We start from the raw sequence: 41,471 nt of genomic DNA, 5'->3' as shown, positions 1-41,471 counted from the left end.
TGAATGTTGAATCAGAACTGCGATGATTTGGGAATCCCACGACTCTTACAAATCTCATCCCGCTCTAAGCGGTCGCGAAGCATGTCGATCTCCGTTTCCGCAAATACCTCAATGCCGTTCTCGCGAAGCAGCGCGGCGGTGACACCCGCGCCGAGCCGCTTTCGCCCTTCGAAACTACCGTCGTAGATGAAACCGCTCCCACACGACGGACTTCCGTCGACCAATAGGGCAAATCGGCAATCGTGCCTGCGCGCCAATGCCAGTGCTGCCCGAGCGCCCGCGACATAAAGGCCGGTCACGTCCGCCCCCGTCGCTTCGAACACAAGCGCACTACCTGCGAGCACCGCCTGACCGCCTCGGACACTCGAAATTTCAGCGGGAGGGCGCGGAACGCTGAATCCAGCTTCCAACTCCGGGCACGTGCCGACAAGACGACCCTCCCGGCGCCATTGATCCAATGCAGAGTGCTCGACCAGTTTGGCTAGGCCATTGTATCGGACCGGGCGGCCAAGAAGGCACGCGCTGACAAGTATTTTCTCCATTCGATCGATTCCTCTGAGCCCGGTATCAGTCATGGTCCAGCCTATGGGTGCGGTTCGGGAAAGTTGTGCCTCTCTGAAAGAGCGGTCAGAATCTTGTCTTTGTCAGAAACGTAAACCCGCCCGTTAAATGTGCCCGTCTGATGGGATGACGTTTCACCCTTGGCCAGCACCAACAGGGGAAGCGACTGGTTTTCCTCTCCGGCCATCTGGATCGCCTCCCGCCGTGGGCGAGGCCAAGCGATCCGCTGTACGTCGAGCCGCTTGGCAAGATCGGGAAAGGAGGCCAACACGCCCTCTAAGAGAGCGCAATGCCAACAGAAAAACTGTCGACCGGGATAGGCTGGGTCGGCGAAACCGGGCCGCAGGAGAAGTAGCATATCACGGTTCACGTATTCCCCCTGCTTGCAAGAGCTCGCACTCTCGAGGACGGCTCCGACATCATTCCCGATTCGCCCGAACGCTCAGCCACCGATCATCGGGCTTTCCGATGCACCGACGTACCTCGCTGACGATCCAACCGGCGTCTGTGAGTGCGGACCGCAGGGCAGACTCGCCCCAGTACGTCTCAACGTAGCGCCGAGGCGCTGCAGCGCTGCCGTGCGTGGAGACACCCTCGCCATCGCCCTCTCTCACCGAGGCGTGCAGTCGGCCACCGGTCCGGGTCGCCTCGGCAAGCCGTCCAAGCACCGTGCCGAAATCCTCGCGCGCGACGTGAATCAGGCAGGCACAGGCCCAGATCCCGTCGTACGGCATGGCGGGACGCTGCGGGTCCGCCAGGTCATCGGTCAGTGGGTCCAACAGGTCGGCCTCGAAGCCGCTCTCGCGAAGCAGTTCGACAAAACCCTTAGAAATGTCGGTGCGCCGGACGCTAATCCCCCGCTTCTCAAGCTCAAGTGCATCTCGCCCGCCGCCGCTTCCGATCTCCAGCACCCTGCCCGAGCCACCCAACTCGGTCACGAACGCATCGATCTCTGTCACGACCCATTCGGGCATCGCCGCAGCCTCGGCAGCGTACTCCGCCGCGACCGTATCATAAGACCGCACGGTGTCGCGGTCGGTGCTCATCCCAGCGCTCCCTTCAAGACAAGAGACCCCGATCAGCGAGAGGCCATCAGCCCGTTGCGCCCTTCACACTTTCGGCAGTTGGTGACATCGCCGGCGATTTGCCTCTAGCCATAGCAGAAATTCCGATCTGAGACACCACCGGGCGGCGAGATGCGGCGCGGACGCTGATCCGACCGCGTCAGAACGAGGTGACGTTTTGAGGAGGCGCCACGGCGACCGGTACGTATGTCCGCCGTCAAAGAGGAAACCAATGGTTCACAGGATGGTGGCAAGCTTGATTGTTGCCCCATATGAAATGAGAACCATGGGAAGGCTGGCACGATGAACACGGCATTCTTGCTATTGGCGCAGTACGGCGGCAAAGCGATAATCCCAATCGACCATGTCTGCCGCGACTACTTCTTTCATCTGACGCCAACCAAGTTGGTCCGAAAGATTTCGGCCGGCGATATTGCCCTTCCGCTCGTCCGAATCGAGGAGAGCCAGAAGTGCTCCAAGGGCGTCCATCTCGCCGATCGGGCAAAGTACCTTGAGTTCCGAGCAGAGGCAGCAAGAAAGGAAATGAAAAGTCTGACTGAATAGGCCGCGTGGCAGAGCCACGGACAACCTGTCTGGCCGGTCTGGTTTGAATCGTCGTCGATCGCCTGCTTGCCGAGAATGACGAGACCGGGCTTTCCGCCTCGACCACGCCCTTCAGCACCTTGGCGACACCCAGCGGCTCTGTCTGCTCGTCGAAACGCGATTTTAGTCAACATAGCAGCCGATGGGTTCTTTCAACCAGTGGATGGCGGCTTAACGGCATTCTGTCCGAGCACGCACGCTTAGCGGCACAAGAATGCTACACCCTCCCAGCCTCCATCGCGCACTCGTGCAGATTCGGGCTTGGCGCCTCCTAACAGCCTTCCGCCTTCAGCGAACGTACCATGCGGACTACAATCGGATCGTAGGGGATCTTCTCGTTGCGGCTATAATTGATGGTGAACAGGGCGGCGCGGTCCCGGCAGACTCTGATGGCCCGCACATACCGGATTTGGCCGTCCTTGACACCAGAGTAGCTGGCCCATTCCGGCGTCACCCGACGATAGGTCAATTGCCAGCCGTTCTTCTCGTCCTCGACCATGCGATGCTCGATCTCGGTCCGAAAACTCGCCTTACCGAGCCGCGCGCCCCAGACAGCAAGAAACGCGTCGTTTTTGCCCTCAAACGCTGCTCCCTCATCCGAACGCTGCGTCAGCACAAACCCGGGTGGAACATCGAACGCGAAGCCAAAGTGCCTGAAGCCAATGGGCAGCCATGTCTGAGCATGGAGCAACGCGGTGGGGATCATGATGAAGGTTAGAATGAGCGGGAAACGTGTGACTTGTCTCATTAGCGTGGCCTCGATTATGGCCGGTAGCCCGCGCCAATCCTTCAGGCGCGGGCCGGCCGGCCTCTGGCGGAGAGCCAGCCATCCGCGGCTACTTGCCGGTGGCCGGCGGACTAAGTTTCAAACCGGATTGACCGATCTTCGTTCCATGACGATCTTGGAATATTAGCCGTATCTTCAGCAGTTGATCGCAACTCCGATCAAGGCCTGGAGGTCGACGTGTGCTTGCAGCCGGGCTCTAAGCCGTCGCAGTCAAGGCACGCAGTTCGACCTCACCAGCAACGTACCGTATTTCGCCCAAAGGTGCTCGCACTGCTGTGTTCTCAAAGCTTGGAAATCATGGCGGAGCGAACGTCCAACTTCGACGCGTTCGCGACAATCTGAATTGCTGCCCTAACTGGCGGTGATCGATCGCAGCTTCTTTCTTGTTCGCCGTGTCAAACACGCCAAGGATCCGCGCTTCGTCATTGCGTGAGGCCAACTCTGAAATCATCGAGGACCTAAGCCAAATCCGACCCATTGCTGTCGACCATTCCCCGTGAGGTGCCTTGCCAAGCAGCGGCGTCGCGACAGCGACGGCATCAGTAGTCGCTGCGGCCCGCGGCCACCGCGGAGATACTCTGCACCCGCAAGACGACGCCAGGATTGTCGGAAAATGGGCCCGTGCTCTGTGCCATCTTCCGACGTTAGCGTAAATCGCGGCAGGGTTGGCCAGATGCGGTATTCGCCGGACTTTGCCGATAGATGTAGCTGACCGCTAGTTCGGGGCACAGGAGGCTGAGCCATCGATCTCACGAGACTGGCCAGTTGGGGTTCATCGATCAGGGCCGCAGCGTCGGCTGGCGAGAGCCAGGCGCGTTGCCGCTGGGAACGCTCATTCCAGTCAGGCTGCACATCGACGACCGATAGCAGATGAACCTTGACGGTTACCCGCACGAAGTGACCGGAAAGGCGCTTCCAATAGGCGCAGACGCCCAGTGGCTCCTTCAATGCCTCGCCAACAACGCCGGCCTCTTCCGATGCTTCGGCGACTGCTGTCTTCCTTCCGCTTATGCCCTTCATCGGCCAGCCTTTCGGCACGATGAAGCGGTTGGTCGTCTTGGAGGTGATCAGCATCACCTCCACGTGCCGTGGCCGTCAAGCCGGAACGGAAACTGCCGCAACCTGCCTGATCGGTTTACCCTTCTTCGCCCCGCGGACGATCCGCTTTTCCTTGACCATCAAATCGTGAATCTCATTGAGGACGCGCCTGACGTAACATCGAGGGTTCCATTGCGGAGGATCTATGGGCAGCCCTGTTCCGGCCGCTACCGACTCGATTTGCAAATCGGCACAAAAGCTCCCAATCTGGTTGTCGCCGCAGCAAAGCTTGATACTTGTTAGACGGCGAAACATTGGGAGGAAATTCGCACATGAACAAGACCTATGTCCGTCTGGCGGCAACGGCTGTAATGCTCGTCTCTGCCGCCACCTCGGCTTACGCCGACAGCCTCACCCTCTATTGCGCCGCCGAGGAGGCCTGGTGCCAGCAGATCAAGACTACCTTCGAGGAAAAGACCGGCATCACCGTCGACATGACCCGCAAGAGCTCCGGCGAGACATACGCGCAGTTGCGCGCCGAGGCCGGAAACCCGAAGGGCGACGTCTGGTGGGGCGGAACCGGCGATCCTCATCTCCAGGCCGCCGAAGAAGGACTGACTGTGGAATATACGTCCCCAATGCGGGGCGAACTGCACGACTGGGCGATCAAGCAGGCGCAAGCCGCCAACAACAAGACGATCGGCGTCTACTCCGGTGCGCTCGGCTTCGGTTACAACAAGGATCTGTTGGCCAAGAGCAATCTGCCGGAGCCGAAATGCTGGGCCGATCTGACCAAGCCGGAATACAAGGGCCACATCCAGATGGCCAACCCGAACTCATCGGGCACCGCCTATACGATGCTCGCCACGATGGTTCAGCTCATGGGGGAGGAAAAGGGTTTTGAATACCTGAAGGCCCTCCACGCCAACATCAACCAGTACACCAAGTCGGGCTCCGCTCCGATTAAGGCCGCGGGTCTTGGCGAAACGACCATCGGCATCGTTTTCATGCATGACGCGGTGGCGCAGACGGCAGCCGGCTTCCCGATCGTCACGGTGGCGCCGTGCGAAGGCACCGGCTATGAAATCGGCTCGATGTCGCTGATCAAGGGCGCCCGCAACCCGGAAGCAGCAAGGCAGTTCTACGACTGGGCGCTGACCGCCGAGATGCAGTCGAAGGCGAAGGACGTGAAGTCGTTCCAGTTGCCTTCGAATAAGAACGCCACCGCGTCCGACCTGTCGCCCGACCTGTCGACCATCAAGCTCATCGACTACGACTTCAAGAAGTATGGATCGAGCGCCGAGCGCAAGCGCCTGCTGCAGAAGTGGGATACGGAGGTCTCGACCCTGCCGCAGTAATCATGCGCGTCCGCACTGCCACGAGCGCGCTTCACCCGACCGTCGTCCTGTGGACGGCGGTCGGATTGGTCGGCTATGCGCTGCTGCCTTGGTATGGGCTGGAAAGCAACTTCTTCACCTTGTCCTGGCTGTTGGACGGCTATCCGCATGACGATGACGTCGCACCGGCGCTTTTCCTTGTGCTGCAAGGCGAGAAACTCTGGCTTGCACCTCTCGGGCCGCTGCTTCTCGCGCCGCTCCTGCTATGGGGGCGAAGGAAGTCCGACCCTTTCTTTGGGAATTTGCTAATCGTCGTCGGCGCGACCGGCGTCGCCTACTTCCTGCTTCAAGGTTTCGGCATTGGTCTGCGTGGTTTCCAGTGGCAATGGTTGACCTGGCTCGTTGGCGAGCTCGACGACCGTCAGTTCGGCATGGGCTGGGGAGCACTGCTCGTAAGCGGCGCGTTCCTGTTCCTGTTCACCCTAGGGCTTGCGGCGCGCGGCGCGGTGGCCGGCGACGAGTTCGTCGTCGGCTCGATCGGCTTCGTCGTCGCCGTGGTCACCATCTTCATCTTCATGCCGATCGGTCAAATGCTGGGGAGCGCACTGCTCACACAAGAGGGCGACTATTCGCTTCCCATCTTTCTCGCAAAACTCTCCAGCGACCGGCTCTGGAATCTCGGCTGCCTTTTCGGCGGTCCGCGCTGCGGCGTCGCCTGGAATTCGCTGTTTCTCGCCATTCTGGTCGGCGTGATGACCACCGCACTCGGCCTGGTCTTTGCCCTGGTAGTGACGCGTACTGGCTTTCGCTACGGCGCGCTGTTGCGGGCGCTGACCGTGCTGCCGATCATCACACCACCCTTCGTCATCGGCCTCGCCATCATTCTTCTGTTCGGCCTCTCGGGCGCCATCAACCTGGGGTTCGCCGAGCTAATCGGCGTCCGTCCGACGCGATGGATCTATGGACTGCCTGGCCTGCTCATGGCCCAGGTGCTCGCCTTCACGCCGATCGCTTTTCTGGTGATGATCGGAGTGGTCGAGGGCGTCAGCCCCTCCATGGAGGAGGCCGCCCAGACCCTGCGCGCCAATCGCTGGCAGACCTTCATCACCGTGTCTCTACCTTTGATGCGGCCGGGTCTAGCCAACGCCTTTCTGCTCGGCTTTATCGAGAGCATGGCTGACTTCGGCAATCCGCTGGTGCTCGGCGGCAATTTTGACGTTCTGTCCACCGAGATCTTCTTCGCCATTGTCGGCGCACAATACGACCAGGCGCAGGCGGCGATCCTCGCCCTCGTACTCCTGTTCTTTACCCTTGGGGCTTTCTACGCCCAGCGATTCTGGCTCGGCAAAAAGTCCTACACGACCGTTTCCGGAAAAGGCGACGCCGGCGTCCACCCGCTTCTGCCGGCAACATTCCGCAACCTCGTCGTCGCGGTAGCCGCTGTCTGGACGCTTTTTACCTTGCTGATTTATGCGACGATCTTCTACGGCAGCTTCGTCAAGCTGTGGGGCGTCGATTTCTCTCTGACCTTTGAACACTACGTGAAGGCGTTTTCCATCGGGTGGAACGAGTTCGGCGTCCACTGGCGCGGCTCGGCCTGGAGTTCGTTCTGGACGACCATGGAAATAGCGTTGATCTCCGCGCCGCTGACCGCGGCCATCGGACTCTTGACCGCCTATTTGCTGGTCCGCCAGAATTTTGCCGGCAAAGACGCTTTCGAATTCGCAACGATGCTGTCCTTCGCCATTCCCGGCACTGTGATCGGCGTGTCCTATGTGATCGCGTTCAACGTACCGCCGATCGAGCTCACCGGCACCGGCATTATCCTGGTGCTCTCCTTCATCTTCCGCAACATGCCGGTCGGGGTTCGCGCGGGTGTCGCGTCGATGTCGCAGATCGACCGCAGCCTTGACGAGTCCTCCCTGACTCTCGGCGCTAACTCCTGGCAAACCTTCCGCAAGGTGGTGCTGCCGCTGCTGCGGCCGGCCATCCTTGCCGCGCTGGTTTATTCCTTCGTTCGCGCAATGACCGCCATCAGCGCCATTATCTTTCTGGTCAGCGCCCAGTACGACATGTCGACCAGCTACATCGTCGGCCGCGTCGAGAATAATGAATACGGCATCGCCATCGCTTATTCCGCCGTCCTGATCGGTGTCATGCTAGCGGTGATCGGCCTGATGCAGCTTGCAGTTGGCAGCCGCATGATCGGCCGGCGTGGTCTCGACGGCGATCTGGCGCAGTCGCGCACCAATGTCAGCCAGTCAGTGGTGGCGCGTCCACAGCCGGCGATCTCGGGAGGCGGATGATGGCCGAAATTCGCAGCAACGCCGCCTCAGTCGAATTCAGGAACGTCACCAAGATCTACGGCAAGAGCAAGGCGCCCGCCGTCAATGGCGTCTCGCTGTTCATCGAGGCCGGGAAGCTGGTCACCCTCCTTGGACCCTCGGGCTGCGGTAAGACGACCACCTTGCGCATGATCGCTGGACTGGAAATGGTAACGGGCGGCCAGATCCTGATCGGGGGCGCCGACGTCACCCGTTTGCCGGCTACCGATCGTGATGTGTCCATGGTGTTTCAATCTTACGCTCTTTTCCCGCACATGACCGTGACCCAGAACGTCGAATACGGCCTGGGCTTTTCCGGTTTCGGGAGGAAGGAGACGGCCGAGAGGGCCAGAGCAGGGCTTGAGCTGGTCGGACTCTCCAATTTCGGCGACCGCCTGCCGAGCCAGCTTTCGGGTGGACAGCAACAGCGAGTGGCGGTAGCGCGGGCGCTGGTTCTGGAGCCGCAGGTGCTGCTCTTCGACGAGCCTTTGTCGAACCTGGATGCCAAGCTGCGCCGGCGCGTGCGCGAGGAGATCCGCGAGATTCAGCAGAAACTCGGCCTCACGGTCGTCTATGTCACCCACGACCAGGAGGAAGCGCTCGCCGTCTCCGATCGCATCATTGTCATGAACAATGCGGTGATTGCTCAGGACGGCACGCCACGCGAGCTCTACGAGCAGCCCGCAAATGCTTTCGTGGCCGACTTCATCGGCGAAGCCAACATGTTCCAATGCGAGGTGGTGTCGGTCGAAGGCGACAGCGCCACCGTGCAGCTGGGATCCGCTGTCCTGAAGCTGCCGGCTCGCGGCCGCAAACCGGGGCCAGCCAAGCTGGCGGCGAGACCGAGCCGCCTCGAGATTGGTGAACCGAATGCTCCCGGCACTTTGCCCGGCACACTTGAAAAAGTGACCTATGTCGGCAGCCACCTCGAATTTGTAGTCGCCACGCAATTCGGCGAAGTCTTCGTGATCTCGCCGGATGTCGACACGGCGTTTCGAGCGGGGCAGCCGGTAAGCATCGGCTTTCCCGAACGCGGGCCCGTGCTGATCACAGACTGAACGCCTCTTTGCAAAGCGCGTGGACCTTGTCGAACACGCCCTTACCGCCCGCGATGACCAGTGTTCCTTCCTCCAGGACCGTTTTCGGATCGGGCGGGACGACCAATCCGCCGGCCTCTTCGACCAGAAGCATGCCTGCGAGGCAGTCCCAAGCGTTCATATGCTCCTCGACATAGGCGAGCAGCCTGCCCGACGCGACGTAGGCAAGCATAAGCGCGCCGGATGCATTGCGGAAAAAGACGCCGCCCTCCTGAAGCAGGAGATCGATCAGTTTGGCGACGGCACGAGCTTCACGCCGATTTGAGAAGCCGGTTCCGACCGAGCCATGCATCAGACTCGTCGTCGGACTTGTCTTTATGGGCCGCTCGTTGAGGAAAGCTCCGCCGCCGCGTCGTCCATAAAAAGTCTCGCCGGTAGACGGTTCATGGATAACGCCCACGACTGTCACCCCCTCCTTGACGCAGGCGATGACGACGGTCCAGGCTGGGATGCCGCGCAGGAAATTGGCAGTGCCGTCGATCGGATCTATCACCCAGGTGTAACCCGATCCGCCCGCTAGTGCGGCGTGTTCCTCTCCGATAACGCCGTCTTCCGGGTACTGAGTCGCAAGCTCCTGGCGGATAAACGTCTCGACATTCCGGTCGGCCTCGGAAACCAGGTCCTGATGACCCTTGCTCTCGATTGTGAGCGTCTCCAGTTGTCGGAAATATTGCAGGCCGAGCTCGCCGCCGCGCCGCGCCAACGCAGTCGCAAACAGCATCCGATCGTTATTGTCACCGGCCATGGGCACTCGCTCTTTGTTGATCCACCTCTTGTCAAAGCAGATGTCATCGCCTTCCGCTGATCAGGATCATCCACGCAGGTAATTGTGTCATTGTTTCTGCTTCCGTTCGTTCCGTCAGCCGTTTGTATTGATCGCCGATTTTTCGGGGGGAAAGCTTGAGTTTAACCCTCGGCGATCGGCCGCCACTCGTGGATGACCTCGTATCCCGGCCACTCGAAGTGAAGAAATGTCCAGGGAACGGTTGATCCCGACTGCGCGAAATCGGCGCATCCAGTAGCTCGCAGAGCAAGAGCGTGCCGACACCGCGCCGTGCGACGAAAGCAATATCACCGTCGGATGGGTCCCAAAGAAGCGAAACACGGCCCGTACTTTGAGTTCTTGGGCATCGCACGGTCCCATCCGCGGACACTCTCATGTGGATTAGCGAAGCAGCAGTAAGCGACTCGTTCGAAATCGGCGGGTGGAAGGAAGCCTGTTGCGGAGCGGTCATTCTCGCCAAGGTGCTCATCCACTTGGACGGGCTGCGGCCAGCAGGCCAGCCGCTTCAATTGCCTCGGCCTCAGAGCTCGACCAGATGGACGTTAGGCCGGACAGAACCGCACAGTTCGGAGACGCTTGCGAAGCGAACGCGGGCTGCGTGCTGCGACCAACGGCACGCCCAGCCCTCTGGGTCGTGTAGATGGCGTGATATCGGTTTCATTCGGCAGCTTCGGCCTTCGCCGCCGGCGCAATTCGTGCGGCGCAGTATTTGAACTCCGGAATCTTGCCGTAGGGGTCCAGCATCGGGTTGGTGAGCATGTTGGCCGGACTTTCGTTGAAGCAGAACGGCATGAACACCATGCCGTCGGCGACCTCCCGATCGGCGCGGAGGATGGCGTCCACCGTGCCGCGCCGCGTCTCGACCGCAATCATCTCCCCTTGGCGTAGGCCGTGCCGTTTGATCTCATAAGGGTTCATCGCGGCGATCCCGTGTGGCTCGATCGCGTCCAGCACGCCCGCCCGGCGCGTCATGGCGCCGGTGTGCCAATGCTCGAGCAGGCGGCCGGTGGTGAGCACCAGTGGAAACTCTTCATCGGGCACCTCATCGGGCGGTAGCAAATCGGCCGGCACGATGCGGCCGCGTCCGTCCGCGGTCGGGAATCCGGACGAGAAGATGATCTCGTTGCCAGGCTTGTCGGGGCCGTCGGCCGGATAGACAACCGATCCCTCGCGTTCGACGCGATCCCAGGAGATGTGTTTGAGCGAAGGCATGACGCTGGCCATCTCGGCATAGACATCCGAGACATGGCCGTAATTCCAGTCCAGACCCACGCGCCTCGCCAGTTCGACGATCAGTTCCCAGTCCTGACGCGCTTGGCCTGGCAGTTCGAGCGCTGGACGCCCAATCTGCACCTGCCGGTTGGTGTTGGTGTATGTGCCGAGCTTTTCGGCATGTGCCGAGGCCGGCAGCACCACATCTGCATGCCAAGCGGTCTCGGTCAGGAAGATGTCCTGCACCACGAGATGGTCGAGCATGGCCAGTGCTTGCCGGGCATGGGTTTGGTCCGGATCGGACATGGCCGGGTTCTCGCCCATTATGTACATGCCCTTGATTTCGCCTTCATGGATGGCGTCGATGATTTCGACGACCGTCAGGCCCCGCTTGGGGTCCAGCGTCTGGCCCCAAAAGTTCTCGTAGGCGCCGCGGATGTCGATGTTCTCGACCGATTTATAGTCGGGGAAATACATCGGGATGAGCCCGGCATCGGATGCGCCCTGCACGTTGTTCTGGCCGCGCAGCGGGTGCAGGCCGGTTCCCGGCCGGCCGACATGTCCGGTGATCAGCGCCAGAGCGATCAGGCAGCGCGCATTATCGGTCCCGTGTGTGTGCTGGGAAATGCCCATGCCCCAAAAGATGATCGACCGCTCGGCGGTCGCGTAGGTGCGGGCGACGTCGCGCAGCACGCTCGCCTCGACACCGCAGACCTCGGCCATCGCTTCGGGCGAAAAATCCTTCACCTTGGCTTTCAGCGCCTCGAATCCGGAAGCGTTGGCCTGGATATACTGCTCGTCGTAGAGCTTTTCCTCAACGATGACGTGGATCAGCGCGTTCAGCATGGCGACGTCGCTGCCAGCCTTGAACCGCAGCGAATGCGACGCATGGCGCATCAGGTCCTGGCCGCGCGGGTCCATGACGATCAGCTTGGCGCCGCGCTTGGCCGCCTGCTTGAAATAGGTCGCGGCGACCGGATGGTTGGTGGTCGGCCGCGCGCCGATGACGATGATGCATTCGGCCTTCAGCGCGTCGTTGAAGGGCGCCGAAACTGCTCCCGAACCGACGCCTTCCATGAGTGCTGCCACCGACGATGCGTGGCACAACCGCGTGCAATGGTCGACATTGTTGGTGCCGAAGCCTTGGCGCACCAGCTTCTGGAACAGATAAGCCTCTTCATTGGAGCCTTTCGCCGAGCCGAAGCCGGCCAGCGCCTGCCCGCCATTATCCTTGAGAATGCGCTTCAGCCCGCCGGCGGCACGCGCGAGCGCCTCTTCCCAGGTAGCCTCGCGAAACACGGTCAGCGGATCGACGCCGCGCATGTCCAAATCGCCCGATTTCGGGGCGTCGTCGCGGCGGATAAGCGGCTTCGTCAGCCGTTCAGGCGACATGGCATAATCGAAGCCGAAACGCCCCTTGACGCAGAGCCGGTTCTCGTTGGCATAGCCGTTACGGCCATCGACCTGGACGATCTTGTTGTCCTTGACGGCAACGCTGGTCTGGCAGCCGACGCCACAGAACGGGCACAGCGTGTCGATGACCTTGTCGAATTCCTGGATGACGCGGGTCTTGCCTGTCTTGTCCATCAGCGACTTTTCGTAGAGCGCGCCGGTCGGGCAGGCCTGAACGCATTCACCGCAGGTGACACAAGTCGACAGGCCCATCGGATCGTGCATGTCGAAGACGGGAAGCGAGTGATTGCCGCGCTCGGCCATGCCGATCACATCGTTGACCTGGACCTCGCGGCAGGCCCGCACACAGGCGCCGCAAGTGATGCAGGAATCGAGATTGACGGCAATGGCGGGATTCGTGATGTCGAATTCCGGCCGAACATCGTCGCTGGCAAATTTTGAGCTATAGCGATCGCCCGAAATCCCCATCGAACCAGCCCACTGCCAGAACATCGACTGCTGATCCGGACCGTCGGCCGCCGGCCGCATATTGCTGGCGAGAAGCTCGAACACCATCTCGCGCGATTTCCTGGCCCGTTCGGTATCCGTCTTCACCACCATTCCGGCGGAAGGTTTGCGGATGCAGGAGGCGGCGAGCACCCGCTCGCCCTCGACATCGACCATGCACGCGCGGCAATTGCCGTCTGGCCGATAGCCCGGCATGTCAACATGGCACAGATGCGGGATCCTGGTGCCTTCGCGCTTCGCAACGTCCCAAATGGTCTCGTCGTCAGCAGCTGTGACCGTTTTACCGTCGAGGGTGAATATGACGCCATCTGCCATTTCAAAGATCATCCCTAAAATGCGTCAAAAGGTGATTGACCGGATTGGGCGCCGCCTGGCCGAGACCGCAGATGGAGGAATCTCGCATCACTGTTTCAAGGTCGCGCATCGCCGTCTCGTTGGGCACGCCCTTCTCTTTCAAGAGCGTTACCAGCTTTTCGGTTCCTTCCCGGCACGGCGTGCATTTCCCGCAACTCTCATGTTTGAAGAAATCCATGAGATTGAGGGTCACATCCTTGATATTGTCGGCTTGCGAAAGCACGACCACCGCATGTGAGCCGACAAAGGCGCCCTGTTTGGCGAGTTCGCCGCCGAAATCGAGTTCAATGTCGCCCATCGACGCCGGAAGGATGCCCCCCGAGGCTCCACCCGGCAGATAGGCCTTGAATTCATGCCCGTCTGCCATGCCGCCGCAATAATCCTCGATCAATTCGCGCACAGTGACGCCGGCCGGGGCCAGCTTGACACCCGGCTCCTTCACATGTCCGGAAACCGACCAGGAGCGAATTCCCTGATGGCCGGGCTTGCCCTGCGCGGCGAACCATTCGGGCCCCTTCTCGACGATGTCGCGAATCCACCACAGCGTCTCGACGTTGTGGTTGAGTGTCGGGCGTCCAAAAAGGCCGACTTCGGCAATATAAGGAGGCCGGTGTCGGGGCATGCCGCGCTTGCCCTCGATGCTTTCCAGCATCGCGCTTTCCTCGCCGCAAATATAGGCGCCGGCGCCGCGCCGCAGTTCGATGAAGCCGGGCTTGACGATGCCGGCCACCTCGAGCGCCGCGATCTCGGCGCGCAAAATGGCGAGCACGGCTGGGTATTCGTCGCGCATGTAGAAGTAAATGCGCTTGGCCTCCACCGCGTAGGCAGCGATCAGCGCCCCTTCTAAGGTACGATGCGGATCGCTTTCAAGATAGACGCGGTCCTTGAAAGTGCCAGGCTCGCCTTCGTCGCCATTGATCGACATCAGCCGCGGCCCTGGATAGCCGCGCACGAAACTCCATTTCTTGCCGGCCGGAAAGCCGGCGCCGCCGAGGCCGCGCAGGCCGGCGTGCTCCATGATCTCGATAATGGCATTCGTGGTCAGCACGCCGTCGCGCACTTTCTGCAAGAGCTGATACCCACCGGCAGCGCGATAGGCATCCAAGCCGACATAGTCAGGCGCCGCTGTGCTGATGTCCCCGTCTCTCGCCATCGCCAACAGCTTGTGGCTTGTCGCGTGGTCGACTTCGCGGTCGCCGACGCGTGCGGCAGGGGCGGTGGCGCAGCGGCCCATGCAGGGCGCACGCATGACGCGGATGGTCTGCGGGTCGGCGTCGCCGGCCAGTTCCCCAAACAGGCGTTCCGCGCCCGCCAGCATGCAACTTATCGATTCGCAAACCCGGATTGTCAGCGGCGCGGGCCGCGCCTCGCCTTCCTTCACGATATCGAAATGGTCGTAGAAGGTCGCGACCTCGTAAACCTCCACCTGGGACAGGCGCATGTCCTCGGCAAGCGCGCGCAGATGCGCGGCCGACAGACAACCGTATTGGTCTTGGATCAGATGCAGGAACTCGATCAAGAGATCCCGGCGCCGTTCGCGATGGCCAAGAAGTTCCCGGACATCGGCCAGGGCGACGTCATCCAGCGCCCGCCCTTTGGGTCCGCGATCCGGGGACCGCCGTTGCTGCATTGTCATTCTCTCTCCTCCCGGCGCGAACCCTTCGTCTGAGGAAGGCGGCTCAAGCCCCCGATATCGTTGTCAGTTTCCCGCATTACAGTTCAAGTGAGCCGTATCCTGCCCTTGAGCCCGGCGCACCTTTGATCAAGGACCTGCCACACGAGTTGAAGCAATGCCGGTCTGGCAATTTTTAGCATCCCGGGGCGCCGCGACAGAACTGATCTGCGCCCTGATTTGTCGCACGGTTTATACCGGGGCAGCTTGCGCCCTCTCGATCAAGAAAATGATGTGGTCGCCATCCCGTCCCGTCGCCTCCAGGCGGTCGCCCGTTTCGTTGATCAGATTGGGAATGTCTATGGCCGCCAGCGGATCGGTGCAACGGACCTCAAGACGCTCGCCTGGCCTTATGCCGCTGAGCGCCTTGCGGGTTTTCAACGCCGGCAAGGGACATTTCAATCCCGTCAGATCGAGCTGTCTCGTTGTCATGGTGGCGCACCATGGCGGACCGGTCACCGGTCGTCAACGGCCACGGCCTCCCGGCTGCCGCAAATGAGAGCGGCCAGGGGTTTCGGCAAACTGCGTGCGCCGGCCCGACGGCGTTCGTCAATTCAGGTCCGAATAGGCGAGGAACTGAACGGTCTGACCCGGCTCTACCTGGGCTATTTCCTCGCCGAGTTCGACAAGGCCGTCGGTTTGGACCAAAGAAGACAGCAGGCCCGCGCCCTCGCGCGGGAATTTGACGGCTTCATATGTACCGTCCTGCGTTCCACGCAGGCTTACCCGCACATATTCGCGTCGCCCCGGTTTTTTGCGGTAGGAAAAGGCGGCCCGCACAGGCCGCGAAATTGGTGGCTGCTGCCGTGCGCCGGCCAGTGCCAAGATCGCGGCGCGCGCAATATGGGCGAATGTGACGAAGCTCGCCACCGGATTTCCGGGCAGCCCAATGAAGGCTGTTCCCCTGATCACCCCCATGGCGACTGGTCGGCCGGGTTTTATGGCCACTCGCCAGAATACCAGGGTGCCCACACTCTCTAGTGCTGCCTTGACGCAGTCGGCCTCCCCGGTCGAGACCCCGCCGGAGGCCAGGATCAGGTCCTGGCCTGGGGCAGCCTCGCTCAGCACATCCGCGATCAGGCTGCTGTCGTCGGTCAGAATGCCCAAATCGGTGGTCTCGCAGCCCACTCTTGCGAGCATGGCCATAAGCATGAAACGGTTCGAATCGAAAAGCTGGGCCGGTCCCCGGGCATTTCCCGGCGCGACGATCTCGTTGCCGGTCGAGAAGATCGCGACGCGAACTTTGCGCCGGACTTCGAGCTGCGTCATGCCGAGAGCCGCGGCGAGCGCAACATCTTGCGGGCGCATGCGCTGGCCGGCCTGCAGGACCACCTTGCCTGCTGCGACATCCTCGCCCGCCGGCCGCACATTGGCTCCCCTTTTCAGGCCGGGCGGAAGAATGACCCTGCCGGTCTCGTCGACACGGACATCTTCCTGCATGTAGACCGTGTCTGCCCCCTCCGGCAGCGGAGCGCCAGTGAAAATGCGTATGGCTTGTCCGGGCGCGGCGGGCCGATCCGGGGCCACCCCGGCCTGGATCCTGTCGCTCACGAGGAAAGCTTTTTCAGCGGTTCCCGGCAGGTCGTCGCCGCGCAGTGCATAGCCGTCGACGGCTGAGTTGGTGAAAGGCGGCAGGGGCAGCGGTGCAACTAAATCTCTCGCCAGGACGCGCCCATCGGCATTCGCCAGCTGGACGGTTTCGGTCTCGTCCACAACGGTCAGCCGTGAAGCGATGAGTGCGGCGGTATCATCGACCGATCGCATCGGGCCGCCGAAAGCGAAGCAGTCGTCTGAAAGTTGCGCCATCGAGCCTTCAGCCTCTGTGGATCCGGCCGAACCGGCAGCTCGGCGCCATCCGGCAAGCCAGTCTGCGCTTATAGGCGCTTTTGTCGACCGGCCTGCGTTTGAACAGGGTATATAGTAGACGTCAAGCTGAAGGTAATGCATCCACCCCGGCGAGCGGGATTGCAATTTTCAAGAGAGCGCCATGCAGCAGATGAAAAGCCGACCAGACCCCGCCATCATCATGCCGAGTCCGGAGGACATCCGATTGACCGAACAGGTCAGCGGCATCGATCATACGGGCGCCGCTATTCAAGTCCGCGTCCCCGTTGAACGCCCGCTGACGCTCTATCTGAACGCGCAGGAGATCGTCACGATGATGACGATCAGCGATTATCCCGAATATCTGGCGCTGGGCTACCTGCTCAATCAGAACATGCTCAAATTCGACGACGTCGTAACCGAAGTCGAGTATGACGACGACCTGCAGGTCGTGATCGTTCGTACCGAGCGCAACACCAATTACGAGCAGAAGCTCAAGAAACGGACGCAGACTTCAGGCTGCGCGCAGGGTACGGCTTTCGGCGATCTTCTCGAGGCGCTCGAAAATACCGCTCTGCCGGCAGCCGTACTGCACACCTCCTGGCTTTACCAAATGACCCGCACGATCAACACGACGCCGTCGCTCTATCTTGAAGCGGGCGCGATTCATGGCTGCGTGCTTTGCAAGGAAGGAACGCCGGTCTGTTATATGGAGGATGTCGGGCGCCACAATGCCGTCGACAAGATCGCCGGCTGGATGTATCGCCACGGCATCGATCCGGCCGACAAGATCCTTTATACGACGGGCAGGCTGACGTCGGAAATGACGATCAAGACGGTTCGAATGGGCATTCCGATCCTCGTCTCACGCTCGGGTTTCACCGCTTGGGGCGTCGATTTGGCGCGTCAGGCAGGCTTGACGCTCGTCGGCCGGGCGCGCGGCAAGCGGTTCGCCGTGCTGTCTGGCGAGGATCGGATTGTGTTCGACCAGGACCTCGCTTCCGTCGACGAGGAAGCACCTCGTCACAGACGCAAGGGAGCCGCCGATGGCGAGTAAGAAGGTGCCCACCCTGGGCGTCGTTCTCGCCGGGGGGCTCGCCCGGCGCATGGGCGGTGGCGACAAATCCATGCGTCGGATCGACGGACTCACGATCCTCGATCGTGTCCTCGATCGCCTCGGCCCGCAATGCGACGGGCTCTTGCTGAACGCCAATGGCGACCCTGCCCGCTTTGACCGCTTTCGCCTTCCAGTCGTCGCCGACCCGGTCGAGAACTATCCGGGGCCGCTCGCTGGCGTGCTTGCGGGCCTCGATTGGGCTGAGGAGAACAGGCCCGACGTCGAATGGATCGTCAGCGTCGCGGCGGACTGTCCTTTTTTGCCGCGCGACCTCGTCGAACGGCTGCATCGGGCGCGCTTGGCGAAAGGTGCGGATCTGGCGGTGGCGATGTCAGTGCGCCGGACGCATCCTGTCATCGGACTCTGGCAAGTGGGGATGCGCGATGAGTTACGCCATGCACTCGTCGAAGAGGGCATTCGCAAGATCGACCTCTGGACGGCTCGCTACCAGGTTGCCACCGCGTCCTGGCCGGCCAAGCCGGTGGATCCATTCTTCAATGTCAACACGGTCGAAGATTTTGCCGAGGCCGAACGGCTCTGGCACCTTAGCCAGGTCGGGTAAAACCCATGCGCTCGATCCCCTCGTTGAATTCAGGCGAAGTGAGCGCGGTAAGGAAGGCCTGCACCGCGGGTCGCTCTTTGCGGGCAGCGACCAGCGCGAAATCATAATGCTCTTCCTTCAGCGCAATGAAACCGAGCCCGGCTGATTGCGCCACCGGCGCAATGGTGACGCCCCAGTCTGCTCGGTTCTGCGCCACGGCCGCCGCGACGGCATTGTGCGAGCGGGGCTGGTTCCAATATCCGTCGGGACGCGCCGGACCAAGCAGTTGGTCGATCAGGATGCGTGTACCCGAGCCCTGGTTGCGGTTGACCATCATGCAATTTGGATCGGCGAGTGCGGCACGCACCGCCTCGTCTGCGTCGGCCCCCTGGAAGCGGATGTCGTTTGGGCGGTAGACGATGCCCTGCATGCGCCGCCATCCCTCCACGAGTTCGAGGCCGTCGCTCAGGAACGGCGCATTGTAGCTTTGCGTCTTGGCGTCGAAGAGGTGGATGGGCGCGATATCGCACTCGCCCCGTTTAGCCGCGGCCAGGCCGCCCAGGCTCCCGACCGCGATAGACCGCACCGTCAGGCCGGCGCGAAACAGAATGCCCACGACGAGATCCAGGCCCGTGCAGTTGCTGCCGATCACCACGAGATCAGGAATACGGACGTGAGGTGTGAACAGCGTCACCGAAGCCTCGCTTCCGGCAGGCATATTGTCGGCTAAAGCTTCGATGCTGATGAAGCCATCCGCCTGGGCAAAGGAGGTTATCGCCCCCGAGCCCTTGCCGGTGGGATAGGCGACCAGCCCCTCATCACTCTCGACCAGCGATACCATCACGAACTCCGTGCGGCCGAGTTCGGAAGGAATGCGCAGCGGAACCTTTGCCGTGACCTTCGCTTCGGTCCGAGGCGGCAGGCCCGCCATGCGGCGCAACAAAGGTACGATCATGTCGTGGAAAGTGAACATGGCCGAAGTCGGAAATCCCGGCAGCACGACGACCGGTTTGCCGTCGCAAACGGCGAGACAGAGCGGCTTTCCCGGCTTCAGCGCCACGCCATGGGCAACGATGCCGGGCGCGCCGAGACGGTTCACGATACGGTGGCTGACATCACCGGCGCCCTTGGACGTCCCGCCCGACAGTATCAGCACCTCATGGGCCGCTAGCGCCTCGCGCATGGCGGCTTCCAGCTTGGCTTCGTCATCCGGATACGCGCCGAGAAAGCTCGCCTCGCCGCCATTTTCAGTTATCGCGGCGCTGACGATTGCCCCATTGGCGTCGTAAATGCCGGCGGGTCGAAGGGCGTCGCCCGGTTGGACAAGTTCGTCGCCAGTCGACAAAACCGCCACGCGCAGCTTACGCGCCACCGTCACCAGCGCAATTCCGCAGGCGGCAAGCATGCCAATTTCTCGCGAGCCGATCACCGTTCCGGCGCGCAGCAGAACCTCACCGCGGGCAATATCGGATCCGGCATGCGAGATGAACTGGCCGGGCGAGGCTCCGCGCCTGACCTCGATGGCATCACCTTCGGTGGGTTGAGTGTGCTCCATCATGACGATGGCATCGGCGCCGCGCGGCACGGGACCGCCCGTCGAGATGGAGGTGGCGGTGCCTGCGAGCACAGGTATTTGCGGGGCAACACCGCATGCGATAGTTTCGTGGTTGAGCAGGAGCCTGGCAGGAAGGGCCTCCGACGCGGTGGCCATGTCGGCGGCGCGCACGGCAAAACCATCGACGTTCGAACGGTCGAAGGGAGGCACGTCGATAGGAGCCATGACATCATCGGCAAGCGCCAGCCCAAGCGCATCCGCAAGCGTCAGTTCTTCGGTCGGGATCGTTCGCGGAAATAGCACCGCCTCGAAACGGGCGAGCGCCTCGTCGCGCGACAGCACCGTCAGGAACTGCTCCTGGCCGGTATCTTGGCGGGTGGATCTGGTCATGACTTACTCATCTGGGATCGTCGAACACAAAGGCGCCGACAGGTGTTCCCGCGGCATACCCCTCACTGGTGCCTGGAATAGCAAGCCATGCATCCGCCAAGCGGATCGCCTCCAGCGAAAAATCTCCTATCGCAAGCGGGGCCCATCTGTCTTGTTCCTGCTTCAGGAGGACGATCTCGGCCAGTCCGACCGTGGAGGAGACTTTTCGCTCCAGTGCCAGGACCGTCTGTCGCCGGGCGCTCCTGCCCGACAGGCGATCGATGGTCGGCTGAACCAGCGCAAGAAAGGCGGCAAAGGCCTGATCGGGCGCTCCGGGCAGAGCAATTATCGGGACCGCGTCGAGCCGGCCGATCGCCGCGGTTCGGCCGGGCTGCAGCGCTATGTTGTGGGCGATGAGCGCCCCACGCGCGGCAAGCGCGTCGGCTGTTGCGTCGGCGCGCCCCGCACCAGTGCCTCCAATCAGGATGATCAAATCGCTGGCTGCACTCGCAAGGGCCTGGGCGACGGATCTGGCGTCGCGCGGAACCGTTTCGATATCGAACATCGTCGCGCCAGAGGCTCTTGCGAGGTCGGCGATAAAATGCCCCGTTAAAATATCGCTCGCCGGGGCGGCGACATCGATCAGGCGCACCTGCGGTGCCCGCACCGCAATTTCACCAATCCCTACACTCCGCAGGGCTAGGAGGTCTGCGGCTGACAGCCTGTGCCCTGCAATGATGAGTGGTCGGCCCGCCTCCATGTCCTCGCCAGCGCGTCGCACGCCCTGGCCCGGTGCTGCTTCCCCGAGCGCCTGGGGCATCGGGCCGCTGCAATCGATGAGATCGGCATCGAGAACGCAATCGCATCCCTCCGGCATGGCGACGCCTGCCTCTACCCAGACCGGAATTGCCATCAGCGGCAGCCGCGAATAGGCCGACGCACCGGCAAGATCGAGCGCGCGACACGCCCAGCCATCTGTCTTTGCCGTGTCGCGGGTGGGCTGCGCGTGTATCAGGGGCGGCATAGCGGCCCCAATCTTTCGAAGCGTCTGGCAAAGCGGCAACAGAGTGGGCGCAACCGGTACCACCCCGTCGAGGAGCGCGGCGAGAGCCGCTTCGAGACCGGTCAGCGCGCCGAGGGAAGGCTGCATTCTCATCATGTCCGATGATGGGACAGATGCGAACCGCTTTGCAACCGACTTCAGAAGCGCTCCTGCTCAGCATTCGGGAAGAAGAGTTGCTGGCCGTCAATTTTGTATTCGGCAATCGCCCGCTGTCCTTCAGGCGAGATCAGCCAATCTATGAAGCGTTGGCCGGGTTCGGCCTTGACGCTGGGATGCCTCGCGGGATTCACAAGTATGACGCCGTACTGGTTGAACAGCCTTTTGTCGCCTTCGACCACGATCTCCAGTTCGCCGCGGTTCTTGAACGCCAGCCAAGTGGCGCGATCGGAAAGCACATAGGCATCCATGGCGCTGGCTGTATTGAGCGCAGCGCCCATGCCCTGCCCTATTTCCTTGTACCAGGGACCCCTCATCGCTGCGATATCGACACCTGCCGCCTTCCAGAGTCCGAGTTCTGCAAAGTGGGTTCCGGATTTGTCGCCGCGGGAAACAAAAACAGCTTTTTTGCTCTGGATCGATGTCAAGGCGACTGCGACATCCGGCGAACCCTTGATGCCGGCCGGGTCGCCTCTGGGCCCGATCAGGACGAAATCATTGTACATCACAGCGAAGCGTCTAACGCCAAAACCTTGCTGGACGAATTTCTCCTCCTGCTCCCTGGCATGGACCAAGACCACGTCTGCGTCTCCCCGGCGGCCGGCGTCGAGGGCCTGGCCAGTTCCCTGCGCGACCACCCTCACATCGATACCGGTCTTTGTGGTGAACAAAGGCAGTATGTGATCGAAAAGGCCGGAATCCCGCGTCGAGGTCGTCGAGGCCGCGACGATCGACCGCTCCTGCGCGCCGGCCAATGCGCCGCTGAAGCCGAGGGCAGTCAAAATGATCGAAATTGCGGCAAACAGTCGACGGTTGAACACTGGAAGCTCTGTCTCCGCAGTCAAAGGACGAGCTCTCCTCGAATAAAGGCGGCAGCTTCTGCTGATGATGGGCGATCGAAAAAATCATCGACGCTGGCGTGCTCGCACAGTCGGCCGCAAACCAGGAAGACGACATCTGCCGCGAGCCGGCGCACCTGCCCGAGATCGTGTGAAGCCATGACGATCTTGGTGCCCGATTGCGAGGCCATGAGGATGATCTCCTCGACATGGCGGGTAGCAGCGGGATCAAGACTGGCGGTGGGCTCATCGAGCAGCAGGATCTCGGGCTCGCGCGCCAGTGCGCGGGCAAGCGCCACGCGCTGTTGCTCGCCGCTGGATAAGCGCCGCGCAGCTCGCGACGCCAGGCCCAGAAGGCCCACACGATCCAGAAGTTCCTCGGTGCGTGCCGCGCGACGATGGCGCCGACAACCAGCTTGCGCCAGTCCGTAGGCGACGTTGGCTGCGACGGAGCGGCGCAGCATCACCGGTTTCTGGAGCAGCATTGCCCGGCGCCCTAGCCCGCGATCGGTGCGCCCACCCCAGCTCACAGTTCCTGCGGAAGGCGCGGCAAGTCCCATGCAAACCCGAAGCAGTGACGTCTTGCCCGCCCCATTGGGACCGAGCACGAGTGTCGGCGCGCCGGGAGTAATCGCCAGGTTCACGCGGTCAAGCATAGTCATGACGCCTGCGCTGAGCGAGACGCGGTCCAGAATGAGAGGAAGGTCGGTAAGCGATGCACGCATCATCAAGCCACCCGTTGCTCCGACCACGTTCGCAGGCCCCAGGCAGCGGCATTGATGGCAAGAATGAGGCCGATCAGGATGATGCCGAGCCCCATCGCGAGCGGCAGGTCTCCCTTTGAGGTTTCGAGCGCGATCGTGGTCGTCATGGTTCGGGTAAAGCCTTCTATGTTGCCGCCGACGATCATTACTGTGCCGACTTCGGCGGCCGCCCGCCCGAAGCCGGCGAGCATTGCGGTGATGAGGCTGAAACGGCTGTCCCACAAGAGCGTTACCACCCTGCCTGTCGGGCCGACGCCCATCGCTGTCAGTTCGTCGCGATATTCGCGCCACAAATCCTCGATGGTCTGGCGCGTCAGAGCTGCGATGATCGGCAGGACGAGAAGCGCCTGCGCGATGACCATGGCGGCCGGTGTGAACAGCAGGCCGAACTCGCCGAGTGGCCCTGATCGGGATAACAGCAGGTAAACGGTCAGGCCGACGACAACTGGCGGCAGGCCCATGAAGCCGTTAACAAGCACCACGAGCGGGGAACGTCCCGGAAAACGCGTCAGAGCCAGCAACGCCCCGAGCGGCAGTCCCACGACGGCTGCAATTGCAACGGCGGCCAGGGTGATGGTTAGCGAAAGACGCACTATCGAGATCAGCGTCGCGTCACCGCTCGCGATAAGCTGCCATGCACTTAGGCCTTCCGACATTCCCGTTCACCTGCGCCGCGTCGTCCTGTATTCTGCTGCATCCCTTCCGCATTCGTCAAACAATTGAAATTGCGCAGGAATATGCATAATATTGCAGGATGGATTTGCTGACGACTCCGGAAGCCTCAGACTATTTGCGCCTGGGCGAACGCAAGCTTTACGAACTGGTCGCCAAAAACAGGATCCCGTGCAGCAAAGTGACGGGCAAGTGGCTGTTTCCGCGTAACGAACTCGACCGGTGGGTTCTCTCGGGATTGTCGCATCCTGAGGGACTGATTCCGCCCGAGCCGCCGCCCATAGTCGGCGGCAGCCAGGACGATCTGCTTGAATGGAGCCTTCGCCAGGCAGGCTCCGGCCTCGCCTCGCTGACCGAGGGGACGGGAGCCGGCGTGGCGCGTCTTTTGCGTGGCGAAGTCGCCGCTGCCGCGATCCATTACCACAATGATGCAGCCGACCCCAATGTGGAGGCCGCGCGCGCAATGCCGCGGCTGCACGATGCGGTGCTGATCGGTTTCACGCGGCGCGAACAGGGGCTGCTGCTGCCGCCGGGCAACCCCCGATCGCTCAACAGCCTGGCCGATGTCCTTGAAAGCGGCGCCAAAATGGCGGTGCGTCAGACCGGGGCCGGAGCCCAAATGCTGCTGGATGTCCTGGTCGCCCGCGCCGGCACCAGCCGGAAGCGGTTGAACCGGCTCGCGCCGCCATGCCTGACAGGGCCTGATCTCGCAGCCGCGATCCGGACCGGGAGGGCCGATTGCGGAATCGCCACACGCGCCGCCGCGCGCGCCGCCGGCCTGGAGTTCGTATCATTGGCGTGGGAGAATTTCGATCTGCTGATGCGGCAGCGAACCTATTTTCAGCCTTCGATCCAGGCGCTGATCCGCCTCATGGCTCAGGACAGCTTCGCCCGGCGCGCCGCAGAACTCACGGGGTATGACACGAGCCCGGCCGGGCAGGTCCGTTTCTTCAATTGAGGTGGGGTGTCAATGGGGCGCCGGACGCGCCGCCGAACCTATTCAGCCGAGGTCGATTTCGCCCTCGACGACGTGGTGCAAGCCGGCGCGTTCAGCCGTAATCACGGCCCTCACAGTCAGATGCCCCTGCCCTTTCAGCCCCCCATCCGCCACGGCCTTTTCGATTGCCTGCTGCGAGGTTACGCCGACCTGCTTCAGGAACTTGCGCATCGACACGTTGAAGGGATCGGTTTCCATGTTTTGGGTCATATGATTGCCTCTAATAGCTGGGACGGTGCGGCTGGTCGGATTGCGATCGCATGCTGCTCTCCGGCGAAGGCGCTGCCGGCCAGCGGAACACGGAAACGTATGATGCGCAATGCATAAGACGCTCGCAATGCATTTGCTCGCTGCTGTTTTCCTCGCCGGCGCGACGACACATGGCGCGGAACTGCGCGGGCATGGCGGTCCCGTGCGGGCGATTTCCGTGGCGCCGGACGGAAAGACGGTGGCAACCGGCAGTTTTGACACCAAGGCGATCATCTGGTCGCTGGAGACCGGCGAAGCGCGCGACGTGCTGCTCTTTCATGAAGGTGAGGTAAGTGCCGTGGCCGCACTGCCGAACGGGCGCTTTGCCAGTGCGGGTGCGGACGGTCGCATCGCGATCTGGCAAACCGGTCGAGCCGAGCCGGCCCTCATTCTGCAGGGTCACACCGGACCTGTCGCCGACCTCGAACTGTCACCCGACGGATCGATGCTGGCTTCGGCGTCCTGGGACACCACCGTCCGGCTCTGGCCCCTTGCTGGTGGGAAAGCGCGCGTCCTGGAAGGCCATGGCGCAAACGTCAATGCACTCGCCTTCCTGGCGGACGCAACCCTCGTCAGCGCCGGCTATGACGCCACAGTCATCTTTTGGCCGAGCCAGGCTGGGGCGGCGCCGGTTCGGGCCATCATGCCGACGCCGCTCAACACGCTTGTAAGAGCGCCCGGCGACCGGCTGTTCGTCGGAGGTGCGGACGGGCGGGTACGGTTGCTCGATCGGCGCGGCAAAGTGCAGTTGGAAGTTCAGGCCTTACGCAAACCGGTGATTGCGCTCGCCGCCACGCCAGACCCGAACTATCTCGCAGTCGCCGGCATCGGTGATGGAATCCTGTTGCTGGACGCTATGAGCCTCTCCACCATCCGCACTCTCGACACATCCGGCGTGGCGGTATGGTCGCTTGCGTTTGCGGCTGGCGGCAAGACGCTTCTGGCTGGCGGCGCCGACCATCTGGTGCGGGAATGGAACATCGCGACGGGCGAGCGCCTTGGAGCCGCTACGGCCGGCAGGGCCGATCCGATGGCCAGATACGCGGGTAATCCGGACGCGGAAGTATTTCGCGCCTGCGTAGCTTGCCATACTCTCGACCCGAAGGACGGCCATCGAGCCGGGCCCACGCTGCATGGCATTTTCGGGCGCAAAATAGCATCCGTGCCGGGTTACCACTATTCGCCCGCTTTCCGAAAAATGGACATCGTCTGGACACCGGAAACAGTGTCGGCGCTGTTCGAGTTGGGTCCGAACGCCTACACCCCCGGTACCAAGATGCCTGAACAGACGATCAGCAATGCTGAGGATCGGGCAGCCCTGATCCGCTTTCTTCAGGCCGAGACACGTACCGACTAGGGCTCAGACCGCCTTATCGCTCGAGGCGTTGCGCTCCCGCAGATAGTCTTCCGTGGTTCGCGGCGGCGAGCGACCAGGGCCGGCATAAGGATCGAAGCCCTCATTCATGGCCGCATCGACACGGCAATTGTCGCACATCCGTACAAGGTCGAGCCGCCGTGCGTTCTCGCCTGCAAACATCCAGTGTTTGCCTTCGAGCTTGGCGACGATCCGCTCGACAGTGCTCCTTGTGCCGAACGGCTTCGCGCAGCGGATGCAGTTGTACGGCTCCTCTTGCTTCACGACCCGGCTGCGAGCGCCCCATGCCTGAAAATCCACCTGCGGCGTCAAGGTGATGACCTTCTCCGGGCAGGTCGCGGCGCAAAGGCCGCACTGCACGCAGGCGCTCTCGGAAAAATATAAGGCCGGCTGCTGCTCGCTGTCGGAAAGCGCCCCCGTTGGACAGGCCGGTACACAAGAGAGGCAGAGCGTGCAGCCGTCGACATTGACGTCCAGGCCGCCGAACGGAGCTCCAGCAGGCAACGCCACGCGGTCGACCGGCGTCGGCGCAGCTCGTTGGAGCTCGACCATGGTGCTCGTCAGCAAGCTGCGCTTCTTGCCGATGGGCAGGAATGCCGCCGGGCGCCGCGACGCAACGTCTGGGGTAATCATGTCGAGCGCCGAGGCGAGGATGTCGGGATCGTCCGCTTCGATCAATCCGCAGACCTCGGCGCCATAACCGAGAGACTGGCTCAAAAGATTGGCGATCGCGATGTTTGCGGCAATTCCGGTAAGCTCATGCCTGGGCTTGGCCGACGACAGAGCCCTTACGGCGCAAGCGCCCCAAGCGACTGGCGCGGTCCACGCCTCGACCCCTAACTGGGTTGTCTCGTTCACGGCGACCGGCAGGACATTTGCGGGCAGACCCGCGCCGAACCGGGCGAGTGCGTCGATCAGCGGCTCGCCATGGCCGAGATCATGGAAAAGGACGATCGCATCGAGGCCGCCCGCCTCCCGATAGGTGAAAAGAAGCGTCCGCAGCCGCCGAAGCAGCGATTCTGCATCCGGCACGGCGTAGGCGGCAGCACCCGTGGGACATGCCGCCGCGCAGCTGCCGCAGCCGGCGCATACTTCCGCATTGATCGCGACGTGGTTGCCGGCAGGCGTTATCGCCCCTGTCGGGCACAGGTCGAGGCACCGCGTGCAGCCGGTGATGCGCGATCTCGAATGGGCGCACAGATCGGCGGAGAAATCGATGAAGCGCGGCTTGTCGAACTCGCCCACCAAGTCGGCAGCCCTTGCGATGGCAGTGGCGACGGAGGCGCGATCGCCGGGATCGGCCTTCACGTAGCCGTCGCGCAATTCATGGGCAGGGAAAAGCGGAACTCCGCCGGAGAGATCAAGGATGATGTCGGCGTTCGAGACGGCTCCATCGCGCGATATCCCGAAGCGAAGCCGATCGCGCGAAGATGGATTGGGCGCCGCGAAATCGTCGACCGTCAGCTCGAAGGCGCCAAGATGGCCGCGCGCATTGCGGATCGTGCCCTGCATGACGGGAAAATCCCAGACCCGGTGCGGCGCAATTTCGCCCGGACGGCTAAGCAACACAGTGACGTCCAGCTTCTCGGCAAGTTGCCGGCCCGCATCGATCGCCGTCGCGTCGCAGCCATAGACCAGGACGACACCATCGCTCGAAAGCGTAACGAGCGCGGGCGCCGAAGCGGGTTCGGCCGCCATAGCGAGCAGAGCCGCCGCTTTCGGGCCGGCAGCAGCAGCGCCTTGCGACCAGCCCCCCGTCTCGCGAATGTTTGCGAAAACCAGATCGCCTGCGAAACCGAGTTCCTCGGCGAGCTCGCCGAAAAGCGGCGCCTGTTGCGTGCAGCTGATGGTGACTGCTCCGCCGCTGCTCAGGGCGCTGCGCACCCGGTCGAGCTCCGCGCCACAGAACTGGTCCCCCGCCTCGACCCGTGCGCCCGGGCATCCGCGGGCGACGCTGGCGCCGAAGCCCGGCATGCTCCGCTCGCAGGAGCAGACCAGGACCGTGGGTTGCTTGGCCAGGCTCATTCCGACTCCCGTGGCATCTTCCTTGCCCACGCGGTAGCGCCTCTTCCTTGGAAGTATTATAAAGACATTACAGTCGCCGTCATCAAAATATGGATCGGCACTATGCGCCCATCTGTCAGCGACCTCCAACTGCCACCGCCTTACAGCCTCGTGCCGCTGAGAGAGGCTGGCGACGCCTTCGCGCATGCCTGCGCGATCGCGGCAGAGGAAGGCGCAGGCACGCTCGCCTGGGTGCGCCGCTACGATCTGGCCGAATTCGCCGTGGTGCTTGAGCCTGAGGAGCCCCTGGAGGAAGCGCGTCGCGCGATCTATGCAGGCATGAACGCGCTCGCCGATGCGCTTGCGGTCCATGCTCCGCCGTCGCGGCCCATCACCTTCGACTGGCCAGGCACTATTCGCGTCGACGGAGTTCTCGTCGGCGGCGCCCGCCTTGGCTGGCCGGAAGGGGCACGGGAGCACGAAATCCCCGACTGGCTCGTCTTCTCAGGCATGATCCGCACTGCCGTCATCCGCGCCGGCGAGCCCGGTCTGCGTCCGCTGCTTGGCGCGCTTGACGAACTAGGCTTCGCTGCGCTCGATGCCGGTGAGATCGTTGCGAGCTTCTCCCGCCATCTGATGGCAGCATTCCACGAATGGAGCGACACCGGCTTCGGTTCGATCGCCAGCCGCTGGCTCGACCGGCTGCCCCGAAAGGGCGATGAGCATACAGAGCTTGCCGGTAACGGAGATCTACTGATTTCCCATATGGCCTCTCAAAGGCTTGGCGAGCGAAAAAGACTGGCCGAAGCGCTTGCCAGGCCTTCCTGGCTCGATCCGAGGACGGGAACGCCATGGATTTGAAGCTGCCGCGAACGATCCGTCTCGATGCTTCGGACACGTTTGTCTATTCGCGCGCTGCAGGACCAGGCGAATGGGCGGTGACCGGCACCTTCCTGTTCTTCGGCGCCGATACCGCCACGCTTTCCGGCAAGGATCGGCAGGCGTTCCGCGCCGGGTTCCTCGGCATTGACAGCTTCGGCTGGTCCACCCTCGTCGTGGTCACGGACGCGACCGCGCATGACCGCGCGGCAGCCGTCGATCGGCTGGCCGAGCAGCTTGTGGTGCGATGCGGTGCGCCGGACATCGAAACGGCGCGCGTCGCCGCCGAAGAGGAGATCGCCTTCGCGCAATCGCTGTGCGACCACCCGCCGAACACGCTGATTGGGGTGAACCGCACCAGCGAACAGGCCGGCATCCGAGAGTCGTTCCGCACCCTGCATCGTAAGGCGAGCCGGCTGGAGCCGGCAACGGCATTCCGCTTCGTCGAAATCGAGGGTGAAGACGCGTCGACGGAAAAGTTCGATCTCCTTGCATTCGCCGGGAGGCAGAAGTGAAGGATTTCTGGATTTCCTCCGGTCATCACCTTCTCGACAGAGATGAGGCCGGGCGCCTGCTCGTGACCGACTCCTTTCTGAAGGCATATTTTGCCCGGCCAGAGCTTCTCCCCCCCGAATCCGCCTGCCCGGCGGAGTTGCGCCTGCATCACGAACTTTTGATGCATCATCCGCGCCGGCCGGTCGCAAAGGAGGAGATCGCCGCCTTGGAGGATCCGGATGCGCGCGAGAACTGGCAGTTCATGATTGCCTTTCGCGATCATGTGCTGGCCGCTCCCTCACTCGAAGCCGCATACCTCGCGCTGGCGCGCGGCTCGGCGGAAAATATCCCCCCGCTGTTCATGAACCAGCTTGCCCAGGTCGTGCTGCGCAATGCGCTGGACGGTCAGCATGACGCCTGCGTTCTGCGAGCCGCCGAGCTGTTTTATCGGCCGCAACGCGTGACGTCTCACGAGGGGGCTATGCTTCTCGCCGATGCCGAAACAATCGAACTGCATGAACAGAACCGCCATGCCTCGCCGCTCCTCAACATGCTTGGTGGTCCAGCTGTCACGGAACTCGAGATACTCGACGATAAGAATCCCGAGAGTTACTTCGCCAGGAGCGACGCTTTCGATATGGTGCTCAAGCTCGGCAGCGCCCGGAGTCCGGCCCGGCGCGGCCTTGCGACCGCAATGGAGATCTGGATTCGCCATCTCGTTGCAGTGGGCGTGGAGATCGAGCCGGTGGAGCGGATCGAGGACGAGGACTGGGCCTGGTTCGTCGGCCTCGACGCCGAAGCGACCCGCATCGGCAATACGCTCTGGGCCGGCGGCGAACTCGACGCGGAGACAGCACAGCGCGTCGTTGCACTATTCCGGCTCAGCTTTTCCGACACAGGCGAAGTTCAGCCGGCAGTGGGCGCCAGGCCCGTCTGGCTCATAATGGCCATGACCGCCGACCGAACGATCCGCATGAAGCCGCAGAACCTCATCGCAGGCCTGCCGTTTCGCGCCCCGGGGACGGTGAATTAGGAGGATTGGTGCCATGGTGCGGGAGACTGCGGAAGTCGGGGTGATCGTCGAGCGACGGGCTCTGAACAGCCCGTGGGTCGACCATGTTTGGGTGCCCGTGGCCGTGCTGGCGGGCGCGCCGTGCGCGGCGCCATGGTCAGTGCTGCACGAATCCGACGGCCTGACGCGTTTCTATGCCGGAACTTTCAAGCTCGAGCTCTTCGGGTGCGACACGGGCATGTACCGGGACAACCTCCGTTCGGGGCGGCCTAGCCTCTGGATCGCGCTCCGGTCGAGCCCTGCTCCACCCGGAGTTGTGCTGCACCTGGTGACCGCTGACCCTTTCGAAGGCGAGTCGCTGACAGAGGCTGGCCCCGACATCATCGAGGCCGTGCCAATGCCAATCGAGCTTCAGCAATGGGTGGCCGCCTTCATCGAGACGCATCACGTTGAGCGTCCCTTCATCAAGCGCAAGCGCGATCGGGCGGACAGCAATGCCCTGGCGAGGCGCGGTCCTCGCTCCGGAACGATGGATGATGCCGAATGAGCGCGGGAAGTGACAATGTCTTCGCCCGCTGGTCGCGCCGAAAACAGGCGGCGCGTTACAGCGCGACTGCGGAGCCGCAGAAGGATCAGCTTGCGCCTGACGAAGCTGTGGCGCCAGCGGGTGTTGGGGAGCAGCTTGCACCAGCAATTGCGGAGCCGGAGGCCGCCGAGCCTGCCGAGCCCCTCCCCCGTGTTGAGGATTTGACCGCCGAAAGCGACCTTTCGGCCTTCCTGCGCAAAGGCGTGCCCAAGATGTTGAAGCGCGCCGCATTGCGCAGGATGTGGTCGCTCGATCCGGCAATTCGTGATCATATCGGGCCTTCCGAATATGCCTGGGATTTCAATAGGCCGGGATCCATGGCGGGATTCGGCCCCTTGAAAGAATCCAGCGAGCCTGTCGTGGATTTCCTGTCGACGTTGAGCGGCGGCAACCCGGCCGACCAAGCACGCGCCGCCATGGCTTCGGAGGCACCGGAGAAGGCGCCTGCGCCCACCGTCGTCTTGGCGGACGAGGACGCGAACGCCTCACCCGATGCTTCGCAGGCTGTTACGCCGGACAGTTCGATCGAGCCGGCAACCCGCCAATCCCCTTCGGCCGACGTGGCCGAAACCGCCGCCGGCCGCGACGAAGCTGCCGGCGCCGCGGAATCATCCCCGATTAATCGCCAGCGGCGCCATGGCGGCGCCGTGCCGCGCTGATCTGGATATGTGGCCATTTTGGCACAGTTGCGGTTGCAATTGCCGGGCGGGGGACTAGTATTACTTTACCCACTCGTTGAGGGGCACGGTCGAGGTCAGTAGATGAACCCAGACTTGCGCCTAGAGGAGGCAACCGGCACGTCGTGCGGAGCTGACGCTCTGGTTCCCGGCGTTAGAGATGCTGACGTCGACGACGTCAACAGCGCACGCGCGGATGAGTACGCGCTGCTCGCCACGCTTCTCCTGGCCGCTCCGGATGCAAACCTTATGACGCGGCTTTCCGGTTTGCGGGGCGACACCGAGACGCCGCTCGGCCTTGCTCATGCGGCACTCGGCCAGGCCGCGGCTTCGGCCTCCCCGGCAGCGGTCAGTCGCGAGTATTTCGAGCTCTTCATCGGGGTCGGGCGCGGCGAACTCCTTCCCTACGCCTCATACTACCTGACGGGCTTTCTCAATGAACGGCCGCTTGCCCGTCTACGCGGGGACATGAAGCGCCTCGGCGTTGAACGCGCCGACGGTCATTTTGACCCGGAAGATCATCTCGGCACGCTATTCGAGATCATGAGCGGCTTTGCCGCCACACATTTCGTGGTTCCCCCTGGCGAGGAGCGGGACTTCTTTGAACGTCACATCGCGCCCTGGGCGAGCCGCTTCTTCGCCGATCTGGAAAACGCGGCCTCGGCCAGGTTTTACCGGGCAGTGGGCGTGTTGGGGCGGATTTTCATCGACATCGAAGCCGAAGGCTTCGCCATGGAGGCGCGACGTAGCTCGTGACCTGATCGCGTCGACAGATAGGGAGGATGGCAGATGCAGGAAAAGAAACAGACGGCAATGAGCCGCCGCAATTTCCTTCGCGCCTTCGGCGGCGCGTCCACGACCGCCGTGGCCGCCGTGACGCTCAGCCCCGGAGAAGCGCAAGCTTATGATCCCGGCGAGGAGGAGACGAGGGCCCGCTACCGCGAGACCGAGCACGTCAAGGCATTCTACCGTGTGAACCGTTATGAGACGTTGAAGAAGTGAGAGCGCCATGCTGACCAAGCGCAAGAGCGGTCAGGCGAACCGCACAAGATTGCACACGCTGATGGGAACGGTCGCCTCCGCTCCCATCGACCGGCGAACCTTCCTTCGCCGTTCCGGTCTCGTGGCCGGCGGGATGGCTGTAATCGGGTCGTTCCAGCTCGGCACCGTTCAAAAGGCGGCGGCCATCAGTCCGCCGCAGCCGGGCGAGCCCATCGAGCTCAAGAAAAGCGTCTGCACCCATTGCGCGGTCGGCTGCACCGTTACCGCCGAAGTCCAGAACGGGGTTTGGACCGGTCAGGAGCCTTCGTGGGACAGCCCGATCAACCGTGGCTCCCATTGCGCCAAGGGAGCAAGCGTACGCGAGCTCGTACACAGCGACCGCCGACTGAAATACCCGATGAAGCTCATCGCCGGGCAGTGGGAGCGGGTCTCCTGGGACGACGCGATCAATGGGATTGGCGACAAACTGCTCGAGATCCGTGAAAAGTCCGGCCCGGAATCCGTCTACTGGATGGGGTCGGCCAAGTTTTCCAACGAAGGCACCTATCTCTTCCGCAAGCTCGCTGCCCTGTGGGGAACAAACAATCAGGACCACCAGGCCCGCATCTGTCATTCGACGACCGTCGCCGGCGTAGCCAACACCTGGGGCTACGGCGCGATGACGAACTCCTTCAACGATATTCGCAATTCAAAGACCATGATCATCATGGGCGGCAACCCGGCTGAGGCGCATCCGATAGCGATGCAGCATCTGCTGGAAGGCAAGGAACTCAACAAGGCCAATCTGATCGTCATCGATCCCCGTTTCACGCGCACCGCCGCCCATGCGACCGAGTATGTCCGGTTCCGGTCCGGCACTGACATAGCGCTGCTGTGGGGCATGCTTTGGCACATCTTCGAGAACGGCTGGGAGGACAAGGAATTCATCGCGCAGCGCGTCTACGGGATGGATGAGGTCCGCAAGGAAGTCGAGAAGTACACGCCAGAGGAGGTGGAGCAGATCACCGGCGTGCCTGGGGACCAGGTGAAGCGCATCGCCGAGCTGTTCGCCACGCAGAAGCCGTCGACGATGATCTGGTGCATGGGCCAGACACACCACACGGTTGGTACCGCCAATACGCGCGCGAGCTGCATCCTGTGTCTTGCCACCGGCAATGTCGGCAAGCCGGGTACTGGCGCGAACATCTTCCGGGGCCATGACAATGTACAGGGCGCGACGGATATCGGGCTCGATGTGGTCACCCTGCCCTTCTATTACGGGTTGACGGAGGGCGCCTGGAAGCATTGGTCTCGCGTCTGGGAGATCCCCTACGAGGACCTGCTGAGCCAGTTCGACTCGAAGGAAGCCATGGAAACCCCGGGCATACCGCTGACAAGGTGGTTCGATTCCGTCTCGCTGCCCAAGGACAAGATAGGGCAGCGCGACAGCATGCGTGCCATGTTCATTCAGGGCCACGCCAGCAACAGTATCGCTCGTATTCCGGAATCGATGAAGGGCCTGACAGGCCTGGAGTTGCTTGTTGTCGCCGATCCCCATCCCACGACCTGGGCATCACTGGCGGTGGAAGCGGGGCGTCAGGACAACACTTATCTCTTGCCTGTCTGTACGCAGTTCGAGACGTCAGGCTCGCGCGTCGCCTCAAATCGGGCCATCCAGTGGGGCGAGCAGATCGTCAAGCCGAGCTTCGAGCAGAAGGACGACTACCAAGTCATCTATCTCTTGTCGAAGAAGCTCGGGCTTGCCGACAAGATGTTCAAGAAAATAGCCGTCGAGGGAGACCGGCCGGTGCCGGAGGAGGTGCTGCGCGAGATGAACCGCGGGAGCTGGTCAACGGGCTATTGCGGTCAGTCGCCGGAGCGCCTCAAGGCGCATATGAAGAACCAGCACAAGTTCGACCTGGTGACGATGCGGGCTCCGAAGGATGATCCCGAGGTCGGTGGCGACTATTACGGCCTGCCTTGGCCATGTTGGGGCAAGCCGGAGATCCGCCACCCGGGTACGGCCAATCTTTACAGCACCGGCTTGCATGTCATGGATGGCGGTAGCCCGTTCCGCGCCCGCTTCGGCGTCGAACGCAACGGCAAGACCCTCCTGGCGGAAGGTTCGTACACGCAAGGCTCGGAACTCACCGACGGCTATCCGGAGTTCACCATGGCCGTGCTTAAGAAACTCGGCTGGGACAAGGATCTGACGGCGGAAGAACTCGCCGTGATCGAAACGATCGGCGACGACATCAACAAGGTCTCGTGGTCGACAGACCTGTCAGGCGGCATCCAGCGCGTCGTACTCAGCCATGGCTGCCATCCCTACGGCAACGGCAAAGCTCGCGCAGTAGCGTGGAACCTGCCCGACCCAGTGCCGATCCATCGCGAGCCGATCTACTCGCCGAAGGTGGACCTGGTCGCAAAATATCCGACCTATCCCGACGCCACACAGTTCCGACTGCCGAACATAGGGTTCAGCGTGCAGCAGGCGGCGGTGGAAAAGGGCATCGCCAAGACGTTCCCGCTGATCCTGACTAGCGGCCGGCTCGTCGAATACGAAGGCGGGGGCGAGGAAACGCGGTCGAACAGATGGCTGGCCGAGCTGCAGCAGGAGATGTTCGTTGAGATCAACCCGGCCGATGCGTCCGAACGCGGCATCGGCGATGGGACCTGGGTTTGGGTGAATGGTGCAGAGAACAACTCGAGGGCGCGGGTGAAGGCGCTGGTCACGGAGCGCGTCGGCCGGGGCGTCGCTTTCATGCCCTTCCACTTCGGCGGCTGGTTCCAGGGTAAGGATCTGCGGGCTCACTATCCGCAGGGCTCCGATCCATATGTTCTGGGAGAGAGCGCCAACAGCATCACCACCTACGGCTACGACCCGGTGACGGGCATGCAGGAGCCGAAGTGCACGCTCTGCCAAATCGTAGCGGCGTGAACGGGAGGAACAGAAATGGCCCGGATGAAATTCCTTTGCGACGCTGATCGTTGCATTGAGTGCAATGCCTGCGTCACCGCCTGCAAGAACGAGCACGACGTGCCTTGGGGCATCAACCGCCGCCGCGTCGTCACCATCAATGACGGCAAGCCCGGCGAACGCTCCGTCTCGATGGCGTGCATGCATTGCACCGACGCGCCTTGCGCGGCGGTCTGTCCGGTCGACTGCTTCTACACCACGGCCGACGCGGTGGTGCTCCACTCCAAGGATCTGTGCATCGGGTGCGGCTATTGCTTCTACGCCTGCCCGTTCGGCGCGCCGCAATATCCTCGTGTGGGCAACTTCGGTTCGCGCGGCAAGATGGACAAATGCACCTTCTGCGCCGCGGGCCCGGATGAGGATTCCACCGAAATTGAATATGCCAAGTACGGCGCCAACCGGCTGGCTGAAGGCAAGCTGCCGCTTTGCGCCGAAATGTGTTCAACCAAGTCGCTCCTGGCCGGCGACGGGGAGATCATCGCGGCGATCTACAAGGAGCGTGTGACGCAACGTGGCTATGGTTCCGGAGCCTGGGGCTGGCAAACGGCCTATCGAGAAACAATCGACGTGTAGGAGGCAGTCGGGCTCGTCCCGCGCGCAACGGAGCTATCACGGAGGACGCAGAAATGCCGGACATCAGGCTTGGTCGAGTGACGCCGCATACTATCGCAGCGTTCATGACGCTCACGCTGCTGGTCGCAGGGCCCGTGTACGCGCAAACCCCATCCGGGAATAACCCGACCGCACAGGCGGTGAGAGAGCGGCAGCTTCTTGACGAGTTGCAGAAGATCGAAGGGCGCGTCACCCTGCCCAATACGGCCGCTGGCTTGCTCGAGCAACCGCAAGGCCGCGATTACCGCAGCTTCCACGAGGGCTGGCTGCCGTGGATCGGCGGCATCGCGATACTCGGCATTTTGCTGCTGCTGGCGCTGTTCTATTTCTACAGGGGCCGCATCCGCACACTGGCGCCCGAATCGAGCGTAAGGATCTTGCGCTTCGGTGCTCTGGAGCGGCTGACCCACTGGATGACTGCCACGGCGTTCATCATCCTAGCCATCACCGGCCTGAACTTTATCTTCGGCAAGCGTCTGCTGATGCCGCTGATCGGGGCCGATGCATTTTCAACCTGGTCGATTTGGGCGAAATACGCCCACGACTTCGTCGCGTGGGCGTTTATGCTCGGCATACTAGTCATGCTGGTGACATGGGCCTGGGACAACCTTCCGGATCGCCATGACGCTCATTGGCTCAGAGTCGGCGGCGGCTTTTTCGACAGAACCAACAGGACGCATCCGCCGGCCGGACGTTTCAATACCGGCCAGAAGCTCATCTTCTGGGCCGTCGTCCTGGGCGGAATTGCGATGTCGATATCGGGCATATTCATGCTGTTTCCGTTCGCATTCGCCGACATAAACGGTATGCAGACGGCCCAGTATATTCATGCGACTGTGGGCATAATTCTAATCGCTGTTCTTATCGCTCACATTTATATCGGCACGCTCGGGATGGAAGGCGCCTATGAAGCAATGGGTTCGGGCACGGTCGATATGAACTGGGCGAAGGAGCATCATAGCCTTTGGGTTGAACGGCAGGAGGCAAAAGGTACAATACAGCCGCGCTCGGCGGCCGAAGCGGCCGAATAGTGCTTCTGCGCAAAACCGAAATGCGCGGGCCCTTGGTCCGGGCATTTCTTGGCATCCTCGTTGGGCTTTCATTGCGCGAGGCGGTGCCTTCGAACCCACGTCAACGAGCGAAGGGCTAGGAAGGCGTCTCCTCCCCGCCCGCGGCTGCGGTGGAGTTGTCGTCCGGCTCGCCCGTCCAGTTTTGACCAACCAGATTGTGTCCCGGATCGCCCACGCGAGTGCTCTCGCTGCTGTAAACCTGCCATGCTGGCTGTTGCTGCTGCGCGCTCAGAAGAAAATAGCCCGCCCCGAGCGCAATTGCGATCGAAACGACAATTCCGGTCAAGATCATACCCATCCCGCCTTCTCCCTTTCTCACCTGCTCAAAGTCGCAGTCATGCTCTCATTTCGGCGTCTGCGTCTGCTGCGCTGGATCCTGCCCCGTCGCAGGTGGATTGCCAGATCCGGATGACTGGGGGACCTCACCGGATTTTTGCTGAAACTGCAGGTCGAGCGCCGCCAGTGAAAGCAACGGCGGCGGCATGGCGACGCCGGCCACTCTCATTTGCCGCGCGGTCTTCTGGCATTGTGCAATGTCATTGGCGGCGGCCAGTTCCTCCGCTTTCGCGACATCTATCACGGAATCCTTGGGGGTGCTCGACGTATCGGAGGGGGGCAACGGCGCGGCCCTGCTTTCCTTCTGGGGCGCGTTCGTGGCCGATCCGCTGGCCACCTTCTCCTTGTTCGGTTGTGGAGAGTCGCTGGCAACTCCAGATTGCCCCGTGATTTTCTGCGCCGAGCCCGTCTCCGGCTTGGCGGGCGCGGCTGCGCTGCTAGTAGATGCACCAGCCTTCTGAGCCGGGGCAGCGGCGGTCGGGGTAGCCGCTTCGGCAGGCGCCTTCATGAAGGCGAGGAGCTCTTGGCAGAGATTTGCGGGCCCGCCTGCCTGCTGGGCAGCAGGCGTTGCAGTAGCGGCTGCTGGAACCGTAGCCTCGGGGGCAGTGCTCGTCTGCGCCAGCGATGTTGACGTCGACAGCGCGACGATTCCTGCGAGAACCATTTCTTTCATCGCTTTGCTCCTTCCCCTAATGAAAGTCACCCGCTTGGCTGACAACATAACGCCGGAGGGTGCCCGAACGATCCATGGACTTGCAAGGCCTAACCTGCCCCGCAATTCGGCCGCGGTCTCGCCGGCGGCCTTCATGGATTTTTGGCCCAACGAATGCACCCCGCCCCCGCAGCAGAACCTGAAACGCGGCCCTGGAGGCGTTACGGCGACCTTTCGGACCTGAGAAAGCCGACATGTGCTAACGTTCTGTCGATATCGTGATGGGCGACGCCGATCAGCGGCAGTCGAGCTACCGCCTGCTCACGCCCCGAATGGGATCTTGGTCAACGTCGCCAAGGTATCGCGGCAGGGCGTAAGCAATGATCGAATCGCCTGCCTCGGTGCCGGTTGATCTGTGGCCGCCGGCCACCACGACCAGGTACTGCCGCCCGTCCGCATCCTGGTAGGTAGAGGGTGTCGCCTGTCCGCCGGCCGGCTGGCGATCACGCCAAATCTCGCGGCCAGTGCGGAGTCGTAGCCGCGGGCGTAGCGTGCCGCTCAGGAAGGCGACACCGCCGCCGTGACGATCGGTCCGCCGATGCACGCCCACCTCGAAAGGCAGCGGAACGGCCGTCGCGCACGGCCTGAAGGAAGCCGCCGAGTGCGGCTGGGTCGGCCCGTCAACAGCCCCTTGAGACGCGGGCTGTTCCTCGCTGTTCCTCGATCCCTGCGCTCAACTCCGATAAGGCGCAATGTCTGGCGCTCGGCTTTGTCGGCCGTCAGCGGCCTTATGGCTCCCACACCGCATCCGACGTCGCCGTTGGCGGGCAGCTCGGCTGCGACTATCAGATCGACGCTTGGCCCTTAACCGGCGCCAATCGAGGTGCTACTGAAGCACGCTGCCGGAGAGCCGCGATGATATTTGCTCTCGCATCGATCTGTAACCTCCAGAATAGCTCGCCCATGCGGCTCCGACAGCTCACTAGCCCCGCGTGAAGCGCAGCCTAACAAATGGCATCTGGCTGGAATAATTTTTGGCCAAACTCAGTAGATACGGCAACGGGTGAACTTCGATACGGCAACGGGTGAACTTCGATGACCCTGGCCCTTCAGAGGGTGACCCCCTCGCCTGAGGCTCGGATGCGGGCTGATTGGGAGGGGACACCGATCTCGCAGCTTTGTTCACGCCCTCCCGAGCCGGTGTTCCATACGGAAGTCAAAAAGCCCGCCGCACCTTTCGGCACGGCGGGCGATCATTCGTTCCGGGCACAGGTTGGGCGGGGGTGCGTGTGCCCGGATCGTAGGAAATCCTACGCGCGCCGGCTGCGTCGCGTCTATCAACCGGCGGTTGGAAGGGTCAACTCGGTTAGCTTGCTTTACCCGGTCCTACCGCCCCAGCGCTTGTTTCGAAACCGACAGAAGTTCTTCTTCGTCCACCACCCGCCATGTAGTTGGCAATAATTCGGACGCGAGCGCTTCGGCAGCGACGAGACGCAGAGACTGGTCGACAGCCTCGGATTGGTCTGCATTCCCGTCAGGAAAACGCTGTTCGTTCTCTCGCCGGCACGCTGGATGCAATTCAGGCTCGGCCTGGCCGCGAACTTGAAGACCTTTCACGCGGACAATCCGGATTTGCCGGGAATCGGCATGGAGAGATTGCGCCTTCAGCTTGACCCACGACTTCCGGCGCCGATGTTTGCAGCCGCTCTGCGAATGCTGGCACGCGCCGGCAAGCTCGCCCTTGACAGCGCCTGAGTGCGGCTGCCCGGCCATGAGGTCCGTCTGACACCGCAGGACGAGACGCTGTGGCTGCAAATCGAGCGGCTCATCGGGGGCTCGACGCGATATCATCCGCCGAGGGTCCGCGATATCGCCGATACGTTGGCGAAGCCGGAAACGGAAATCCGCCGGCTCCTGAAACTTACCGGCCGCATCGGGAAAGTATACGAAGTCGCCCATGATCATTTCTTCCTGCGCCCGGCATTGGCCGGGATTGTCGAAATCGTCGACGACCTGACGGCGGCCGAGCCGGGCGGGCGGTCTAACGCCGCCCAGTTTCGCGATCGTGCAGGCAGCGGGCGCAAGATTGCCATCCAGATCCTCGAATTTCTCGATAGGCAGGCATGGTGTCACTTTGCGACGCGGCGACCTGCGGCTCGTCAACAAGCATCGACGGGATCTGTTTCGCTCACCGGCCGATACTGAGCCGGCGCTAGCGGAAGCTTCTGTAGGAGCATCGTCCCCGGTGGGGCGTCCGGACTTCAAATCCGGGAGGGGCCGCGAGCCGGTCCTTGGTGGGTTCGACTCCCACTCTCTTCCGCCACTCTCGCAAAGGCGCGATGACGGTGACAACCCGCTTTCTCGTTGAGCTCAAGACAGCGGCCGAGGCCGCCAAAGTCGCCGAAGGCCGTTTCCGGCGGGAAGCTGCAGTCCGGATCGCTGCGCTCGAACAAGAGCGCGCCTTCGCCTTCAGGCGGCTCAATCTCATGCAGGCGATCGCCGAGGCCATGGCATCGGCCGAAAGTGAGGAGATAGCCGTCGCCAGCGCCTTCGCCACGCTGCGCACGCGACTCGGCTGGAATTCCGACAGCGAAGCGCGCTCGGAGGTGATTGCGCGTTTTCGGCCAGGTTGTGGTGGCGGTATTCCGGGCCTCGGAGGAAGAGGAATCCGCCAACGACATTCCTGAGACCCTGGCGGGTTTCGAACATTGGTATGCCGAAACCCGGGGAGCGCCGTTCTGGCTTCTGTTCGAGCGCCAGATGCAGGACACGCCCCGCGTCGGCTTTTAAGAAGCGCAGGTCCATCCGGGGCGCATTATCGCTCAGGCAATCAGGATCGCGACCGTTTAGAGCCTTTCGCATTTAGGTTGACTTGTATCCGGCGTTTTCGATGTAGTTTCGGCATTCCAGTGG

41 protein-coding genes, 1 tRNA gene and 1 pseudogene are annotated in these 41,471 nt (G+C 62.4%); 21 read left to right on the top strand and 22 right to left on the bottom strand.

The window, feature by feature from the left end:
- Positions 1-11: 11 nt before the first annotated feature.
- Genes ACWUKX_RS28405 through ACWUKX_RS28395 form a run of 3 tightly spaced genes read right to left on the bottom strand, consistent with a single transcriptional unit; the run spans position 12 to position 1,607 of the window.
- Positions 12-542: a DUF523 domain-containing protein gene (locus ACWUKX_RS28405; protein WP_456009989.1), complete on the bottom strand. Its 531-nt coding sequence runs from the start codon at positions 540-542 to the stop codon at positions 12-14.
- A 41-nt stretch (positions 543-583) separates the two neighbouring features.
- Positions 584-931, bottom strand: a complete 348-nt coding sequence (locus tag ACWUKX_RS28400; RefSeq protein WP_456009987.1) for a DUF3088 domain-containing protein — start codon at positions 929-931, stop codon at positions 584-586.
- A 49-nt stretch (positions 932-980) separates the two neighbouring features.
- A complete protein-coding gene (locus ACWUKX_RS28395) occupies positions 981-1,607 on the bottom strand; it encodes a class I SAM-dependent methyltransferase (protein ID WP_456009986.1) in 627 nt (208 codons plus the stop codon).
- 321 nt (positions 1,608-1,928) lie between these two features.
- On the opposite strand from ACWUKX_RS28395, the gene ACWUKX_RS28390 reads away from it, so the two are divergent.
- A complete protein-coding gene (locus ACWUKX_RS28390; protein WP_456009985.1) occupies positions 1,929-2,189 on the top strand; it encodes a pyocin activator PrtN family protein in 261 nt (86 codons plus the stop codon).
- Positions 2,190-2,218: 29 nt separating this feature from the next.
- Here ACWUKX_RS28390 and ACWUKX_RS28385 read toward each other — a convergent pair.
- The 3 genes and pseudogenes from ACWUKX_RS28385 to ACWUKX_RS28375 all read right to left on the bottom strand — a co-directional run.
- A pseudogene (locus ACWUKX_RS28385) lies at positions 2,219-2,328 on the bottom strand (electron transfer flavoprotein subunit beta/FixA family protein); the annotation flags it as partial.
- A 171-nt stretch (positions 2,329-2,499) separates the two neighbouring features.
- Positions 2,500-2,976 (bottom strand): hypothetical protein, encoded by a 477-nt coding sequence (locus tag ACWUKX_RS28380; RefSeq protein WP_455837795.1) that lies wholly within the window; start codon positions 2,974-2,976, stop codon positions 2,500-2,502.
- A 486-nt stretch (positions 2,977-3,462) separates the two neighbouring features.
- Positions 3,463-4,089 (bottom strand): NUDIX hydrolase, encoded by a 627-nt coding sequence (locus tag ACWUKX_RS28375; RefSeq protein ID WP_456009983.1) that lies wholly within the window; start codon positions 4,087-4,089, stop codon positions 3,463-3,465.
- Positions 4,090-4,385: 296 nt separating this feature from the next.
- Here ACWUKX_RS28375 and ACWUKX_RS28370 point away from each other — a divergent pair, with 296 nt between their 5' ends.
- Genes ACWUKX_RS28370 through ACWUKX_RS28360 form a run of 3 tightly spaced genes read left to right on the top strand, consistent with a single transcriptional unit; the run spans position 4,386 to position 8,772 of the window.
- Positions 4,386-5,411, top strand: a complete 1,026-nt coding sequence (locus ACWUKX_RS28370) for an ABC transporter substrate-binding protein (protein ID WP_455837796.1) — start codon at positions 4,386-4,388, stop codon at positions 5,409-5,411.
- A gap of 2 nt (positions 5,412-5,413) precedes the next feature.
- Complete coding sequence (locus ACWUKX_RS28365; RefSeq protein WP_456009982.1) at positions 5,414-7,696, top strand: ABC transporter permease; 2,283 nt, start codon at positions 5,414-5,416, stop codon at positions 7,694-7,696.
- Positions 7,696-8,772 carry an ABC transporter ATP-binding protein gene (locus ACWUKX_RS28360; protein WP_095519365.1) on the top strand — a complete coding sequence of 359 codons (1,077 nt, stop codon included), beginning with the start codon at positions 7,696-7,698 and terminating at the stop codon, positions 8,770-8,772. Before ACWUKX_RS28365 ends, ACWUKX_RS28360 begins: the two co-directional genes overlap by 1 nt.
- Here ACWUKX_RS28360 and ACWUKX_RS28355 read toward each other — a convergent pair.
- The 5 genes from ACWUKX_RS28355 to ACWUKX_RS28335 form a co-directional block, all read right to left on the bottom strand.
- The gene (locus ACWUKX_RS28355; RefSeq protein ID WP_456009981.1) at positions 8,762-9,556 is read right to left on the bottom strand and encodes an inositol monophosphatase family protein; all 795 of its coding nucleotides are present in this window, start codon (positions 9,554-9,556) and stop codon (positions 8,762-8,764) included. The genes ACWUKX_RS28360 and ACWUKX_RS28355 overlap by 11 nt on opposite strands.
- Before the next feature lie 696 nt (positions 9,557-10,252).
- A complete protein-coding gene (gene fdhF, locus ACWUKX_RS28350) occupies positions 10,253-13,042 on the bottom strand; it encodes a formate dehydrogenase subunit alpha (RefSeq protein ID WP_456009979.1) in 2,790 nt (929 codons plus the stop codon).
- A gap of 1 nt (position 13,043) precedes the next feature.
- On the bottom strand, positions 13,044-14,717 hold the full coding sequence (locus tag ACWUKX_RS28345; protein WP_456009978.1) for an NAD(P)H-dependent oxidoreductase subunit E: 1,674 nt from the start codon (positions 14,715-14,717) through the stop codon (positions 13,044-13,046).
- A 228-nt stretch (positions 14,718-14,945) separates the two neighbouring features.
- Positions 14,946-15,185, bottom strand: a complete 240-nt coding sequence (locus ACWUKX_RS28340; RefSeq protein ID WP_065010876.1) for a sulfurtransferase TusA family protein — start codon at positions 15,183-15,185, stop codon at positions 14,946-14,948.
- A gap of 117 nt (positions 15,186-15,302) precedes the next feature.
- Positions 15,303-16,559 (bottom strand): molybdopterin molybdotransferase MoeA, encoded by a 1,257-nt coding sequence (locus ACWUKX_RS28335; protein ID WP_456009977.1) that lies wholly within the window; start codon positions 16,557-16,559, stop codon positions 15,303-15,305.
- 181 nt (positions 16,560-16,740) lie between these two features.
- Here ACWUKX_RS28335 and fdhD point away from each other — a divergent pair, with 181 nt between their 5' ends.
- Positions 16,741-17,634 carry a formate dehydrogenase accessory sulfurtransferase FdhD gene (gene fdhD, locus ACWUKX_RS28330; RefSeq protein ID WP_095518952.1) on the top strand — a complete coding sequence of 298 codons (894 nt, stop codon included), beginning with the start codon at positions 16,741-16,743 and terminating at the stop codon, positions 17,632-17,634.
- Positions 17,624-18,256: a molybdenum cofactor guanylyltransferase MobA gene (gene mobA, locus ACWUKX_RS28325; RefSeq protein WP_456009976.1), complete on the top strand. Its 633-nt coding sequence runs from the start codon at positions 17,624-17,626 to the stop codon at positions 18,254-18,256. The genes fdhD and mobA overlap by 11 nt, the downstream gene beginning before the upstream one ends.
- Here mobA and ACWUKX_RS28320 read toward each other — a convergent pair.
- The 5 genes from ACWUKX_RS28320 to ACWUKX_RS28300 are packed head-to-tail and all read right to left on the bottom strand — an operon-like array spanning position 18,240 to position 23,637.
- Entirely contained in the window at positions 18,240-20,180 is a 1,941-nt protein-coding gene (locus tag ACWUKX_RS28320; protein ID WP_456009975.1) for a molybdopterin biosynthesis protein, read from the bottom strand. The genes mobA and ACWUKX_RS28320 overlap by 17 nt on opposite strands.
- 7 nt (positions 20,181-20,187) lie before the next feature.
- A complete protein-coding gene (locus tag ACWUKX_RS28315) occupies positions 20,188-21,309 on the bottom strand; it encodes a molybdopterin-binding protein (protein WP_456009973.1) in 1,122 nt (373 codons plus the stop codon).
- 50 nt (positions 21,310-21,359) lie between these two features.
- Entirely contained in the window at positions 21,360-22,184 is an 825-nt protein-coding gene (locus ACWUKX_RS28310) for a substrate-binding domain-containing protein (RefSeq protein ID WP_456009993.1), read from the bottom strand.
- 35 nt (positions 22,185-22,219) lie between these two features.
- Positions 22,220-22,942, bottom strand: coding sequence for an ATP-binding cassette domain-containing protein (locus ACWUKX_RS28305; protein WP_456009992.1), 723 nt, complete (start codon positions 22,940-22,942; stop codon positions 22,220-22,222).
- 2 nt (positions 22,943-22,944) lie between these two features.
- On the bottom strand, positions 22,945-23,637 hold the full coding sequence (locus ACWUKX_RS28300) for an ABC transporter permease (RefSeq protein WP_456009972.1): 693 nt from the start codon (positions 23,635-23,637) through the stop codon (positions 22,945-22,947).
- Positions 23,638-23,735: 98 nt separating this feature from the next.
- On the opposite strand from ACWUKX_RS28300, the gene ACWUKX_RS28295 reads away from it, so the two are divergent.
- Positions 23,736-24,611 carry a substrate-binding domain-containing protein gene (locus ACWUKX_RS28295; RefSeq protein ID WP_456009971.1) on the top strand — a complete coding sequence of 292 codons (876 nt, stop codon included), beginning with the start codon at positions 23,736-23,738 and terminating at the stop codon, positions 24,609-24,611.
- Between the two features lie 42 nt (positions 24,612-24,653).
- On the opposite strand, the gene ACWUKX_RS28290 is transcribed toward ACWUKX_RS28295, so the two are convergent.
- Positions 24,654-24,860, bottom strand: coding sequence for a DUF6494 family protein (locus ACWUKX_RS28290; RefSeq protein ID WP_456009970.1), 207 nt, complete (start codon positions 24,858-24,860; stop codon positions 24,654-24,656).
- A gap of 109 nt (positions 24,861-24,969) precedes the next feature.
- On the opposite strand from ACWUKX_RS28290, the gene ACWUKX_RS28285 reads away from it, so the two are divergent.
- Positions 24,970-26,256: a c-type cytochrome gene (locus ACWUKX_RS28285; RefSeq protein WP_456009969.1), complete on the top strand. Its 1,287-nt coding sequence runs from the start codon at positions 24,970-24,972 to the stop codon at positions 26,254-26,256.
- Between the two features lie 3 nt (positions 26,257-26,259).
- Here the strand turns inward: ACWUKX_RS28285 and ACWUKX_RS28280 are convergent, their stop codons facing one another.
- A complete protein-coding gene (locus ACWUKX_RS28280; RefSeq protein WP_456009968.1) occupies positions 26,260-28,299 on the bottom strand; it encodes a 4Fe-4S binding protein in 2,040 nt (679 codons plus the stop codon).
- 102 nt (positions 28,300-28,401) lie between these two features.
- Between ACWUKX_RS28280 and ACWUKX_RS28275 the strand changes: the two genes are divergently transcribed.
- From ACWUKX_RS28275 to ACWUKX_RS28230, 10 genes are all read left to right on the top strand, one after another.
- Positions 28,402-29,139, top strand: a complete 738-nt coding sequence (locus ACWUKX_RS28275) for a biotin/lipoate--protein ligase family protein (RefSeq protein WP_095518959.1) — start codon at positions 28,402-28,404, stop codon at positions 29,137-29,139.
- On the top strand, positions 29,130-29,672 hold the full coding sequence (locus tag ACWUKX_RS28270; RefSeq protein WP_456009967.1) for a DUF6505 family protein: 543 nt from the start codon (positions 29,130-29,132) through the stop codon (positions 29,670-29,672). Before ACWUKX_RS28275 ends, ACWUKX_RS28270 begins: the two co-directional genes overlap by 10 nt.
- Positions 29,669-30,685: a DUF6352 family protein gene (locus ACWUKX_RS28265; protein ID WP_456009966.1), complete on the top strand. Its 1,017-nt coding sequence runs from the start codon at positions 29,669-29,671 to the stop codon at positions 30,683-30,685. Before ACWUKX_RS28270 ends, ACWUKX_RS28265 begins: the two co-directional genes overlap by 4 nt.
- A gap of 13 nt (positions 30,686-30,698) precedes the next feature.
- Positions 30,699-31,211, top strand: a complete 513-nt coding sequence (locus ACWUKX_RS28260; RefSeq protein WP_128344120.1) for a DUF3305 domain-containing protein — start codon at positions 30,699-30,701, stop codon at positions 31,209-31,211.
- Positions 31,208-31,909: a DUF3306 domain-containing protein gene (locus tag ACWUKX_RS28255; protein WP_456009965.1), complete on the top strand. Its 702-nt coding sequence runs from the start codon at positions 31,208-31,210 to the stop codon at positions 31,907-31,909. Before ACWUKX_RS28260 ends, ACWUKX_RS28255 begins: the two co-directional genes overlap by 4 nt.
- Positions 31,910-32,011: 102 nt before the next feature.
- Positions 32,012-32,683: a TorD/DmsD family molecular chaperone gene (locus ACWUKX_RS28250; protein ID WP_456009964.1), complete on the top strand. Its 672-nt coding sequence runs from the start codon at positions 32,012-32,014 to the stop codon at positions 32,681-32,683.
- 33 nt (positions 32,684-32,716) lie between these two features.
- Entirely contained in the window at positions 32,717-32,929 is a 213-nt protein-coding gene (locus tag ACWUKX_RS28245) for a formate dehydrogenase (protein WP_456009963.1), read from the top strand.
- 7 nt (positions 32,930-32,936) lie between these two features.
- Positions 32,937-35,849, top strand: coding sequence for a formate dehydrogenase subunit alpha (locus ACWUKX_RS28240; RefSeq protein WP_456009962.1), 2,913 nt, complete (start codon positions 32,937-32,939; stop codon positions 35,847-35,849).
- A 15-nt stretch (positions 35,850-35,864) separates the two neighbouring features.
- On the top strand, positions 35,865-36,461 hold the full coding sequence (fdh3B, locus tag ACWUKX_RS28235) for a formate dehydrogenase FDH3 subunit beta (RefSeq protein ID WP_456009961.1): 597 nt from the start codon (positions 35,865-35,867) through the stop codon (positions 36,459-36,461).
- 53 nt (positions 36,462-36,514) lie between these two features.
- Positions 36,515-37,531: a formate dehydrogenase subunit gamma gene (locus tag ACWUKX_RS28230; protein WP_456009960.1), complete on the top strand. Its 1,017-nt coding sequence runs from the start codon at positions 36,515-36,517 to the stop codon at positions 37,529-37,531.
- Between the two features lie 115 nt (positions 37,532-37,646).
- Here the strand turns inward: ACWUKX_RS28230 and ACWUKX_RS28225 are convergent, their stop codons facing one another.
- From ACWUKX_RS28225 to ACWUKX_RS28210, 4 genes are all read right to left on the bottom strand, one after another.
- Entirely contained in the window at positions 37,647-37,868 is a 222-nt protein-coding gene (locus ACWUKX_RS28225; RefSeq protein WP_456009959.1) for a hypothetical protein, read from the bottom strand.
- A 45-nt stretch (positions 37,869-37,913) separates the two neighbouring features.
- The gene (locus ACWUKX_RS28220; protein WP_456009957.1) at positions 37,914-38,579 is read right to left on the bottom strand and encodes a hypothetical protein; all 666 of its coding nucleotides are present in this window, start codon (positions 38,577-38,579) and stop codon (positions 37,914-37,916) included.
- Between the two features lie 289 nt (positions 38,580-38,868).
- The gene (locus ACWUKX_RS28215; RefSeq protein WP_456009991.1) at positions 38,869-39,180 is read right to left on the bottom strand and encodes a hypothetical protein; all 312 of its coding nucleotides are present in this window, start codon (positions 39,178-39,180) and stop codon (positions 38,869-38,871) included.
- A gap of 764 nt (positions 39,181-39,944) precedes the next feature.
- Entirely contained in the window at positions 39,945-40,331 is a 387-nt protein-coding gene (locus ACWUKX_RS28210; RefSeq protein ID WP_456009955.1) for a hypothetical protein, read from the bottom strand.
- Here ACWUKX_RS28210 and ACWUKX_RS28205 point away from each other — a divergent pair.
- The 3 genes from ACWUKX_RS28205 to ACWUKX_RS28195 all read left to right on the top strand — a co-directional run bounded on the left by ACWUKX_RS28205 (position 40,314) and on the right by ACWUKX_RS28195 (position 41,245).
- The gene (locus ACWUKX_RS28205) at positions 40,314-40,763 is read left to right on the top strand and encodes a SelB domain-containing protein (protein WP_456009954.1); all 450 of its coding nucleotides are present in this window, start codon (positions 40,314-40,316) and stop codon (positions 40,761-40,763) included. The genes ACWUKX_RS28210 and ACWUKX_RS28205 overlap by 18 nt on opposite strands.
- A 22-nt stretch (positions 40,764-40,785) precedes the next feature.
- A tRNA-Sec gene (locus ACWUKX_RS28200) sits at positions 40,786-40,881 on the top strand.
- Between the two features lie 16 nt (positions 40,882-40,897).
- Positions 40,898-41,245, top strand: a complete 348-nt coding sequence (locus ACWUKX_RS28195; RefSeq protein ID WP_456009953.1) for a hypothetical protein — start codon at positions 40,898-40,900, stop codon at positions 41,243-41,245.
- The last annotated feature ends 226 nt before the right edge of the window (positions 41,246-41,471 follow it).

It is taken from the genome of Mesorhizobium sp. f-mel (assembly GCF_053850215.1).
This window is presented reverse-complemented; position numbering and strand designations above follow the sequence as displayed.

Coding starts and splice junctions, on each gene's coding strand:
- ACWUKX_RS28285 (WP_456009969.1), top strand. CDS start 24,970: ATGCATAAGACGCTCGCAATGCATTTGCTCGCTGCTGTTTTCCTCGCC.
- ACWUKX_RS28230 (WP_456009960.1), top strand. CDS start 36,515: ATGCCGGACATCAGGCTTGGTCGAGTGACGCCGCATACTATCGCAGCG.
- ACWUKX_RS28340 (WP_065010876.1), bottom strand. CDS start 15,185: ATGACAACGAGACAGCTCGATCTGACGGGATTGAAATGTCCCTTGCCG.
- ACWUKX_RS28280 (WP_456009968.1), bottom strand. CDS start 28,299: ATGAGCCTGGCCAAGCAACCCACGGTCCTGGTCTGCTCCTGCGAGCGG.
- ACWUKX_RS28240 (WP_456009962.1), top strand. CDS start 32,937: ATGCTGACCAAGCGCAAGAGCGGTCAGGCGAACCGCACAAGATTGCAC.
- ACWUKX_RS28375 (WP_456009983.1), bottom strand. CDS start 4,089: ATGCTGATCACCTCCAAGACGACCAACCGCTTCATCGTGCCGAAAGGC.
- fdhF (WP_456009979.1), bottom strand. CDS start 13,042: ATGGCAGATGGCGTCATATTCACCCTCGACGGTAAAACGGTCACAGCT.
- ACWUKX_RS28405 (WP_456009989.1), bottom strand. CDS start 542: ATGGAGAAAATACTTGTCAGCGCGTGCCTTCTTGGCCGCCCGGTCCGA.
- ACWUKX_RS28275 (WP_095518959.1), top strand. CDS start 28,402: ATGCGCCCATCTGTCAGCGACCTCCAACTGCCACCGCCTTACAGCCTC.
- ACWUKX_RS28370 (WP_455837796.1), top strand. CDS start 4,386: ATGAACAAGACCTATGTCCGTCTGGCGGCAACGGCTGTAATGCTCGTC.
- ACWUKX_RS28250 (WP_456009964.1), top strand. CDS start 32,012: ATGAACCCAGACTTGCGCCTAGAGGAGGCAACCGGCACGTCGTGCGGA.
- ACWUKX_RS28270 (WP_456009967.1), top strand. CDS start 29,130: ATGGATTTGAAGCTGCCGCGAACGATCCGTCTCGATGCTTCGGACACG.
- ACWUKX_RS28290 (WP_456009970.1), bottom strand. CDS start 24,860: ATGACCCAAAACATGGAAACCGATCCCTTCAACGTGTCGATGCGCAAG.
- ACWUKX_RS28260 (WP_128344120.1), top strand. CDS start 30,699: ATGGTGCGGGAGACTGCGGAAGTCGGGGTGATCGTCGAGCGACGGGCT.
- ACWUKX_RS28395 (WP_456009986.1), bottom strand. CDS start 1,607: ATGAGCACCGACCGCGACACCGTGCGGTCTTATGATACGGTCGCGGCG.
- ACWUKX_RS28355 (WP_456009981.1), bottom strand. CDS start 9,556: ATGGCCGGTGACAATAACGATCGGATGCTGTTTGCGACTGCGTTGGCG.
- ACWUKX_RS28335 (WP_456009977.1), bottom strand. CDS start 16,559: ATGGCGCAACTTTCAGACGACTGCTTCGCTTTCGGCGGCCCGATGCGA.
- ACWUKX_RS28305 (WP_456009992.1), bottom strand. CDS start 22,942: ATGCGTGCATCGCTTACCGACCTTCCTCTCATTCTGGACCGCGTCTCG.
- ACWUKX_RS28220 (WP_456009957.1), bottom strand. CDS start 38,579: ATGAAAGAAATGGTTCTCGCAGGAATCGTCGCGCTGTCGACGTCAACA.
- ACWUKX_RS28255 (WP_456009965.1), top strand. CDS start 31,208: ATGAGCGCGGGAAGTGACAATGTCTTCGCCCGCTGGTCGCGCCGAAAA.
- fdhD (WP_095518952.1), top strand. CDS start 16,741: ATGCAGCAGATGAAAAGCCGACCAGACCCCGCCATCATCATGCCGAGT.
- ACWUKX_RS28300 (WP_456009972.1), bottom strand. CDS start 23,637: ATGTCGGAAGGCCTAAGTGCATGGCAGCTTATCGCGAGCGGTGACGCG.
- ACWUKX_RS28295 (WP_456009971.1), top strand. CDS start 23,736: ATGGATTTGCTGACGACTCCGGAAGCCTCAGACTATTTGCGCCTGGGC.
- fdh3B (WP_456009961.1), top strand. CDS start 35,865: ATGGCCCGGATGAAATTCCTTTGCGACGCTGATCGTTGCATTGAGTGC.
- ACWUKX_RS28245 (WP_456009963.1), top strand. CDS start 32,717: ATGCAGGAAAAGAAACAGACGGCAATGAGCCGCCGCAATTTCCTTCGC.
- ACWUKX_RS28320 (WP_456009975.1), bottom strand. CDS start 20,180: ATGACCAGATCCACCCGCCAAGATACCGGCCAGGAGCAGTTCCTGACG.
- ACWUKX_RS28315 (WP_456009973.1), bottom strand. CDS start 21,309: ATGCAGCCTTCCCTCGGCGCGCTGACCGGTCTCGAAGCGGCTCTCGCC.
- ACWUKX_RS28345 (WP_456009978.1), bottom strand. CDS start 14,717: ATGACAATGCAGCAACGGCGGTCCCCGGATCGCGGACCCAAAGGGCGG.
- ACWUKX_RS28365 (WP_456009982.1), top strand. CDS start 5,414: ATGCGCGTCCGCACTGCCACGAGCGCGCTTCACCCGACCGTCGTCCTG.
- ACWUKX_RS28390 (WP_456009985.1), top strand. CDS start 1,929: ATGAACACGGCATTCTTGCTATTGGCGCAGTACGGCGGCAAAGCGATA.
- ACWUKX_RS28380 (WP_455837795.1), bottom strand. CDS start 2,976: ATGAGACAAGTCACACGTTTCCCGCTCATTCTAACCTTCATCATGATC.
- ACWUKX_RS28225 (WP_456009959.1), bottom strand. CDS start 37,868: ATGGGTATGATCTTGACCGGAATTGTCGTTTCGATCGCAATTGCGCTC.
- mobA (WP_456009976.1), top strand. CDS start 17,624: ATGGCGAGTAAGAAGGTGCCCACCCTGGGCGTCGTTCTCGCCGGGGGG.
- ACWUKX_RS28195 (WP_456009953.1), top strand. CDS start 40,898: ATGACGGTGACAACCCGCTTTCTCGTTGAGCTCAAGACAGCGGCCGAG.
- ACWUKX_RS28360 (WP_095519365.1), top strand. CDS start 7,696: ATGGCCGAAATTCGCAGCAACGCCGCCTCAGTCGAATTCAGGAACGTC.
- ACWUKX_RS28210 (WP_456009955.1), bottom strand. CDS start 40,331: ATGGCCGGGCAGCCGCACTCAGGCGCTGTCAAGGGCGAGCTTGCCGGC.